The sequence below is a fragment of the Paenibacillus sp. 1SOY10 genome (assembly GCF_056836745.1).
In genome coordinates this window covers 1-57,671 of record NZ_JBXENK010000007.1, presented here as the reverse complement: position 1 = coordinate 57,671, position 57,671 = coordinate 1, and the positions used below count along the sequence as shown (strand labels likewise).

At 50.9% G+C, this 57,671-nt stretch carries 43 protein-coding genes; 33 read left to right on the top strand and 10 right to left on the bottom strand.

Features of this window, described 5'->3' with window-relative positions; translation table 11 throughout:
- Positions 1 to 202 precede the first annotated feature (202 nt).
- Positions 203 to 2,038: an ABC transporter ATP-binding protein gene (locus tag AC1VOR_RS16355; RefSeq protein WP_482619286.1), complete on the top strand. Its 1,836-nt coding sequence runs from the start codon at positions 203 to 205 to the stop codon at positions 2,036 to 2,038.
- Positions 2,031 to 3,773: an ABC transporter ATP-binding protein gene (locus tag AC1VOR_RS16350; protein WP_482619284.1), complete on the top strand. Its 1,743-nt coding sequence runs from the start codon at positions 2,031 to 2,033 to the stop codon at positions 3,771 to 3,773. Before AC1VOR_RS16355 ends, AC1VOR_RS16350 begins: the two co-directional genes overlap by 8 nt.
- A gap of 69 nt (positions 3,774 to 3,842) precedes the next feature.
- On the opposite strand, the gene metE is transcribed toward AC1VOR_RS16350, so the two are convergent.
- Entirely contained in the window at positions 3,843 to 6,122 is a 2,280-nt protein-coding gene (metE, locus tag AC1VOR_RS16345) for a 5-methyltetrahydropteroyltriglutamate--homocysteine S-methyltransferase (RefSeq protein ID WP_482619283.1), read from the bottom strand.
- A gap of 117 nt (positions 6,123 to 6,239) precedes the next feature.
- Positions 6,240 to 7,151: a LysR family transcriptional regulator gene (locus AC1VOR_RS16340; RefSeq protein ID WP_059049670.1), complete on the bottom strand. Its 912-nt coding sequence runs from the start codon at positions 7,149 to 7,151 to the stop codon at positions 6,240 to 6,242.
- Positions 7,152 to 7,574: 423 nt separating this feature from the next.
- Between AC1VOR_RS16340 and AC1VOR_RS16335 the strand changes: the two genes are divergently transcribed.
- From AC1VOR_RS16335 to AC1VOR_RS16295, 9 genes are all read left to right on the top strand, one after another.
- Positions 7,575 to 8,345 (top strand): FadR/GntR family transcriptional regulator, encoded by a 771-nt coding sequence (locus AC1VOR_RS16335; protein WP_482619282.1) that lies wholly within the window; start codon positions 7,575 to 7,577, stop codon positions 8,343 to 8,345.
- Between the two features lie 15 nt (positions 8,346 to 8,360).
- Positions 8,361 to 9,545, top strand: a complete 1,185-nt coding sequence (locus AC1VOR_RS16330) for a M20 metallopeptidase family protein (RefSeq protein WP_482619280.1) — start codon at positions 8,361 to 8,363, stop codon at positions 9,543 to 9,545.
- An 18-nt stretch (positions 9,546 to 9,563) separates the two neighbouring features.
- Entirely contained in the window at positions 9,564 to 11,114 is a 1,551-nt protein-coding gene (locus AC1VOR_RS16325) for an ABC transporter substrate-binding protein (RefSeq protein ID WP_482619278.1), read from the top strand.
- A gap of 80 nt (positions 11,115 to 11,194) precedes the next feature.
- The gene (locus AC1VOR_RS16320) at positions 11,195 to 12,112 is read left to right on the top strand and encodes an ABC transporter permease (protein WP_482619277.1); all 918 of its coding nucleotides are present in this window, start codon (positions 11,195 to 11,197) and stop codon (positions 12,110 to 12,112) included.
- A gap of 81 nt (positions 12,113 to 12,193) precedes the next feature.
- Positions 12,194 to 13,063, top strand: a complete 870-nt coding sequence (locus tag AC1VOR_RS16315; protein WP_482619490.1) for an ABC transporter permease — start codon at positions 12,194 to 12,196, stop codon at positions 13,061 to 13,063.
- Positions 13,064 to 13,098: 35 nt separating this feature from the next.
- Complete coding sequence (locus AC1VOR_RS16310) at positions 13,099 to 14,070, top strand: ABC transporter ATP-binding protein (RefSeq protein ID WP_482619275.1); 972 nt, start codon at positions 13,099 to 13,101, stop codon at positions 14,068 to 14,070.
- Complete coding sequence (locus AC1VOR_RS16305) at positions 14,067 to 15,074, top strand: ABC transporter ATP-binding protein (RefSeq protein ID WP_482619273.1); 1,008 nt, start codon at positions 14,067 to 14,069, stop codon at positions 15,072 to 15,074. Before AC1VOR_RS16310 ends, AC1VOR_RS16305 begins: the two co-directional genes overlap by 4 nt.
- Positions 15,071 to 15,817, top strand: a complete 747-nt coding sequence (locus AC1VOR_RS16300) for a creatininase family protein (RefSeq protein ID WP_482619271.1) — start codon at positions 15,071 to 15,073, stop codon at positions 15,815 to 15,817. Before AC1VOR_RS16305 ends, AC1VOR_RS16300 begins: the two co-directional genes overlap by 4 nt.
- 34 nt (positions 15,818 to 15,851) lie before the next feature.
- Complete coding sequence (locus AC1VOR_RS16295) at positions 15,852 to 18,317, top strand: S9 family peptidase (protein WP_482619269.1); 2,466 nt, start codon at positions 15,852 to 15,854, stop codon at positions 18,315 to 18,317.
- An 87-nt stretch (positions 18,318 to 18,404) separates the two neighbouring features.
- Here the strand turns inward: AC1VOR_RS16295 and AC1VOR_RS16290 are convergent, their stop codons facing one another.
- Genes AC1VOR_RS16290 through AC1VOR_RS16280 form a run of 3 tightly spaced genes read right to left on the bottom strand, consistent with a single transcriptional unit; the run spans position 18,405 to position 23,165 of the window.
- Complete coding sequence (locus AC1VOR_RS16290; RefSeq protein WP_482619267.1) at positions 18,405 to 20,228, bottom strand: ABC transporter substrate-binding protein; 1,824 nt, start codon at positions 20,226 to 20,228, stop codon at positions 18,405 to 18,407.
- 38 nt (positions 20,229 to 20,266) lie between these two features.
- Positions 20,267 to 21,748: an ABC transporter permease gene (locus tag AC1VOR_RS16285; protein ID WP_482619265.1), complete on the bottom strand. Its 1,482-nt coding sequence runs from the start codon at positions 21,746 to 21,748 to the stop codon at positions 20,267 to 20,269.
- 13 nt (positions 21,749 to 21,761) lie between these two features.
- Positions 21,762 to 23,165: an ABC transporter permease gene (locus AC1VOR_RS16280; RefSeq protein ID WP_482619263.1), complete on the bottom strand. Its 1,404-nt coding sequence runs from the start codon at positions 23,163 to 23,165 to the stop codon at positions 21,762 to 21,764.
- 174 nt (positions 23,166 to 23,339) lie between these two features.
- Between AC1VOR_RS16280 and AC1VOR_RS16275 the strand changes: the two genes are divergently transcribed.
- The 4 genes from AC1VOR_RS16275 (at position 23,340) to AC1VOR_RS16260 (ending at position 29,288) form a co-directional block, all read left to right on the top strand.
- Positions 23,340 to 25,079, top strand: a complete 1,740-nt coding sequence (locus AC1VOR_RS16275; RefSeq protein WP_482619261.1) for an ABC transporter ATP-binding protein — start codon at positions 23,340 to 23,342, stop codon at positions 25,077 to 25,079.
- 210 nt (positions 25,080 to 25,289) lie between these two features.
- A complete protein-coding gene (locus tag AC1VOR_RS16270; protein WP_482619259.1) occupies positions 25,290 to 26,945 on the top strand; it encodes a spore germination protein in 1,656 nt (551 codons plus the stop codon).
- A gap of 53 nt (positions 26,946 to 26,998) precedes the next feature.
- Positions 26,999 to 28,102 carry a GerAB/ArcD/ProY family transporter gene (locus AC1VOR_RS16265; protein WP_482619257.1) on the top strand — a complete coding sequence of 368 codons (1,104 nt, stop codon included), beginning with the start codon at positions 26,999 to 27,001 and terminating at the stop codon, positions 28,100 to 28,102.
- Positions 28,095 to 29,288, top strand: coding sequence for a Ger(x)C family spore germination protein (locus AC1VOR_RS16260; RefSeq protein ID WP_482619255.1), 1,194 nt, complete (start codon positions 28,095 to 28,097; stop codon positions 29,286 to 29,288). The genes AC1VOR_RS16265 and AC1VOR_RS16260 overlap by 8 nt, the downstream gene beginning before the upstream one ends.
- A gap of 54 nt (positions 29,289 to 29,342) precedes the next feature.
- On the opposite strand, the gene AC1VOR_RS16255 is transcribed toward AC1VOR_RS16260, so the two are convergent.
- Positions 29,343 to 31,442, bottom strand: coding sequence for a GxGYxYP domain-containing protein (locus AC1VOR_RS16255; RefSeq protein ID WP_482619253.1), 2,100 nt, complete (start codon positions 31,440 to 31,442; stop codon positions 29,343 to 29,345).
- A 263-nt stretch (positions 31,443 to 31,705) separates the two neighbouring features.
- Between AC1VOR_RS16255 and AC1VOR_RS16250 the strand changes: the two genes are divergently transcribed.
- The 8 genes from AC1VOR_RS16250 (at position 31,706) to AC1VOR_RS16215 (ending at position 46,430) form a co-directional block, all read left to right on the top strand.
- Positions 31,706 to 32,938 (top strand): GntR family transcriptional regulator, encoded by a 1,233-nt coding sequence (locus AC1VOR_RS16250; RefSeq protein WP_482619251.1) that lies wholly within the window; start codon positions 31,706 to 31,708, stop codon positions 32,936 to 32,938.
- A 211-nt stretch (positions 32,939 to 33,149) separates the two neighbouring features.
- Entirely contained in the window at positions 33,150 to 34,148 is a 999-nt protein-coding gene (locus tag AC1VOR_RS16245; protein WP_482619250.1) for a carbohydrate ABC transporter permease, read from the top strand.
- Positions 34,120 to 35,043, top strand: coding sequence for a carbohydrate ABC transporter permease (locus tag AC1VOR_RS16240; protein WP_482619248.1), 924 nt, complete (start codon positions 34,120 to 34,122; stop codon positions 35,041 to 35,043). The genes AC1VOR_RS16245 and AC1VOR_RS16240 overlap by 29 nt, the downstream gene beginning before the upstream one ends.
- A 44-nt stretch (positions 35,044 to 35,087) precedes the next feature.
- Entirely contained in the window at positions 35,088 to 36,536 is a 1,449-nt protein-coding gene (locus AC1VOR_RS16235) for an extracellular solute-binding protein (protein WP_482619247.1), read from the top strand.
- 25 nt (positions 36,537 to 36,561) lie between these two features.
- Positions 36,562 to 39,609, top strand: coding sequence for an alpha-mannosidase (locus tag AC1VOR_RS16230; protein ID WP_482619245.1), 3,048 nt, complete (start codon positions 36,562 to 36,564; stop codon positions 39,607 to 39,609).
- A gap of 24 nt (positions 39,610 to 39,633) precedes the next feature.
- A complete protein-coding gene (locus AC1VOR_RS16225; RefSeq protein WP_482619489.1) occupies positions 39,634 to 41,898 on the top strand; it encodes a hypothetical protein in 2,265 nt (754 codons plus the stop codon).
- A gap of 48 nt (positions 41,899 to 41,946) precedes the next feature.
- Positions 41,947 to 43,977, top strand: a complete 2,031-nt coding sequence (locus AC1VOR_RS16220) for a glutaminase family protein (protein WP_482619244.1) — start codon at positions 41,947 to 41,949, stop codon at positions 43,975 to 43,977.
- 221 nt (positions 43,978 to 44,198) lie between these two features.
- A complete protein-coding gene (locus tag AC1VOR_RS16215; protein ID WP_482619242.1) occupies positions 44,199 to 46,430 on the top strand; it encodes a heavy metal translocating P-type ATPase in 2,232 nt (743 codons plus the stop codon).
- Between the two features lie 4 nt (positions 46,431 to 46,434).
- Here the strand turns inward: AC1VOR_RS16215 and AC1VOR_RS16210 are convergent, their stop codons facing one another.
- The 4 genes from AC1VOR_RS16210 to AC1VOR_RS16195 all read right to left on the bottom strand — a co-directional run bounded on the left by AC1VOR_RS16210 (position 46,435) and on the right by AC1VOR_RS16195 (position 48,825).
- Positions 46,435 to 46,812 (bottom strand): ArsR/SmtB family transcription factor, encoded by a 378-nt coding sequence (locus tag AC1VOR_RS16210; protein WP_482619240.1) that lies wholly within the window; start codon positions 46,810 to 46,812, stop codon positions 46,435 to 46,437.
- 187 nt (positions 46,813 to 46,999) lie between these two features.
- On the bottom strand, positions 47,000 to 47,842 hold the full coding sequence (locus AC1VOR_RS16205; protein ID WP_482619238.1) for a YitT family protein: 843 nt from the start codon (positions 47,840 to 47,842) through the stop codon (positions 47,000 to 47,002).
- Between the two features lie 70 nt (positions 47,843 to 47,912).
- Entirely contained in the window at positions 47,913 to 48,404 is a 492-nt protein-coding gene (locus AC1VOR_RS16200) for a cation:proton antiporter regulatory subunit (RefSeq protein ID WP_482619236.1), read from the bottom strand.
- Positions 48,405 to 48,456: 52 nt separating this feature from the next.
- Entirely contained in the window at positions 48,457 to 48,825 is a 369-nt protein-coding gene (locus tag AC1VOR_RS16195; RefSeq protein WP_482619235.1) for a hypothetical protein, read from the bottom strand.
- A gap of 281 nt (positions 48,826 to 49,106) precedes the next feature.
- On the opposite strand from AC1VOR_RS16195, the gene AC1VOR_RS16190 reads away from it, so the two are divergent.
- From AC1VOR_RS16190 to zwf, 10 genes are all read left to right on the top strand, one after another.
- Positions 49,107 to 49,403: a hypothetical protein gene (locus AC1VOR_RS16190; protein WP_059049402.1), complete on the top strand. Its 297-nt coding sequence runs from the start codon at positions 49,107 to 49,109 to the stop codon at positions 49,401 to 49,403.
- A 60-nt stretch (positions 49,404 to 49,463) separates the two neighbouring features.
- Positions 49,464 to 50,138: a PspA/IM30 family protein gene (locus tag AC1VOR_RS16185; protein ID WP_482619234.1), complete on the top strand. Its 675-nt coding sequence runs from the start codon at positions 49,464 to 49,466 to the stop codon at positions 50,136 to 50,138.
- 5 nt (positions 50,139 to 50,143) lie between these two features.
- Entirely contained in the window at positions 50,144 to 50,632 is a 489-nt protein-coding gene (locus AC1VOR_RS16180) for a PspC domain-containing protein (RefSeq protein ID WP_482619232.1), read from the top strand.
- A 3-nt stretch (positions 50,633 to 50,635) separates the two neighbouring features.
- The gene (locus tag AC1VOR_RS16175; RefSeq protein ID WP_482619230.1) at positions 50,636 to 51,337 is read left to right on the top strand and encodes a PspA/IM30 family protein; all 702 of its coding nucleotides are present in this window, start codon (positions 50,636 to 50,638) and stop codon (positions 51,335 to 51,337) included.
- Positions 51,338 to 51,451: 114 nt separating this feature from the next.
- Positions 51,452 to 52,102 carry a cell wall-active antibiotics response protein LiaF gene (liaF, locus tag AC1VOR_RS16170; RefSeq protein ID WP_482619228.1) on the top strand — a complete coding sequence of 217 codons (651 nt, stop codon included), beginning with the start codon at positions 51,452 to 51,454 and terminating at the stop codon, positions 52,100 to 52,102.
- 20 nt (positions 52,103 to 52,122) lie between these two features.
- The gene (locus tag AC1VOR_RS16165) at positions 52,123 to 53,205 is read left to right on the top strand and encodes a sensor histidine kinase (protein ID WP_482619226.1); all 1,083 of its coding nucleotides are present in this window, start codon (positions 52,123 to 52,125) and stop codon (positions 53,203 to 53,205) included.
- Positions 53,180 to 53,833: a response regulator gene (locus AC1VOR_RS16160; RefSeq protein ID WP_482619225.1), complete on the top strand. Its 654-nt coding sequence runs from the start codon at positions 53,180 to 53,182 to the stop codon at positions 53,831 to 53,833. Before AC1VOR_RS16165 ends, AC1VOR_RS16160 begins: the two co-directional genes overlap by 26 nt.
- A 144-nt stretch (positions 53,834 to 53,977) precedes the next feature.
- Positions 53,978 to 54,790: a hypothetical protein gene (locus AC1VOR_RS16155; RefSeq protein ID WP_482619223.1), complete on the top strand. Its 813-nt coding sequence runs from the start codon at positions 53,978 to 53,980 to the stop codon at positions 54,788 to 54,790.
- Positions 54,791 to 54,817: 27 nt separating this feature from the next.
- Positions 54,818 to 55,594 (top strand): spermidine synthase, encoded by a 777-nt coding sequence (locus tag AC1VOR_RS16150; RefSeq protein ID WP_482619222.1) that lies wholly within the window; start codon positions 54,818 to 54,820, stop codon positions 55,592 to 55,594.
- 191 nt (positions 55,595 to 55,785) lie between these two features.
- Positions 55,786 to 57,336 (top strand): glucose-6-phosphate dehydrogenase, encoded by a 1,551-nt coding sequence (zwf, locus tag AC1VOR_RS16145; RefSeq protein ID WP_482619220.1) that lies wholly within the window; start codon positions 55,786 to 55,788, stop codon positions 57,334 to 57,336.
- Positions 57,337 to 57,671 lie beyond the last annotated feature (335 nt).

Genomic DNA, 57,671 nt, shown 5'->3' with positions numbered 1-57,671 from the left:
TAATTCATGTCAAGCGAGTGGAGTGAAGGCGGGAAAGAACAAACAATAGCAATTATTACTATTAGATTCCACAGGGATGAACTTTTACTTATTCCGTGTCTATATGGAGAAAAGACTTGTAAAAGCAAAGAAACTAATTGATAATAATAATCATTATCAATTAAGGGTCGTATACTACTTCAAAGAATAAGGAGAATGCCTGATGAAAGCGAAATCCGAGGTATCGGGACTGCTTAGAATAGCTGGGGAGAAGAAGACATTGCTAATTGCGGCGAGCGTATTCTCCGTGCTTTCCAGTCTTTTGCAAATTGCTCCGTTTGTTGCGATATACAAGATCATTGAAGAACTGCTCCTACATGCTCGGGACCCCATGAATATCAATAAGGATTTGATATTGTTTTGGGGGATGACCACTTTTGTAGCTTTGTTAGCTTCTTTGGTTACTCTGTATATTGGCGGGATGTGCTCGCATATTGCAGCCTTCAATATTTTATATCAGCTACGGGTACGCCTGGCTGAGCATGTGGCCAAGGTATCTATGGGGTATCATACGAGAACGGCAACGGGCGAATTAAAGAAGATTATCGAAGTCAGTGTCGAAAAAATGGAGCAGTTCATTGCTCACCAACTGCCTGATATGGTGAGTGCGGCAGTCGTGCCTTTGCTCATGATTGGCTATCTGTTCTGGCTCGACTGGCGGCTGGCGTTGGTGTTGCTTCTGCCGATTGCCTTCGGCATCTGGCTCCAGTCCCGCATGTTCGGCAGCGAAAACGGGCAAAAAGCCTATCGCGAATTTCAATATGCGGTGGAAGAGATGAATGCGACGGGGGTGGAGTATGTCAGAGGGATGCCTGCCGTGAAGGTATTCGGCATTACAGCGGACTCCTTCCTGACATTCAAGCAGGCCGTAGATAAATACCGTGATATTTCCTTGAGAATTACGAACTTATGTAAAACCTCCTATAGCTTGTTTTTCGTTATTATCAGCTCGTTGTTTGTGTTTATTGTCCCTGTCGGCATCCTTATCTTCAATGGTGATTCGGCAAACCAGGCTTTTGCTATCACGTTTATTTTATTCTTGATTGTCGCGCCAAGCTTGTCCGCACCGCTGCTGAAGCTGTTATATCTGGGCGGTGGTCTGCGGGAGGTCGTGGAAGGCAATCGGCGGATCGAGGCTATCTTTGCCGAGCCGATGACCGAGGAGCCTGCGGTTCCCCGCGTTCCTGATTCCTATGATATTGTCTTTGATCAAGTATCCTTTGCTTATGAGGCCCGGGAGAGCAAGGATTACAAGCCTGTGCTGGACGGAATCAGCTTTACGGCCAGAGCTGGCGAAATGACGGCGCTCGTAGGGCCTTCCGGTGGAGGAAAGTCAACCATTGCCAACCTGCTTTTGCGCTTTTGGGACGTTCAGGAGGGCGAAATTACGATCGGCGGTGTTCCAATTCGGGAAATGGGTACGGAAAAGCTGATGGATGTCGTCTCCTTTGTGTTCCAGGATGTGCATCTTTTTTACGATACTATTGAAGAGAATATCAGAATGGGCAATACAACGGCTACTCACGAAGAGGTTGTCCAAGTGGCGAAGACGGCTTGCTGCCATGACTTTATTGTCCAGCTAGAAGAGGGCTACAATACCCGAATTGGCGAAGGGGGTACCTATTTATCGGGCGGTGAGGCACAGCGAATCGCGATTGCCCGGGCGTTGTTGAAGAATGCGCCAATTTTGGTGCTGGATGAAGCGACGGCTTATGCGGATGCCGAGAATGAGCACAAAATCCAGCAGGGTCTGGTTGAACTGGTAAAGGGAAAGACCGTGCTGATTATAGCCCATCGATTGTCCACCATCTGTGGAGCGGAGCAAATTCTGGTCGTGAATCGCGGAGAAATTGTTGAACGTGGCAAGCATGAGGAGCTTCGGGAAAAGCGAGGACTATATGAGCAGTTATGGCGGGCTCATATCAGCGCGGCCACCTGGAAGCTGGGAGAAGTGGATAGAACGGTGTCTGGCATGAAGGAGGGGATGGAGAATGCTTAAATATTTCCACAATATATCGGGCGGCAATATTCGCAGTTTAGGGCCGGCCACATTCGCCGCATTGCTGGATGGGATGGCGAAGATTGTGCCCGCGGCGCTGCTGGTGGATATATTCAACACCATTTACCGCTTCTTCTCCCAGACCGGGGCGACAGAGCTGAATGTCGGACGCCTGTGGACGGTTAGCCTTATTCTACTTGCCTGGCTGGTTGTGCAATATGCGGCTTACAGCTCGCTTTATGATAAGACGTATAAGGTAGCCTATAGTGTCGCGGCCACGGGTCGGCTATCCTTGGCAGAGCATATTCGTCACCTTTCCCTGGGCTTTTTCGGCAAGCGCGATCCCGGTGATATTACCAATTTGCTCCTTGGGGATTATGGACAGGTTGAACAAACCATCTCTCATAATGTTCCTCAATTAATCAGTGCCATTATGCTGCCTGTGATCGCTCTGGCCGGGATGATATTTCTGGATTGGAGAATGGCGCTTGCCATGTTTGTAGCCATTCCTTTCGGTGTATTGCTACTTTGGCTTACAGACTCGATGCAGGCAAGGCTGAGCGAGAACCATGTGAAGGCCAAAAATGAGGCGGCTAGCCGTCTGCAAGAATATTTAGCGGGAATCCGTGAGATTAAGGCTCACAATATCGGCGGTAAACGCTTTGAGCGTCTAAGGAAATCCTTTGATCAATTGAAGCGTGCCTCAATTTCTTTGGAAGGAGTCATGGGCCCCATGATTATGGGGGCTATGCTACTGACTCGCTCCGGCATGACGCTGATGATTTTCGCAGGCAGCTATTTATTGGTGGGGGGTGAACTAACGCTTTCCTCGTTCCTGCTGTTCCTACTGGTTGGAACCAAGGTGTTTGAGCCGTTAACCACTGTACTTATGAACTATGGAGAGATGCGCTATTCTGCCTATAGCGCGCAACGAATTATGGATGTGCAGCAGGAGTCTCCTTTACAGGGGACGGCGAGCATTCAACCTCATACGCCTATTGAATTTGACCGGGTCACCTTTGGTTATGATGATAGCAAGCCGGTTCTTCGGGATTTGTCCTTCCGCATGGAGCCGAACACGATTACGGCGCTGGTCGGGCCATCAGGCAGCGGCAAGAGTACGGTGACGCGTTTACTGGCTCGTTTCTGGGACATCCAGGCAGGAGAAATTCGGATTGGGGGAAAGGATATCCGTACGATGGACCCCTCCAGTCTGCTACGGGATATCTCGATGGTGTTTCAGGATGTGTATTTGTTCCAGGATACGATTGGCAACAATATCAGAATCGGCAAGATGGATGCGACGCAGGCAGAGATTGAAGAAGCGGCCAAGCGTGCCTGTTGCCATGATTTTATCTCACGTCTGCCGCAGGGATATGATACACCGGTTGGCGAAGGAGGCTCGACCCTGTCAGGAGGGGAGAAGCAGCGTATTTCCATTGCACGTGCTCTTTTGAAGAATGCTTCCATTGTATTGCTGGATGAGGCCACCGCTTCTTTGGACCCGGAGAACGAGTCTGCCGTACAGCAGGCCATTAATGAGTTGGTAGCTAACAAGACGGTTATCCTGATTGCGCATCGCCTAAAAACGATTCAGAACGCGAATCAGATTGTTGTGTTGGAGCAGGGAAGCAAGGTTGAGGAAGGAACGCACGCCGAATTGCTGGGACAGCAAGGTCTGTATGTAAGCTTGTGGAATTTGCAGCAAAATACGGACGGATGGCGAGTTAAATAATGAAAACCGTCCTGTTGGCGATTTCCATGCCTCCAGGACGGTTGTTTATGTTACGGCTGTAACTCTTATTTATTTACCATACTTACTTCTAGCTTGTTCTGTTGCTTCCACCATGACGCGCAGGGCGGCGACAGTTTCTTCGTATTTCCGCGTTTTGAGACCGCAGTCCGGGTTGATCCAGAACTGATCTGGACTCAATACGTTCAAGGCCCGGTCGATCATGACGCTCATTTCTTCGACGGAAGGCACGCGTGGGCTATGAATATCGTATACGCCAAGTCCGATTCCTTTATCATAGGTATTCTCTTCAAAGCTACCGATCAGCTCCCCATGACTACGTGAGGTTTCGATAGAGATAACGTCGGCATCCAGGGCATTAATCGAATCGATAATGTCGTGGAATTCACTATAGCACATATGTGTATGCACCTGTGTCTCATTCTTGACGGTGGAAGTGGACAAGCGGAATGCCTTGACTGCCCAATCCAGGTAGGCTGCCCATTGCTCACGCTTCAGTGGCAAGCCTTCCCGCAGTGCTGGTTCATCGACCTGAATCATGCCGATGCCGGCCGATTCCAGGGCTTCTACCTCTTGGCGCAAGGCCAAAGCGATTTGATAGGCTACTTCCTCACGAGATTTGTCATCCCGCACGAAGGACCAGTTCAAGATCGTTACCGGACCGGTGAGCATTCCTTTGACCGGTTTGTCAGTCAAGGATTGTGCATAAACGGTTTCTGCTACGGTAATCGGAGCCGTCCAGTCGACATCTCCATAAATAATCGGCGGCTTCACGCAGCGCGAGCCATAGGATTGCACCCATCCGTTCGCTGTAAAGGCGAACCCGGCAAACTTCTCGCCGAAGAATTCCACCATATCTGTCCGTTCGAATTCCCCGTGAACGAATACATCGAGACCCAGGTCCTCCTGAATCTTGATCCACTCTGCGATCTGCTCTTGAATGAATGTCTCATAACGCTCATTGCTCCATTCGCCCTTACGCCACTTTTGCCGTGCGCTGCGCACTTCGGGCGTTTGCGGGAAGCTACCAATGGTAGTCGTTGGCAATAAAGGCAGGTTCCAGCGCTTCTCTTGAATACCACGGCGTACAGCATAGCTGTCTGGACGCGATGTCGGCTGGGAGGAGAGTCCGGCAATCCCGGCTTCGACTTGCTCACGATGGCGGGCGCTCGATTGTTGCAAGGCTTGACGCGCTTGCTCTACAGCAGCCGCTTCGTTGCTGATGGCTTCATAACCGGATTGTCCAGCCTTGGCCAGCAATACAAGCTCTTCCAGCTTCTCCTCGGCAAAAGCGAGTGCTCCGCGTAGAACAGGATCGAGCTTTTGCTCACCGGCTGCGCTGAAAGGTACGTGCAACAACGTCGAGGAAGGTTGAATGAGCAACCAGTCGGCCGAGACCGCTTCACTCAAGACGTTCAGAACGTCCAGCTTGGCCTTCAGGTCCGCCCGCCAGATGCTACGTCCATCGATCAGCCCAGCGCCGAGCAGCTTGTCTTGCGGGAAGCCAAGCTCACGGATCGACTGCAAGTTGCGTCCATGATCATGGACGAAGTCCAGCCCGATACCATGTACAGGTAGCTCTGTGACTGCCTTATAATGATCCACGGCTTCGAAGTACGTTTGCAGGAACAGCTTGATGCCTGGTACTTCTTGCGTCAGCTTGTTATAGATTTGGCTAACCTGCCCGATTTCTTCCTCGGAGAGCGATACGCAAAGGATGGGCTCATCAATTTGCACCCACTCAGCGCCTTCTGCCGCCAGTTCTTGCAAGACTTGAATATATAAAGGAAGCAAGCGGTCGATCCAGGCTTGAAGCTGATCGGGGCTATAACCCTTGGACAGCTTGAGGAAGGTGTAAGGACCAACAATAACCGGTCTTCCTTCGATGCCAAGCTCAGCCTTGGCTTCACGGTAAGCTTCAAGCGGTTGATTACGAGTCAGCTTTGGCTGAAGCTCGCCTAGCTCTGGTACGATATAGTGGTAGTTCGTGTTGAACCATTTAGTCATTTCGAAGGCAGCGGCATCCCGATTGCCTCTGGCCATTGCGTAATACACGGACAAGTCCGGAGTACCGCCAGTGTAGCCGAATCTTTGTGGAATCAGACCGAACATCACAGCCAAATCCAGAATGTGGTCATAGTACGTAAAGTCTCCCACCGGGATAACTTCAACACCCTTGTCTTGCTGCAGCTTCAAGTTGCCAAGACGAATGCGTTTCAGCTCGGCGTGCAGGTCTTGTTCCTCCAGCTTGCCGGACCAGAAGGCCTCCAATGCTTTTTTCCATTCACGATTACGTCCTATACGGGGGAACCCCAGATTTGCGCTCTTCATGTACGTCTCCACTCCTTAAGTGATTATCCTCATTAAATTGATAGGAATAAGATAGCACACTTTGTCATTCATAGAGTAAGTCTAATAAGCTATTGCCCGCTATAGCTAAAAGCTATATCAACGTTCTTCGTACTGTACCGTTTCCTCCAACGCTTCGATATAAGCCGCGCCCAGCTTGGTTAGCTTGGCATTACGATGGCAAATCCAGCCGACATTGATCGTCTCCTCACTGGCAAGGGGTACCGGGATAATCTCATTCCCATTCAGATCAGAGCTTAGTACCCCGGTGGAGATGGTGTATCCGTTAAGTCCAATCAACAGGTTGAACAGGGTGGCCCGGTCGTTCACCTTGATGCTTTTGCGGTGAGACAATGTACTCAGAATCTCTTCGGCGAAATGAAATGAGTTAAATTCCCCTTGCTCGAAATAGAGGTATGGGTAATCCTCTAACTGCTCAAGAGTCACGATTGGATGCTGTGCCAGGGGATTGCGAATACTGACAAAGACGTGAGCCTTGGCCTTGAACAAGCTGTTAAAAATCAAGTTGCCATCGTTAAGCAGACGGTTGATGACCTTGGAGTTGAATTCGTTAATATAGAGAATGCCAATTTCGCTGCGCTGACTCTTCACGTCATTGATAATCTCATGCGTTTTCGTCTCGCGGAAGGCCAGCTCATACTCGTCCTGCCCGTATTCATCCACCAGCTTCACGAAGGCGTTGACCGCAAATGCGTAATGCTGGGTGGAGACGGAGAAGTGCTGCGGCGAAGGCTTGGCATTGAGATATTGGTTCTCCAGCAATTCGGCTTGCTCAATCACCTGTCTGGCGTAAGCTAGAAATTCGGCGCCTTCCTTAGAGAGCAGAATTCCCTTGTTCGTCCGCTCAAAGATGGTGACACGGATATTCTCCTCCAACTCGCGAATCGCATTGGAAAGGCTCGGTTGTGAAATAAACAATCGCCGGGCCGCTTCATTCATCGATCCCCGGTTGGCTACTTCTATAACATAACGGAGCTGCTGCAATGTAATTTTCACGCAGATATCCCCTTCCTTTTCTATATTAAGAGGTTGTTCAAAAAGTCGTCTTCACAGGACGAAGTTGTCCAAGGAGTAGGTTCGACATCGAATCTTGAATTCAGCCACTATAAGCTAATAAGTCCAACCTACTAGCTCTATAATATCACACAGAAGCAGACTCTTTCTTTGTTCCAGTGGGTACATTAAGGAGGAATTAATGAACCATATGTCAGGAAATATAACATTTACAGTTGAAAATATCGGTTATTCCTTCTGAATGACATGAAATCTACCGCATAAAGCTTCAAGCTTGAATAAAAAGACTAATATATATTGACATGGTCGGAAAACAGGGATATAGTGAGAAAAAGTTTCTTAATGGTATAAGGTGTGAACCTTAGATCTTTCCAAAATACAATGAACGGGTGTGGTGCTGTGTCCTTGAATCTGCCTGTGCAATTTGAGAAAGTGTCCTCCAAGAAAATTAGTGACTTTATCTTCGGGCAGTTGGAAGAAGCGATTATATTGAAGGAACTCAAGAGTGATGAGCAAATCCCTTCGGAACGGGACCTGGCCGTTATATTTGGAGCGAGCCGTCTGGCGGTCCGTGAAGCTCTGGCCCAGTTGGAAGAGCTAGGGCTGGTAGAGAAGCGTGTTGGGGCCAAGGGCGGAACCTTTATCCTGCCGCTGACACTGAATTCGCACCGTCGTAATCGGGAAGAACTGATTAGGAACTGGGATGCGCTGATGGAGGTCTTCGAATATCGGACGATCGTAGAACCGCAGGCCGCTCATTTGGCGGCTGGGAAGATTACCGACGAGGAACTTCACAGACTTCGGGAATATATTGAGGCTAGTACCGACCCGGCTTGTACCCGGGAGACTTTCCGGGCGCTGGATGTACAAATTCATCTGAGCGTAGCCAAGGCCTCGGGGAATGCTTACTTGTACCGTTCGATCCGGCAGATTCGTACCAAGATCAATCCCGCATTGGATTTGATGCCTTATAATGAAACGATTCGTTCACATAATAACGAGGAGCACCAGGCCTTGTATCAAGCCTTATCCCGGCGCGACGCCGAAGCTTCCAGAGACATCATGTGCAGGCATATCAGTCAGTCGGCTGAAGCCATATCCTCAAGAATGTTTGAGGAGCAAGGGGATATTCCCTTAACGCTGGACTCGGCAACCACATCAAGATCATAAGGAGGCAGGCATGTTTTGACTATGGACGAACTGCTGCGTAAGTCACAACAATTGCAAGAACAACTGATTGCATGGAGAAGAGATTTTCACCAACACCCGGAGACGGCTTATGAGGAGCTTCGTACGGCTGCTGCAGTAGAGCAGCATCTGCGAGGATTGGGGCTGGAGGTTACCGCTGGCGTAGGCAGAACCGGAGTTGTAGCGGTGCTTCGCGGCGAAGAGCCCGGCCCGACAATCGGTTTGCGGGCGGACATGGATGCCCTGCCGATTCAGGATCAGAAGACGGCGGACTATGCTTCCAAGACACCGGGAAAAGCCCATCTATGCGGACATGATGCCCATACTTCCATGCTGATGGGGGCTGCCAAGCTGCTAACCGAATACGGCAAGCCGAAGCAAGGCAACATTAAGTTTATTTTCCAGCCTGCGGAAGAAGGATATGCCGGAGCCAAGGCCATGATGGATGATGGCGTGCTGGACAATCCCAAGGTGGATGTCATGGTGGGGCTGCACGTGTATCCGGGCTTGCCTACAGGCTCCATCGGAGGTAATAAAGGCGTCGCCTTTGCTTCAGCCGATCCTATTGAGATCGAGATTATCGGCAGTGGCGGCCATGCCGCGAGACCCCACGAGGGGATCGATGCGATCGCCGCTGCTGCACAAGTGGTTACGGCACTGCAAAATGTGACCAGCCGGATGGTCGACCCGCTGGAGCCCGCCGTGGTCACCATCGGCACGATTCACGGGGGAGACATGGCGACGGCCATCGCTTCCTCGGTACGGATGACGGGAACCGTACGGACCCTCTCTCCGCAGGTAAGGAAGCAAATGCCGGCCCTCATCGAGAGAGCGGTCAAGGGAGCTTCCCAAACATTAGGAGCGGATTACAAATTTCGCTATGACGCCAGCTATCCACCAGTTGTGAATGACGAGAAGATGGTAGATTTCGTCATTGAGACCAGCGAGAAGCTGTTCGGCAAGCCGGTCTGGACTCCGCTCAAGCCTTCTACGGGCGGTGAGGACTTCGCATTTTACTCTGAAGCTGTCCCTAGCGTATTCTTCCGTCTTGGCGTCAATGCCGGCGAGCCGCGGACCAGCTATCCGCTGCATCACCCGATGTTTGATCTGGATGAGCAGGCGTTGCCTCATGGAGTCGCCTTGCTGTCTTCCATTGCACTCACGTATTTACAACTTACTTGATAACTAGGGGGCATACACATGAAGAGAACATGGATGAAGAGTATTACAGCACTTGTGTTGGTGATGTTGGTGGTTTCGGGTTGCGGCAGCGCTGCGAACAATCCGGCAGCAGACCCGGGCACGAACAACGCAAGCCCTAATAACGGAACACTGACTATTGCAAATGCTACGGATATCGAGAGCTTTGACTTTCATAACAATAACACCACGGTCAGCGAATCTGTTCTGGTGAACATGTTCGATTACCTGATCAAGAATGATAATGATGGCAATAAGCTGCCGGTTCTTGCGACTTCCTGGGAACAGGTAGACGATACAACATGGAGATTAGTGCTTCGTAACGATGTTACCTTCCATAACGGTGATTCGTTCACAGCGGCGGATGTCAAATTCACGCTGGAGCGAGTAGCCACGGATGGCACGTTGAAGCAAAATTCGCTATACAAGCAAATTACCGCTGTGAATATTGTGGATGACTACACGGTAGATATCGTGACGGACGGTCCTGATCCGCTCTTGCTGAACCGGTTGTCCCGCATGGGCTCGGGGATGTTGCCTTCGAAGTATATCGAAGAAAAGGGCATGGATGAATTTCTGAAGGCTCCTGTAGGTACCGGGCCTTACAAATTCGGAAGCTGGCAACGCGATGACCGGGTTGAACTCTTGAAGAATGAGAATTATTTTGGCGATGCGCCTAAATGGGACAAGGTGGTCTTCCGCTCTATTCCTGAAGCCTCTACCCGTGTCTCGGAATTGTTGACCGGTGGGGTGGATATTATCGCCTCGGTTCCATCGACAGATGTGGGTCGTATTGAAGGCGAGGGCATGAACGTGGTTACTGCCCCGATTCAGCGTGTTCTCCAGCTTATTTTGCGTCATACAGAAGGCACTCCAACGGCGGATCCTAAGGTTCGTGAGGCCATTGATTTGGCGATTGACAAGAAAGCCATCGTGGACAGTATTGCCGGGGGCGCAGGCATCCTGACCCGTACCTCAGTCACACCGGGCAACTTCGGTGCCGATCCGAGTCTATACGAGCAATCGTTGTACGATGTGGACCAGGCCAAGCAATTGCTGCAAGATGCTGGGTATGCTAACGGCGGTCCTGAGGTCTCCATGTCCGTTCAATCGCAATACAGCGAGTATGCTCAGGTGGTAGCGGCTATGCTGACCGAGGTAGGCTTCAAGGTAAATCTCGACGTATTGGAAGCCAGCACCTTCAGCGAGAAGATGACCTCCAAGACCTTTGGCGAAATCTTCATGATCGGGATTGGCAACTCCATGAATGATGCCTCCAATAACTACACCCGCTATTTGGCGGAACGTGCCAAGGGTGAAACGGATTACAACAATCCGGAAGTTGAAGAGCTGCTGCAAGGCGCTTCCCAGAACATGAATCCGGAAGAGCGCGAGAAGCAATATCAGCAGGTTCAACAGATCTTTGCTGACGAGCGTCCAGCGGTGTACCTCTTCCAGATGGAAGGCATGTATGGCGTAGGGGCGAAGGTGGACTTCTCGCCGCGCCGGGACGAAATGTACTTTGCTGATGAAATTTCACCGAAAAACTAATTGAATCAGGCAGCGGGAAGCGGGCGGGAATCTTGATTCTCCGCCTGCTTCCCGTCCATTCACCGGGGGGGAACGAGGCTGTGGGCAAATTTATTGCGAAATCATTATTGCAAATGATACCTGTGCTCGTATTGATTTTGCTGATTGTATTTATACTTGTTCGGGTTACCGGCGACCCGGTCGCCTTGATGCTTCCAGAGACGGCGACGGATGAGGACAGGGCACTGCTTACCCAGGAACTGGGTTTGAATGAGCCGCTATACAAGCAGTATGGATTGTTCATTGTAAATGCGGTGCAGGGTGATTTCGGCACTTCCTTCCGCTATAATCAGCCTGCGTTACCGCTTGTGCTGGAACGCTTGCCTGCCAGCTTCGAACTGGCGGTAGCGGCCATGGTATTTGCTATTGTCATTGCCGTACCCGCGGGCATTTGGTCCGCAGTCAAACGTAACACCTTCTCTGATTTGTTCATTTCCGGGTTCTCCGTGCTGGGCAAGGCCATGCCTAACTTCTGGATGGGGATCATGCTGATTTTGTTCTTGTCTGTCATCTTCAAGATCTTTCCCGTATCCGGCCGGGGCGGCTTCAGCCATCTGGTCCTGCCCGCTATTACACTTGGCGTAGGCCTGGCGGCGCAAATGACAAGATTAATTCGCTCCAGCATGCTGGAGATTTTGAGTCAGGACTATATCCGTACAGCTCGGAGCAAAGGCATCGTGGAGGCGGTTGTGGTTGGCAAGCATGCTTTGCGCAATGGTCTGATTCCCGTAGTTACCATTATGAGCCTGCAATTCACCAGCTTGATTGGAGGCACGCTGATTACGGAAACGGTATTTGCCTGGCCAGGACTCGGCCAACTGCTGGTATCGGCGGTAAATACCCATGATATGGCGATTGTGCAGGCGGCTGTATTCGTGATTGCCGTTTTCGTCATTTTGATGAACCTGCTAACGGACGTAGTCTATCGGCTGCTCGATCCACGCATCAAGTACAGCTAAGGAAGGGGGAGGATCTTATTGGCAGCTTCATCATCATCGTCATCGAACATACAGTTGCCCGGAGCGGACGAGCTAGAGCCTATTGCCGTGCGGCAGCGTGGGTTCAAGCATGTACTCAGGCTTCTCTTAAAAAGTAAAACCGGTACCGTTGGCGCTGCATTAGTGCTAATTGTTGTGCTGATTGCCGTCCTTGCCCCTCTCCTGGCTACGCATAACCCGGGTCAGGTAGATCCGATTAATCGGCTTAAGCCTCCTTCGTGGCTAAGCGAGGGAACTGGCGGGCATTTACTGGGAACAGATAATCTGGGGCGCGACATTTGGAGTCGGATTGTCTACGGATCACGGGTATCCCTGATCGTCGGAATCGGTGCTGTACTCGTATCGGGAGCGATTGGTGCGGTACTGGGTCTGCTTGCAGCGTATTATGGCCGGTGGGTGGACGCCTTGATTATGCGCGTGGCTGATGCCTTCATTGCCATTCCGACCATTCTGCTGATGCTGGTGGTGTTAGCCGTGGTAGGTCCGGGACTGGGTACGCTGATCTTCGTCATCGGATTTACGAATTGGGTGTCCTATGCCAGAGTGGTGCGCGGAGAGGTACTCAGCATCAAGGAGCGGGATTTCGTCAAGGCAGCCAAAGCCGTGGGCTCCCGGAATAGCCGGGTGATCTTCCGCCATATTCTGCCCAACGTGTTATCCTCCTTCATCGTCATATCGGGGATGAACGTAGCCACCACCATTATTCTGGAGGCTTCGCTGAGCTTCCTGGGCCTGGGCATTACACCGCCGGACGTATCCTGGGGCGGGATGCTGAGCGATGGACGCCAGTATGTAGCGACGAGCTGGTGGGTAGCTACTTTCCCCGGGATTGCCATTACGGTGACCGTGCTGGGCGTTATCTTCCTGGGCGATTGGCTACGTGATGTCCTTGACCCACGGATGAAGGCTTAACGATGGAGTATGGAGCAGAAGGAGGCGATGCGAACATGAGTTTACTTGAAGTGAAATCGCTAAGAACGGTATTTCATACGGACAACGGGACGATCCCGTCGGTGAACGGGGTCAGCTTCTCCGTGCAGGCGGGCGAGACACTGGCCATCGTGGGCGAATCCGGCTGTGGCAAGAGCGTCACCTCTCTGTCTATCATGCGCCTGGTGTCGGCACCCGGGAAGATTGAGGGCGGCTCCATTCTGTTTGAGGACAAGGATCTCTTGAAGCTATCTCCCCAGAAGATGAGAAATGTTCGGGGGAACGAAATTTCGATGATTTTCCAGGAGCCGATGACGTCGCTGAACCCTGTGTTTACGATTGGTTTTCAAATTGCTGAAGTGCTGCGCAGGCATCGTGGCTTGAGCAAGCCCGCAGCCAAGGCTCAAAGCATTGAAATGCTGGAGCGGGTGGGGATTGCGGCAGCAGCCAAGGTAGCTGCGCAATTTCCTCACCAATTGTCCGGTGGGATGCGCCAGCGGGTCATGATCGCGATTGCCCTGGCCTGTAGGCCGAAGCTGCTGATTGCTGATGAACCTACAACCGCTCTGGATGTGACGATTCAGGCCCAAATCCTGGAGCTGATTGATTCGCTCGCTAAGGAGGAGAATACCGGCGTTATCCTTATCACGCATGATCTGGGTGTGGTGGCAGAAATGGCCGACCGGGTCATCGTGATGTATGCTGGTGAAATCGTGGAGGAAGCGACGGTGTATGAACTGTTTGAGCGCCCTGGCCATCCCTATACCATAGGCTTGATGGGTTCCTTGCCTACTATGACGGAGCAGAAGGAACGGCTGGACTCCATTCCGGGTTCTGTGCCCAATCTGCTGCAAATGCCGTCCGGTTGTCCCTTCCATCCTCGTTGTCCCTACGCGCAAGATATTTGCCGTGAGATCAAGCCTGCATTGGAAGAGAAGCGGGATGGCCACCGGGTTAGCTGCCATCGTGCCGAGGAGGTTGCTCTATGAATAAAGAACAAATTGAGACAGCCCCTCTGCTGGAGGTGCGTGGTCTCAAGAAGCATTACCCGATATCCAAAGGATGGTTTAACCGCAGCGATGGCGCCGTTCGGGCGGTGGATGGCTTGAACTTTAACGTATTCCCCGGTGAGACGCTGGGACTTGTGGGCGAATCCGGCTGTGGGAAGTCGACGACCGGACAGTTGATTACACGTTTGCTTGAACCGACAGAGGGCGAGGTTGTCTTTGACGGCAAGCCATTGACTGACATGAGTGGAGAAGCCATCAGGGAGATCAGACGGGATTTGCAGTTTATTTTCCAGGACCCGTACTCCTCGCTCAATCCACGAATGAAGGTTTTTGACATCGTAGCGGAGCCGTTAATCGTACATGGCTTGGCCTCGGGCAAGGAACTGCGTAACGAGGTACTGCGGCTATTGGAAACGGTGGGATTGGGCGAGCATCATATTGACCGGCATCCCCATGAGTTCAGCGGCGGGCAAAGGCAGCGCATCGGGATTGCCCGGGCACTTGCTCTAAGACCGAAGCTGATCGTGTGCGACGAGCCGGTATCGGCGCTGGATGTCTCGATTCAGGCGCAAATCCTCAATTTACTTAAGGATTTACAGGAGCAATTTCATTTAACTTATATATTTATCGCCCATGGTCTGCCGACGGTTAAGCATATCAGTGACCGGATTGCTGTCATGTATTTGGGCAAAATTGTGGAGATGGCGAAGCGGGATGAATTGTTTGCCAGACCCCTGCACCCTTATACCGAGGCATTGCTGGCAGCGGTTCCGGTTCCCGACCCCCGGCTGCGCAAGAAGCGGAAGCCGCTGTCCGGGGAGATGCCAAGCCCGGCGAATCCGCCGCAGGGCTGTGCGTTTCACACGCGTTGTCCTTATGCCCAAGAGACGTGCCGCGTGCATACGCCAGAGCTTGTGGATCACGGGGACGGGCATTTGGCAGCATGTCATTTTCCCCTAAATGAAGGAGGCTTGGAAGCATGAAGAACCGTTCCTTGATGAAGGAAATGAGCTGGACGGAGTTCCGCGAACGCAAGGCCAAGACGGATCTGGTCATATTGCCGGTAGGTGCGTTTGAGGTCTATGGTCCCCACTTGCCGCTAGGTTCGGATACGCTGGTGGCAGCCGGCTTAGCCGAGCGCGTCGCCCAGCGGGTTGATGCTCTGATCGGCCCCACCCTTGAGGTGGGAGATTCCTCGATGCTGGATGAATTTCCGGGTACCGTCACAATTCGTCCCGAGCATTTCAAAGCCTACTTGAATGATGTGGTGGGCAGCTTGCTAAAATGGGGCTTCAAAGACTTTCTGTTTATCAACGGACACGCGGGCAATGTGCCGATGATTAGCCAAATTGCTTATTCCCTGCGGGAGCGCCCGGACATTCGCAAGGCCCAGATTGACGTGTGGCGGTTTATGCAGCGCGTTGATCAGAATGTGCTGGAATCCGGGCCACTGGCCCATTCCCATGCCGGGGAAGCAGGTACGTCGGTCATGCTCGCATTGCATCCTGAACTTGTGAATATGGAGAAGACTATGTCTGTCGAGCGAAAGAAGCAGGATGCTTTCCCGGAAATTATGAAGTACGGCAAGCTGTCCGACAACAGCGAATGGGGCACGGTAGGTCACTCTGACCAAGCCTCGGCGGAGAAGGGCCAAATCCTGGTCGACCGTGCGGTGGAACGAATGGTGCAGTTTCTAGGTGAGGTCTGGGGCATTCCCGGGAAATAACGGGTGGCCAGCCAACTGATGAGGAGGGATTGGATTGAAGCCTGAAAGACTTGTGATGCCTGACGATCTCTATGAATACCGCTGGATCAGCGATCCGGTTATCAATACCAGTGGAACGATTGCTTACGTAATGAAAACGATAGATGCCACAAAGAACGAATATGTGACGCAAATCAGGGCTGTTGCTCAGGATGGTGGCGATGATCGACCGCTGACGGATGGGAGCAAGGATATGGCCCCGGCCTGGTCACCGGATGGGTCACAGCTTGCTTTCTTGCGCATGCACGAAGGCAGTCGGCAGGTATGGGTGCTCTCCATGAATGACGGAGAGTGCCGTCCGCTGACGCACGCGACGCGTGGCGTAAGCGCCTTTGTCTGGTCGCCCGATGGAAGTAGACTAGCTTATTTGTCCGCATTAAGCCTTGATGCAGAGCGGGAGGCGCTGACCCTGGAGGAGGATCGCAAGCGGGAGTCGCAGGCTGGCAAGCTCTATACCCGCACCGTGCCAAAGGCCGAGGGAAGTGGCTTGTGGAATGGACTTCATACCCACTTGTTCGTGCTGGACCTGAGTAGCGGTGAAGCCGTCCAGCTTACCTCAGGGGCCTTTGACGTTGCCCAGCCTCGCTGGTCGCCGGATGGCCGCTCTGTGGCTTATCTGGCCAAGCAAGTGGAGGATGAGCAAGCCGATCCTGACTTGATTGCCTTCAATGATATCTTTGTGACCACAGTTGAGGATGGACAAAGTCGCAGAGTGACGGACTTCACCCTGGCAATCAGCCAGTTCAGCTATTCACCCGACGGAAGTGAGTTCGCGATGATAGCCAATGACCGTGCATATGGGAGCGGGACGCAAAATCGGCTCTACACCGTGCCTTCCTCTGGCGGGAAGCCGGAGCCATTTATAGATGAATTTGATGTGCAAATCGGCAACTTCGTACTGAGCGACATGAAGGCAGCAGGTCCTTCTCCTGCTCCGCTGTATGGGCCGAGTGGGGAGCTGTATGCGCTTGGTACGCTACATGGCAGTGCAACGGTCTATAGCTTCCGACCTGATGGGAGTTATGAGCCACTCGCCACCGGGGAGCGAGATACCTATCAGTTCGCTCTTGCACCGGATGGCGCCTTTATGGTGACAGCAACCGCTTTGGTGAATGCGCCCGGGGAATTATTCCGATTGAATCTGGAGTCGGGAGAGGAGCTAAGCCTGACGGATAAGAATGATGAACTGATGGGGCAACTTGCTATAAGCACGCCAGAGTCCTTCTGGTTCGAAACGGCTGCGGACATTAAAGTTCAGGCCTGGATGATGCGCCCGGCAGGGCTGACAGCGGGGGAGAAGGCTCCGCTCATTCTGGAGATTCATGGTGGACCCCATGCCATGTACTCCGGCACGTATAGTCATGAATTGCAGTGCTTGGCGGCTCAAGGTTATGCTATTTTGTTCCTGAACCCGCGTGGCAGCTTCGGTTATGGGCAAGAATTCGCTCGGGCCGTGCGCCGGGACTTTACCGGTTGTGACTATGATGACTTGATGGCAGGACTTGACGAAGCATTGAGCCGGTTCGACTTTGTTGATGACACGCGTCTTGGCGTCACAGGCGGTAGCTACGGCGGGCTGATGACCAACTGGATTATTGCTCATTCAGATCGATTCCAGGCTGCGGTAACCCAGCGTAGTATCTCGAACTGGATGTCCTTCTATGGCATGAGTGATATCGGCATTTCTTATACAGAAGGCATCGTTGGCGGCAATCCTTGGGAGAACCCCGATCTGCTCTGGCGCTTATCTCCACTTGCTCATGTCCAGCAAATCCATACTCCGCTGCTTATTATTCATGGAGAACAGGATATGCGTTGCCCGGTGGAGCAAGCGGACCAGCTCTATGTGGCTTTGAAGCGGTTGGGCCGGGAGACAGCACTGGTTCGTTATCCAGCCTCCAACCATATGCTGCTAAAGACCGGGAAACCTAGCTATCGGACGGATGTGCTGCATCGGGTGAATGACTGGTTTGTGCGTTATTTGCCGAAGGAAGTGGCGCAAGTGGGCCGGGTATTGCTGTCCATTCCGGTGGGGATGCTGATCGAGAACTGCCGAAGTGGTGGAGTTAGTGATGAGGAAGTGATTGCCTGCCTGAAATCCGGTGATTTCAGTCCGATTCTGGACCGGGTTCATGATTCGAAGATGGACTTTGCCGAGCGACTGAATACGGCCAAGGAGCTTGACGAGGATTGGGAACGGGCTATTCGCGAAGGATACAGCTTCAAGTTCTTGCACATCGGTGGCCTGAAGCGGCTGCTGGGCTTTCGGTTCGGCAAAGCCGAGGGCACCGACTATGTGCAGTTGCAAGATGCATTAGCCTTGGATGGGCTGGACCTGTCCAAGCCAGAGGCAGATGAATTGGAACAAATCATTCATCGCCAATGGAAGCTTGTCCCCACGCAGATAGATCCTTCGCCGGGCCACGGGACGATCCGTATCGAGCTGCGACATCAGCCGTAAGGCAATAATCAACTTGAAAAAACCTTCAAGCCCGCAATACAGGGACGTATCCCTGCAAGCGGACGTGAAGGTTTTTTTGTATCCTGTTTATTTACTGTTATGGTATTCAGTGAGATATTCCTTAACCTTGTTCGCATCTGCCACCAGTTCATTCCCGGTATCAACCAACGGACTTACGGTGGAGACGGCCTTGATTTTATTATTATTGTAGAAGGCCAGAATCTCATCTTGATTAATGGAGTACAACACAGCCTTTCGGAGTGCTTCACTGCTTGCTACTTCACGGTTCTTGGTATTGAACAGCAGATAGGTTACACCATTGCTCTCGATGCTTTGCAGCTTGAGCTTGCTATCGTTTTTCACGATATCGTATTTGGTCTCAGGTACACCATAATACAGGTGAATCTCGCTATTGCGCAAGGCGGACAGGGCACTATCCGCATCGGCGATAAAGCGAACGTTTACCGTCGAGATTTTAGGCTCATGCTCAGAGCCCTTGCGGTAGCCGGGGTTTTTATAAAAGACCCCCTCATAGTCGTTCTTGTGCGACAGAATGTAAGGACCGCTGGCATACAGGGTATTATTGTATTGCGCACCCTCAGTGACCGTATTTTGATCGCCGTAAGGGATATCCTTGTTAACGTCGAAGTTAGCTACGTCATAGGTATTAATGCTTTCTACCTGCTTCTTGGACACGATCCCGGCCGATTGGTGAGCCAAATAATTTAATACCTGCGGGAAGGGCTCGGTCGTGGTCAACTTGATCACCTGATATTTGCCCGCCTGGCTATCCGCTTGGGTTTTGTCGGCCACGAGTTCCTTGATGCTGTTATCCAGTCCTGTCTCCAGGGCTGCCTTCACACTGCCCCCTCCGGAAGCTGACTGAATAGAGTCCAGAGAGGCTACATCCGTGACGATCTCTACCGTCTTGATATGCTCATGCAAGCTGTAGGTCCGGTGGTCGGGCACCGAATCCTTATCTTTGGCCCGGTTCAGCGAGAATACAACGTCGTCGGCCCCTACGCGTTCGCCGGTATCAACGGCTGTCTTATTATCAATCTTGGCAAAGTTGATATCGTCGCGCAGCAGGAAGTAGTATTCCGAATTCCCTTCGGCAATAGTATGGTTGAAGCTCAGAGAGCCATCGGACGTAATTTGATCGTCATCCGTCAGATTAATGAGACGAACATAGATATTTGTATTCAACTGATTGATCGAACCGTCGTTACCCTTAATCGGGTCCAGGGAGGTCAGAACGGAAGCGGCCTGAGTCAGAATCAGCGGATCGCTGTCACTCTTGGATGTATCCTTGAAGTCGATACTCTCCCAAGCCAAGGCCCGCGATTTGGACAGTCTTACCGTATCGGCATTCAGAATATCCTGGTTCACTGCCTGACTCTTCAAGGAAATATACAGCGGTGCGATATAGGCTTTGTCGAACACAAGCCGCTGCTCCAGTTGTTTATACGTCTCCTTGTATTGCTCAGGCGTTTCCGTGGCAGCTTGATTAATCAGCTTATCGATTTCAGGGTCGTTCTGAATGCTGTAGTCCCCTCCTGATATGAACAGGGAGCGCACCGCATAATCGGGGTTGCCTGTAACCGTGGTCCAACTGGAATGGGCAATATCGTAATTGCCTGCGTCTTGCTGAGCCTTGAAGCTGCCGTAGTCGGGCTGGATGTTGAGCTTGACCGTGAAGCCGTTCTTAACCAGTTGGTCGCGAACGATATTCAAGTCGGATTCATTGGAGGCAATGCCAAGTAGCTCAATATTGACAGGAGCAGCCTCTGTGACCGTTTCAGTAGAGGGTTCATTTGCAGGTTCGGTCGCCTCGGATTTGGTCTTCACGGTGCAGGCGCTTGCCACCAGAGTAAACGTCAGTAATAGGGCAAGCAAAGAAATTTTCTTCATCGTTGGTTCCTCCTAAGTAAAATAATTTAATATATGATTCAGCCCAGCTTGGGATCAAGCGCATCGCGGAGTCCATCACCCAGGAAATTAAAGGACAGGACGAGCAGGATGATAGCCAGACCGGGGTATATCGCCAAATAAGAGTGAGATTCCAGATACGTGCTTCCCAGCTTCAAAATATTGCCCCACTCTGGAATGTGAGGTTCTACGCCTAGGCCCAGGAAGCTGAGACTGCTCGTCGATATGACGGCGGCGCCGATCGTCAGGGTAGATTTAACGATCATTGGTGCCAGTGATCCCGGAATAATGTGCTTGAGAATAATAAGCAAATCCCGCGTGCCCAAGGCACGGGCGGCCTCTACATATTCAAAGGTAGATACCAGCAAGACATTAGCCCGCATTGTCCTTGCGTAAGTAGGAATCGCCCCAACACTAAGCGCAATAATCAGGTTGAAGGTGTTCGCTCCAAATGCAGCGATGATGGCAATGGCGAGCAGGATACCGGGAATAGCGTACAGCACATCTAGCAGCCGCATGATGATGTTGTCAGTACGTCGTCCGTAATACCCTGATATCGCTCCAAGTGCTCCGCCAATGACCACGGGGATTAACGTGGAGAAGAAGCCGACAATGAGCGAAATCCGGGCACCGAACACAATTCTGGTGAATAGACATCGGCCAAAATTATCCGTGCCCAGCGGGTAAGCCAGGCTGGGATGCTGGAGAATGGCGGAGTAATTATTCTCCGTGGCCATGGCATAATCAAAGGTAAAATAGCTGCACACTGCCATGGAGACCAAGAACACGATGAAGAATAAGCCAATCATCGAGGTGGTGCTCCGTGTTAACTTTCCCCATACCTCTTCCCACTTGGCCGTGGCGGGCTTCCCGTTGTGACGAATCTTGATCAGCAGATTAATGCCAAGCAGCAGGGCGAAGAGGTTCCCCGTTACTGAAGTCATAATAAGGATAATCGCAACCAGACTGAGCCATGGAGCTGTTATTCTCCCCTTCATATACCTGGCAACCAGCAGCAAGGTAATGAGATGGAACACTGTTGTGATCAGCAAGAAGGATAGGGTCGGCAAAAATGTGTCGGCGACATACGGCTTGAACAGATTAAGTGCAGAGATGGCGATGACGAACAAACCTGTCAGCAAGGTATAAACCGCCAGCGTATATTCCGTATTTCTGTCCCTCTTGATCAGATGCAACGCTGAGGCAGTGATAAACAGATTGCCACTAAACAGACTTAACAACTGGATATAACCCAACGCTCGTGTGGAGCTTCGAATAGCCCCCCACCGTGCGATATCGTTGCGAATTAGCCAAGCGAGCCCAAGCTGCAACAGAGCGAACAGAAGATAGACCAGCGCGATGACCAGCACATAAGGCCTTACCGCTTGAGTCCACAGATCGTAGCTGCTGAGCAGCAGAATTACTGCAATTCCCGCTGTCACAATCCACGAGAATGTTGCCTCGCTATATTCCAAAGAAGATTTAAGCGTTAATTTAGCCATAATTGCACCTGCTCTAGTAATGTTTCATCTTGGTCCGGATACGCGGATCGAAGAAGGCGTACAGGACGTCGATGATGACATTGATCAATGAAATCGTAATTGCGGTGTAGACAACCCCGCCAAGAATGCTGGGAATATCGGGAATAAATTGTTTGTCTACGATGTAGCTTCCGATCCCACTGATGTTAAATACCTTCTCCGTGACTGCCGAGCCACCTAGCATGGCGCCAAATTGCAAACCAATGACGGTGATAATCGGAATGATGGCGTTGCGAATTGCGTGCCTGAACAGAATTTGCCGCTGGTTCAATCCCTTGGCCTTGGCGGTTACCATGTAATCCTCCAGAATGACCTCCAGTGTGGAAGAGCGGGTCATCCTTGCTACCGCAGCCGTCAGTCCGGTTCCCAGCACCACGGTAGGCATGATGAGCGACAGGGCATTTTGCGGGTTATAGGTGGCCGGAAGCCAGTGTAACTTGATCGAGAAATTCAGAATAAAGATCAGACCTTGCCAGAAGCTCGGAATGGACAAGCCAATCAGTGCGATGAACATAAATGAATAATCCCAGAATGAATTTCGCTTCATGGCAGACAGGATGCCGATCGGAATGGCAATCAGCACAGACATCGCCAGCGATATGACGGTTAACGTCAGTGTAATCGGGAACTTTCGGGCGATCGTTGCTGTTACTTGCTCGTTCCCGGCAAAGGATTTACCCAAATCGAAGGTAAGGATGCCTTTGATGTTGTTCCATAACTGGACCAGGTAGGATTGATCCAACCCGTAAATCTTGTTGAACTGGGCAATTTGCTCGTCCGTGGCCGTCTCTCCCAAAATGTTGGCGGCCGGGTTCATCGGTGACAAGTACAGGATGGTAAAGACCAGCACCGAAACGCCAAGAATAACGAACAAGCTCATGACGATGCGCTCGAAGATGTACTTCACATAAGGATTGCTATATACCAGCATCAAGGCATACATCAGTATTCCGGCAATCAGTGAAAAGCCAAAAAAAATCGGGCGAGCAAGCAGGTTCTGGACAACACTCACGTAGCTGCTTTCGGATACCCCGCGGAGCTCCAGCTTGCGCTCCGTCTCTATGACAGCTTGCTGCCGGAGTTTATCTGCGGTTACTCTCTCCGCTTGCCGCCTGAGCTTCTCCGGGGATAGAGTCTCCCCGAAAAAGCTCATCTTACATCGGAGTTGCTCCAGCGTTTCGGCCTCTACCTTGAGCTTGCCATCGGATTCCAGGAGCGCTGCGTGAGTCTCGGTGAATAGAACACGATAAGCATCCTTTCTCCGTTGAGCCCAATAGACGACCAGAGCAACAAGATTGACCGGGGCTCCAAGGAGGAGCAAGAAATATTTATAGGATGGATCTGCAAACATTTTCGCGTAGGTGGCTGCAGGTTTCATCAGTGCCTGACCTCCCTTCTCTCTCTATAAATTGCATTATTCCGATAGATATAGTATATATTATTGGAGGATATTTTTTATGTCAATGATGATTTTTTTTATACTAAGATGCGAGTTCAAAAAGTCGGGTTTACAGGACGACTTTTTGAACAACCTCTGAAAGGTGTTGCCGGTATGGAGTCTATATTGCAAGTGAGCCATTTGTCCGTTTCTTTTGAGGCACGGGACCGTGAGGTTGCCGCCGTACGCGATGTCAGCTTTGAGGTTAGAAAAGGGGAAACGCTGGGGATTGTTGGAGAATCAGGCAGTGGTAAGAGTGTGACCGCTCGCTCCATTATGAGATTGTTACCCTCGCCACCTGCTTATATCAACGGCGGGGAGATTTGGTTTGCCGGAACCAACCTGGCGGAATATAGCGAGAAGCAGATGGAGGGCATTCGGGGGAAGGATATCGGCATGATTTTTCAAGATCCGATGACCTCGCTTAACCCTACGATGAAGATTGGAGAGCAAATCTCCGAAAGTTTGATCAAGCATTTGAAGGTATCCCGCCAGGAAGCCAAAGAGCAGGCGCTGGAGATGCTCAAGCTGGTTGGTATCAGACATGCCGAACTGCGTTATCATCAATACCCGCATGAATTCTCCGGAGGAATGCGGCAGCGGGTCATGATTGCCATTGCCCTGGCTTGCCGTCCGGCTCTCCTGATTGCCGATGAACCGACGACCGCGCTGGACGTGACGATTCAGGCGCAAATTTTGAGCTTGATGAAGAGCATGCAGGAGCGTTTTGGCACATCTATTATTCTCATCACACATGATTTGGGTGTTGTTGCCGGGATGTGCGACCGCGTACTGGTCATGAAGGATGGGGAAATCGTGGAGCGAGGAACCACCGAAGAAATCTTTGACCATGCCCGTCATCCTTATACATTGAAGTTGTTGAATTCGTTGCCTCGTCTGGATGAGCAGAAGGTGCCGAAGCCAGCGGCGACTATTCTAAGCGGTTCAGCGGTCAAGCCGCTCATTGAGGTCAAAGCATTGAAGCAATACTTTGATTTGGGTAAGGGAAGGGTGCTGAAGGCAGTCAATGACATTAGCTTCCACATTCACGAAGGTGAGACGCTAGGGGTCGTTGGCGAATCAGGCAGTGGGAAGTCGACGACCGGAAGGGCGATATTACGTCTGCATCAGCCTACGGGAGGAGAGGTGCTGTACCAGGGCATGCCCGTAAATCACCTGTCTTCCAAGGAAATGAAGACCATGCGCCGCTATATGCAGATGATATTCCAAGACCCTTACGCTTCGCTCAGCCCTCGTCTTAAGATCGCTGATATTATCGGTGAGGCACTGGATGTACATCGCTTGGCAGGAAGCCGTGCAGAGCGCAAGAAGCGAATCGAAGAACTACTGGATCTGGTGGGGCTGGATCCGGTGTTTGCCGAGCGCTATCCTCATGAATTCTCCGGAGGTCAGCGGCAGCGTATCGGTATTGCCCGGGCACTGGCGGTAGATCCAAAATTTATCGTATGTGACGAGCCGCTCTCTGCGCTTGATGTCTCTATTCAATCCCAGGTCGTTGGCTTACTGGAGGATTTGCAGCAGCGACTGGGACTGACCTACTTGTTCATTGCGCATGATCTGTCCATGGTCAAGCGAATCAGCGACCGGGTTGCGGTTATGTATATGGGCAAAATCGTAGAGCTGGCCGAGAGTGAGGAATTGTATGCGAATCCACAGCACGCTTATACTAAGTCATTGCTGGATGCCATTCCTGTACCCGATCCGAAGATTGAATCCCGGAAGAAGAGGGAGCCCGCGGAGGGGCATTGGGAGGAAGACAGATACCATGTGGAGAACTCGCAATTAGTAGAGGTGAGTAAGGGACATTGGGTTGCCTTGCCCCTGGAGGCTTAAGTGCTTCCAACAAACAACCGTTTATAGCCAAGTAGCAAGTTCAAATTATAGAATAGCAAGTTTAAGTTATAGGCAGGGAATAGAAACAGCGAGGCTGCTTCGGTTCCCTGTTTTTTTGTTGCACTATGAAATTAAGAGTCCATGATGCTCATAGAATGGCGTGGTTCGGGGGAGATTAGAGAGAACAATTCGCGTAGGGGAATGGTTCATGTGTGGTGGTCAAACATCGTTTCTTATATCCCGGATTGGCCGGTCTTTGTGCAGGCGGGAGCCACGCTGCTTATACCTGTCATCCTCTATTTTGTGCATCGCTGGTTCCGTTCGGTAGTGACGAATGGCGGTGGCTCTTCCGAGAAGCTGTCGGCAGTCCCGGAGGAATCCAATTCACCGCTGACGGGTGACTATGATGCGGATCTGAATTCGATCAAGCATGCCATAGGCAGCAACGACGATTTGCATTTTCGGGAATACATCATGGCAGGGTTCAATATACGAGCAGCCCTGATCTATATTGATGGCATGCAGGAGGACCAACTGATTGATACCCAGGTCATGCAGGTGCTCATGGGTAAGGACAATTTTGCACCAGAGATGGATTCCACGCTTCCTACCGCAGACAAGCTGGCTGATTATTTGCGGAAATATATGTTGCCGGTGGTTGAGATGGAAGAAGTGCAGGAGACACATGATTTGCATGAGATGGTCCTGACTGGATACGCTGGTCTGCTTATTGAGGGCATGCCTACAGCATTATTGGTTGGTAAGCCCCGTGGGAAGACGAGGTCTATTACCGAGCCTACCTCGGAAGCGCTGCTACGCGGGCCGAGATTGGGATTTACAGAAGCGCTCAGTGAGAATACTTCCATGCTGCGGCGTCAGGGGCGCACGGAGCTGATGGAAATCAAGAAATATACGGTGGGCAATACACTGAAACGGGATTTGGCTGTCGTGTATATGAAAACCATTGTGAACCCTGATCTGTTGCAAGAGGTTGAGAAACGAGTCGCCAAGATCGACTTGGACTTTATCGCCGAATCCGGTTATGTGGAGCAACTGATCGAAGACGATATTCTGAGTCCCTTCCAGCAGGCCCAGAACACGGAGCGACCGGACCGGGTCATTAATGCACTGATGGCTGGCCGGGTGGCCTTGCTTCTGGACGGAACACCGTTTGCACTTATCGTTCCCGTAACCTTCAGCATGCTGCTGCAGTCGCCCGAAGATTACTATGAACGATGGATGGCCGGCTCCCTGCTGCGTATGCTGCGCTTTTTTGCCGCCTTTATGTCACTGATGATTCCATCACTGTACATTTCCTTTATCTCCTTCCATCCAGGTTTGATTCCCACCGAGCTTGCTATTACCATTATTGAGACCCGCGAGCGGGTTCCCTTCCCTTCGCTAATCGAGATTTTGGTGCTGGAAGTATCGATTGAGATTTTGCGCGAAGCCGGAGTGCGTCTGCCGAAGCCGATTGGCTCGGCGATGGGAATCGTTGGAGGATTAATCATCGGGGAGGCGGCTGTACAGGCCGGGATTGTCAGCCCGTTTCTGGTCATTGTTGTCTCAGTGACCGCCATTGCCTCCTTCTCGATTCCGATGTATAGCGCTGGAATCACTTTACGTATGCTGCGTTTTGTTGGAATGTTCTTCGCCGCTGCGTTGGGGATATTAGGAACGATCTTGTTCTTCCTGCTGATTTGCAGCCATCTTACCAAGCTCAAGAGCTTTGGTGTACCTTACGTCACCCCTATATCCCCCATCCGCCTGCATGATTGGAAGGATTTGTTCGTTCGTGCTCCGCTTACCTTGATGAAGCTCCGGCCGGAGATGATGAAGACGGAACGCAAGCGCCGCAAAGCCTGACTCTCCGGCAACTGGTTTCCCCCACTTCTAATGACGTACACCAGGAGGTTGCCGTGTTCACACGTTCCGATGATAAAATCACAACATCACAAGCAGTAATATTTCTGACTGATAGCATACTCGGGGCGGGTATTCTCACGATGCCGCGGGATATCACGGAGAAGGTGAAGACACCGGATGCCTGGTTATCCGTGCTGCTGGGGGGCGTTGTGATATTGCTGGTCGTATGGGTGATGACCAAGCTGAGCCAGCAATTTCCGGGCAAGACGATCTTTGAATATGCCCGGACCCTTGTGGGGAAAATTCCTGGCAGCATGATGTCCTTGCTTATGGTCATTTATTTTCTGGTTATCGCGGGTTTTGAGATTCGTATTTTGGCGGAGGTTAACGTCTTCTATTTGCTTGAAGGGACGCCCGTTTGGGCGGTTATCATCCCGTTTATCTGGACGGGGGCCTATTTGGCATCAGGTGGCATCAACTGTATTGCCCGGTTGTTTCAAATTATTTTCCCTATAAGCATTTTGATATTGCTGCTCAGCTTTCTTCTCAGTATGAGGTTGTTCGAGCTTGACCATTTGCGTCCGTTCCTTGGCGAAGGCTTGCCTCCCGTCCTCCATGGACTGAAATCGTCCATTCTCATTTATACCGGCTTTGAGATTGTCATGGTTCTGGTGGGTCATATGCAGCACCCGGAGAAGGCGGTCAAGACGATGCTGCTTGGAACGGGTATCCCGATCATTTTGTATGTATTCGCCACGATGATTGTGCTTGGAGGGATGTCCGTTACTGCCGTGCTTCGCAGCACCTGGCCAACACTGGACTTATTACGCAGCTTCGAGATTACCGGATTATTCTTCGAACGATTTGAATTTCCGTTCCTGGTCATATGGATGATGCAGATGTTTTGTAATTTTTGCAGTCAGTTCTTCGTCACCTCGTTAGGCTTATCAAAAACCTTTGGCATCAAATTCCCGCTGGTTCTGTTTGCGTTGATGCCGGTTCTGTTCATAGCTGCACTTATCCCGAAAACGATGAACGACTTATTTGCGCTGGGCGGAACGATCGGGTATATGAGCATCATTTTGTTCGCTCTTGTCACGGTGCCCTTGTCCCTCGTTTACCTCATTCGGAAGAAAGGACTCAAGAAACATGCATAATTACCGGACGCTGATTCTGCTGCTTGTGGTTGGATTAATGGTCACTCAAACGGGCTGCTGGAGCAGCAAAGAAATCGAAGACTTAAGCATGTACATCGGGTTGGCTTTGGACGATGGCAAGCCTACTCCTACGGAAGAGAAGCTGGACAAGCAAGGACAAGGCTACCCCAAGCGCAATTTAATTACAGCCACCGTACAGATTGTCCCCGTAAAAACAGGCAGCAACAATCAACATGAGAAGGGAGCCGGCAAAGGCGATGGGTTCCTGAACGAATCCGAAACGGGAGATTCCTTGCTTCAGGTGATGCGGCAGTATTCGTTGCGACGTGAACGGGCCGTCATTGGTCATCATCTCAAGGTAATCATTATTTCCACTGAGCTGATACAGAAGCAAAGCATCGATAAACTAATGGACTTTGTCCTGCGGGACAACGATATACGTCCAAGTTGCATCACGTTATTAAGCCGTGGTCTGGCCCGCGATACGCTGGTAGCAGGACATTCAGGGGAGATTCCTGCGTTCAAGCTACAGGCGATGCCACGGGGACATTTTCGGACGGGGAAAATTATGCGCGGAGTCAACTTGACCCGATTGGATAGCTTGATTGGCTCCAAGCAGAGCTTCATTCTGCAGGAAGTGGCGACAAGCGGAGGGGAGGCCGAGTTCTCCGGTGCGGGAATCATCAAGGGAGACACCGGCAGATATATAGGATCGCTGGATCAGACGGATGTACAGAGCATCGCCTGGATCAGGGGGGATATCCAGGGAGGAGTCGTCAAGAGCTATGACTGGCACGATGAGCCGATGACGTATGAGGTGGAGGGGATGAAGAGCAAGATTATTCCCAGGTTGGATGGGGATCAACTTTCATTTCAGGTCAATATTGAATCCGAAGGACGGCTTATAGAGAACTGGGATGTGGAGGAGGACCCGTCCAAGGCAGAATTTCTGAACCGGGCGGAGAAAGTGTTTGAAGAAACCTTGCTCCATATGCTTGAGAGTTTGCTGGAGAAGCTGCAGACGAAATACAAGGTAGATGTGTCGGGATTTGGCAAGCAGCTCAGCGTAGATCATCCTCACTATTGGAAGCAGGTTAAGGACCGCTGGGATGGGGTATTTAGCCAGACCCCTGTTACCTTTGATGTAAAGTTCACCATTACGGATTACGGTTCTTCCAAAAAATAAGCCCTTTCCTGTCCTCGTTCAGAGAACACGAAAGGGCGCGATGATCAAGATCCGTTAGTCGGTTTCCTCGAAGCTGTCTATTGCGCTATCGGCTGTCTCCAGCACATAAGGCTTTACCGGAAGCTTGTAAGCTTGGCGAATCAGTGAGAAGTAATGGTCACCGCGGACGATCTCGTATTCCGGCCCCAACTGCCCGGTTAATTGCACCATATCCGATGGAGTCAGGCTCCAGGCCAGCAATCCCAGAGAGACGAATAAGGGGGATTTGCCGTCCCAGCTGGCCTTGGCTTCTTCCAGAATGCGCAAGCCGTCTTGGATCGTACTGATTCCCTGAATTGTCGAGACCGGGAGCGAACCGTTTACAATCTCCACGCCATAACGGTCCTCCCAGCTCAGGAATAACCCCGGTGACTTATAATACCGTTCGTAGGCCTTGGCGTAGGAAGTGCCTAACGGCAAGTTCTCGCCATCGATGCGGTTAAGGACATAGGTCAGGGGCATTTTTGTCTTTTGCATATATTTATAGCTTTGCTTCAAGTAATTATCGAATGTTGATGGCGGCCAGGCTTCCGGGTAGAAGTAACCGACACCCGATGGCCCGGCAATAATCAGATCGTTCGTGGTACTCGACTGCTGATAGTAATTCAGTATGGCCGGAGCAGCATCGTATAGCAGGGGGCTGGAGGTCCAGTTCAGCGGAATTTCTCCGCGGGCTGGGTCATCCCACAGATTACGCATCTTGTGCTGGTTGTACTGGAAGTTATCACCTTCGCTGAAAGTGTAGGTCACATAAATTTTATTGTCGAGCTTGGGTGCGGGTGGAGTCTTGAGCTTGAAGGGCTTGGACTCCGTGCCGGAGAAGACGGTCAGGTTGCTGAACCAGTCGGCGGCCAGCACATATACGCTATGATTGGAGGCCACCTCAACCGAACTGAATTCCCCTGCGACATCGTTGCTGAACCAGCCCAGATAAGGCGTACCTGGCTTGACGTCGCTCAGAATTTGCTCAAACAACGCCCGCTGCTCTGGATCGTTCACCTCCAGCCAAAATACCATCGCCTTGTTGGCTACGGCATAGTCGCGCAGGTAGCCATATGGCTCCTTCTTCTCCGAGGATAGAGGCGGAATATTGCCGGCAGATACCTTGTATTGGTTCCACATTGTAACGGAAGCGGTCAACTCCTGGGTTCCTTGGGGAGCATCGAACCGGTACACGAAGTAACGCCCGTTATCCGCGAAGCGATGCCCGCCGTCTCCGGCCGACACTTGAGATTGCTGGCGGTCGTACAGGAAATTCTCTTCTTCGGGCGTACCTGCGATGAAGTCAGCGATGATCTTGCCATCTGCCTTTACGACGACCTGATGAACAGCCGAACCCCAGCCGTCTTGGCTGAATGCATCGTCAAAGCGTAAGAATACAGCATCCTTGCCGAGGAATGGGGTGAGGTTCAGGTCATAGGTGTCCTTATTACCACCATCACGAACTTGCTCAGTCTCTTCCGCAATAACTTCGAACGAGTCAGGCAATCCTGGCGGAATGGCGATTGGAGCATCCGGGCTCAGGCCGACCAGCATACGCTGGGTGGTCTGCTTCCACAGATGCTCATATTGCCAGGTGTACGCATCCATTCGATCCTCAAATCGCCCACGCAGATCCTCAAGCACTCTGAGCTTGTAGGGAGAAGCCTTGAGCTTGACAGCTAGCTCGGGACTTGCTACTACAGCGTTTTTGAGCCCGGCCAGCGTTGTGGCTACGTTAATGGAATCCGGAACCTCCGGATCGTAAATAATGATGCCTTTTACTTCATGCTTGTATTTCTTAACAAGATTCCAAATATCATCATGTACGGTATAGGGTACCTGAAGATCACCTAGCCAGGTCAGCTTGCCTTCTTCTTCGCTCTCCAGCAGATAGATGCGGGGCTCCGTACGGTTCACGATTCCTTGCAGCGTAGCCAATAACAGACGGGTATCGCCGGGTGCCTCAAGCACATCGGCGACGTCCAGCCTTTTTACCTTTGCGAAATTTGGAAGCGCTTGCGATTTAGGCCAGTTAATCGTTTCTTTCCATTTGTCAGAACTCGAGGATTGTGCAGTTGCAGAGGTGGTGCCAAGGGTTAAGGACAACGCGCATAACAAAATGAAACTTGCCATCGTAAGCTTTCGTATCAAGCTCGTTCACCTCGTATCCTCATCATCAGAAGCTACCGTTTGAGGTTCTCCCGTAGGCCGCGAACACCTCTATTCCTCCTTCTTGCCGATTGTCTGCAACAGGAACAAACGATAACACCTGTATAATATGTTTAATATATCCAATACTTAGTGTCAAGTAAGCGAACAATATTTTGCCAGATTGACGAAATGACATAAATGATATAACTTAGATGTATTGAGAGAAAAGATAGGAGAACTGTAAGATGCAGAACGAGCGACAACCGTTATACATGCAAATTCAGCAGCATTTCAAGAACTTGATACTTGAGGGCGACCTGAAGGAGAACGACAAGATTCCTTCGGAGAAGATTCTGATGGAACAGTTTGACGTGAGCCGGATTACGGTGGCTAATGCACTGATGCAATTGGCGAAGGATGGCTGGATTTACCGGATTCCTGGTAGGGGCAGCTTCGTCAGTGAACGGATCGGGGAATTGCTGCGCCAAGGCCAAGGTACGATGGGACAAGGGGGAGGCGGGCTACGAATCCGCCGGGACGGAGAAGCGGCACAATACAACTCGGCCGGAGGCGTAGACACCCTACCTCTGGTAAGAGAGTCACTGGATGCTTCAAGCAACAAGAAGACGATCATCGGACTGGTGATACCGTTGCTGGTGGACTACTTCGCCATTCGGCTCCTGCAAGGGATCAACAATGTTCTTGAGCATAGTCCTTACAGCTTGCAGATAGTTCTTACCTACAATTCCATCGACCGCGAGAAGGAGGCCATTAATGAACTGATTCGCCAGGGAGCGGCGGGATTAATCATTTTCCCCTCGGATGCAGAGACTTACAACGAGGAGATCTTGTCTCTCAAGCTCCGTGGATATCCCTTCGTGCTCATCGACCGTTATTTGCCGGGGGTGGCGACCAATGTTGCCCGCAGCGATGGCATGATTGGGGGACAATTGGCCGTAGATTACCTATGGGGGCTAGGGCATCGAGACATTGCTATCTGCTCGGATGCGCGGCTACCGACCATTACGGTAGAAGATCGGATTAACGGGTATATGGAGGCGTTGAAGCAGAAGGAAGCCATGATTAATCCGGCGTTGATCCTTACCGACTTCAATGTGGATTACAGCAGTCTGGACAGCAGTCATCCCTTGTACCGTTTCATCAAGAATCGAATTGCCTCGGCTTATATTACTCTGAATGGCAGATTGGGTTTGCATATCTATTCGATCTGCAAGGAGCTTGGTCTGAGAGTGCCAGAGGACGTCTCCATCCTTACCTTTGACGATCCATCACCTGGTCTGCATGAATGGGGTTATTTTTCGCATATTTCACAATCGGAGCTCGAAATGGGAGAGGCAGCAGCAAATATTTTGCTGCAAATTTTCCAACAATCCGATATCCGGGAACCGGGATATACGAAGGTCATTCTGGAGCCCAAGCTGATCGAAAGTCAGTCTACAGGGCCATTCCACCCATGAGTTCCCCCAGACTTCTCAGACTGTTCAGGACTACAGGCACCCGCTTGCTCCATAAGCGGGTGTCCTTTTTTGTAATAAATTAGCAATAAATGATATATCTAATATCTTGACATAAATGATATATTGCAATATATTTAATAATGCAAATGTATTTCAGATACCACCTGTCATTGATGGAAGGCGGAACTTTGTAAGGGGGGTTGCTGGTGTTATGGGAAAAACGGTAGCACAGGGAGGAAGACAAACGCTGAAGCAAGCTTTTGGAAGGCATAAGGACGCATGGATCGCCACCGTTATCCTGGTACCGATGTTTTTCTTTTGGTTACTGGTTTCAGGATTTCCTACCATGTTCGGATTTGTGCTTGGCTTCTTTCAATGGGTAGGCTTGGCCGACACGCCCAAGTTTATCTGGTTCGACAATTTTATCAGCTTCTTCAATAACCCGGTTTATACGGATGCGTTGTGGAGATCAATCTGGCTGGGCGGTCTGGTGACTGTCATTACGTTAAGTGCCGGTTTCGGAGCGGCTTTACTTATGAACATGCCACTGTTCGGCAAGGGCTTCTACCGTTCCATCTGGTACATACCCGCTGTAACGGCGACCGTAGCCACAACACAAGTCTTCAACATCTTCCTTGATTCCAATAATGGAGTCATCAACAATATCCTCAAGTCTATGGGCAAGGACCCTATTGTATGGCAGTATTCAGTGGGCTGGGGAATTTTCTGGATCGTGGTTTATTCCGTCTGGAAGGGCGTGGGCGGAGCGGCGCTGATCTGGCTGGCGGGTCTGCAATCGGTAGACCTCACCTTATATGAAGCTGCGGAAATTGACGGGGCAGGGCGCTGGGATAAGCTACGTTACGTGACGATGCCAGGGCTCAAGCCAATTGCAACTTATATTGTTATCACCAACCTGATTGCGGCAATTCAGATTTATGAACAGGTGTTGTTTATCACCAACGGCGGACCTTATGGTCAGACCGAGGTGCTGGTATTCCGCATCTATCGTGACGGGTTCTGGGACTTCAACCTAGGCATGGCGGGTGCTTCATCCCTGATTATGGCGTTGATCATTATTACCGTTACCGTCATGTACTACAACTGGTCTACCAAGTCAGATCGACGGACGACCATACCGATCAAGCCGATCAAACCGGCTGCAAAGGGGGGAAACGGGCATGGCCGAAGCACTAAGCGTGAGGTTTAAGAGACAGTTCAAGCCCGTTCATTTATTGGGGCATATCATCTTGCTTGGCGTCGGACTTATTTTGCTGTATCCCTTAATTTTTATGATCTTTGCCGGTTTTTTCACTAAGACGGAGTTCAGCTCTACGGTACTGGGCATCCTTCCGATTCCGAAGGCCCCAACGCTGGAGAACTTCAAGGCCTTGATTGTGGGTTCAACGGATGCCGCAGTGGCAACGTATTTCAAGAACTCGTTAATTCGCACATCCTACAATACGGTCTGGGCGATCTTGACCTCCTTCTTGGCGGGGTACGTATTTGCCCGTTTGCATTTCAAAGGCCGGGATACCTTGTTCCTCATCTTACTGGCTACTCAGATGATTCCCGGTACACTGGCTATCATTCCGACTTATCTGGAATTTGCCCGCTTCCCGTTTGCCGGAGGCAACGACATATTCACCGGAGGAACAGGGATTTTGAACTCTTGGTGGGTGTACCTGCTAGGCGGACCTAGCATTAATATTATGGGGACCTTTCTGGTCAAGCAGTCGCTAGAGAAGGTTCCGCTAGAGATCGATGAAGCGGCCACGGTGGATGGAGCGGGTACGTTCCGATTGATTTTCCAAATTCTCTTCCCGTTACAGCTTCCGATCATGGCATTCATTGCCATTACCACCGCGCTGGGTACATGGAATGACTTTATTACGCCGTTCTTCTATACCACTAGCGATCATTTGCAAACGCTTCCGGCGGCAATTACAAGGTTGTCCTCCGTCGGCGCAAGTCCCGGTGCTGTGATTAACTATCCAATGATCATCACGTTAAGTCTTGGCATTACCGTTCCCGCACTGCTGATTTTTGCCTTCTTCCAGAAATATATTGTTCAGGGCTTGGCGAATACGGGGATCAAAGGATAGTTCATCATATAAAAAATTAGCTTTGAAAATGGAGGGGTTCAAGTATGTTCAAGAAAGTATCGTTTATGCTTCTTTCACTTGTGCTAATGGCAGGGCTTGCCGCTTGTTCGTCAGGGGGTAATGCGGGGGGCAGTGGCTCCGGAAATGCAACGGGTGGCAATTCATCCCCAAATAATGATGGAGCAGGTCAAGTTACAACCATTACGGTGTTAAATGAAGGCGCTGTAGCAGTAGGCGTTGGAGCGCTTGAGGGTTTGTTGGAGAAGAAGAAGCAGGCTACGATTGCTGATGAAACGCAAGAGCCGCGTGTCGTGGAAGAGGATTTCAACTACACTCCCGGCCAGACTGCAAAAGGGGCAGTATTCCCTTACCTATACCAATCCATCATTCATGATCGTCTGGGTAGTAAAGGGATTTCGGTGAAGACAGAAGACTGGGGCTGGGGAGAACAACTGATTCAGAAACAGACCGCTGGCTTCCTGGCACAGAATATTCCTGACATTATTGTGGGGGAAACCCAGATGCCAGGGTTTGCACAGCAGGGTTTGCTTGAACCGTTTCCCGATGATTTAGCCCAGGATATTCGCGATAAAGTGGCTCCGGCTGCATGGAGTCCTATGGAATATGATGGTAAAATTTATGGTTTTGCCTCACAGCCAGGTGTGAGCAGCTTGTTCTGGAACAAGGATCTCGTGAAGCAAGCAGGCCTTGATCCGGACAAAGCACCAGCCACCTGGGATGAATTGTTGAGCAATGTCACCAAGGTCACAGAAGCAGGCGCCGGGAAGTTTTACGGTGGTGGGGTCTATGCTGGACCTAATGCGGGGGGATACCTGCGGTACGGTACGCTTCTGGTCATTAACGGCGGCGGGTTTGCCGATGATCAAGGACAACCGATATTTAACTCTGACGCCAACGTGGAGACGGTCCAGTTCCTGAAAGAATTGAACAAGAATCACCCTCCGGGCTTGATGGCGAATACCAATGAAGGTGCCTATTTTGATGCCTTTAAGAAAGGTCAAATTGCCTATTTGATTGACGGACCTTGGCGGGCAGGAGAAAGCGCTCATCTTGATATCGATTATGGCATGGCTCAGATTCCATTATCCTCAGACGGTCAGCCGGGCAATATTACGATTGGTGCTGCTTTCCACTCCGTTCCGAAGGATGCCAAGAACAAAGAAGCCGCGTTCGAATATATTCGCGTTATGTATAGCGAGGAGATTCAACAGCTTATTGCAGATACCGGTGCACGTTCGCCTGTATTGAAATCCATTGCCGAATCGGAAGATTACAAGGCAGCACATCCGGAGATGTACCAACACTATCTGGCTATGTCCGGTAACGTGCAAGGGCTGCCGACATTTGCGAAAGAAGACTCAAAAATTTGGCAGATGTTTGGTGATGCGGTGACCAAATCGCTGATGACGAACGAGGATGTTAAGTCGATTCTAGACGATGCGCAGAAGAAGGCGGAGGTCAGAACGAAGTAAACTATTATTGAAAGAGTGATGCAGCATGCCTTATGAAACAAACCAGATTATGATCCAAAAGGCGAAGGGACGGCTAGCCAAACTGCAAGAATATATGTATCGGCCAGTGTCGGAACTGGAGGTTCGCGCATGGGTGACCAAAGAACCCGTGTCCTTTGCGGAGAGAACGGACGGCAGCTATCTTGAACTGCAGCCCGGAAGCAAATGGGGCGAACTTTGGGAATGCGCTTGGTTCCATTTTCAAGGCACTGTGCCGTCATCGGCAGCAGGTAACAAGGTGGTGCTGTTGATCGACGTCAGCGGAGAACTGTGTCTTGTGGATGAAGGCGGCAGCCCGCGTCAGGGACTGACAAATATTAATTCTGAATTTGATTTTAGCCTGGGACGGCCTGGCAAACGTGTAGTTGATGTGAGCCTGGCCGCCAAGGGCGGTGAAGTTATCGATCTGTGGGGAGATGCCGGTTGTAACGATCTGTTCGGACGCTACCGCAGCGGGACGCTCAAGGAAGCATCCATTGCGATATGTCATGAAGAGGCGAGGCAGTTATACTACGATCTTGAAGTATTGATTGAACTTGGTGAGCAGTTACCGGAATCTAGCGCCCGAAAGGCACAGGTACTGCAAGCAGTCTATGAGGCGGCTAATATACTCGCCGAGGTCAGCGAGGAGAACGTTCATCGGGCGAAGCAAAGGTTGGTCCCCGTATTGAGCAAGCAAGGCGGTGACCCTGTGCTGACGGTTAGTGCCATCGGTCACGCTCATATTGACCTGGCTTGGTTATGGCCAATTCGGGAGACGATTCGCAAGGGAGCACGCACCTTCTCTACTGCCTTACGCAACATGGAGAAGTATCCCGATTATGTATTTGGTATGAGCCAACCACAACTCTATCAGTGGATGAAGGAGCGCTATCCTCAGCTTTATGCCGAGGTGAAGGAGCGTATCCAGGAAGGCCGCTGGGAGGCGCAAGGCGCGATGTGGGTGGAGCCGGACACAAATATATCCGGCGGGGAAGCACTGGTTCGGCAAATCCTGTACGGGAAGCGATTCTTCCGTGAGGAATTCGGCAAGGACATGAAGGTGTTATGGCTACCGGATGTCTTCGGGTATACGGGTAGCTTGCCACAGCTTCTCAAGAAATCCGGTGTCGACTACATGATGACGCAGAAGCTGAGTTGGAGTGTCTACAATACGCATCCTCATCATAGCTTCTTCTGGGAAGGCATAGATGGAACCAAGGTGTTAACCCATTTGCCACCGGAGGATACGTATAATAGTCCGGGAGCGCCAAGGTCGCTGACCAAGATTGAGCAGAGTTATCTGGACCGTAACGTATCCGAGCATGCCTTAATGTTATTTGGCATTGGCGATGGCGGCGGAGGTCCAGGGGAAGAACATCTGGAGCGGGTAGAGCGGGAACGTAACCTGCTTGGGTTACCTCCGGTGGTTCAGGAGCCATCTATTACGTTCTTTGAACGATTGGAGCAGGAGAGCGATCGCTTTCATACGTATCGTGGAGAACTCTATTTGGAGAAACACCAAGGGACACTGACCACCCAAGCACGTAATAAATGGTATAACCGCAAGCTGGAGAAGGCGTTACGTGAGTTGGAATTTGCCGCATCGTTGCAATGGGCTCTGGATCAGAAGGCGCCGGATTATCCTGCCGAGCGCTTGGAGGAAATCTGGAAGGAAATGCTGTTGTATCAATTCCATGATATTCTGCCAGGCTCGTCGATTACGAGGGTATATGATGAATCACTAGAACGTTATGGCAAGCTTCTTCCTGAAGTGCAAGCGCTGGCGACCGAAGCTTACGGGCGGGTGGCTGGAAGTCATGGCATTCAGTCAGGAGAATCAGTGCTATTCAACTCGTTGCCTTGGGAGCGTCGGGAGTGGGTGGATACGAAGGATGGCCTGCGTTTGGTGAAGGTGCCAGCTATGAGCTGGGCTAAGCTGGAGGAAGCGGTTCAACCTGATGAAGTATCGCCAGCGACGCTGATCGCCGAAGACCTCAAGCTGGAGAATGAGCGGCTGGCCGTTCGCTTTGCTGAAGACGGCAGCATTCTTTCGCTGCTTGATAAGGCTGTAGGGCGGGAGGCGATTCGGACTGGAGCTCAAGCTAACGTATTTACGGTATACCATGATGATGGCGATGCCTGGGACTTCCCACGTGATTATCGTGACACGGTTGCTGGCAAGATGAAGCTGGCGAACCACCGTGCCTATGTTGCCGGGCCGCAAGCTGTAGTTGAGCAGGAGTACCGATTCGGGGAGTCTGTACTTAAGCAGACCATCCGCTTGCTCGCGGATGAGAAACTGCTACGGTTCGAGACGGAGGTCGATTGGCGGGAGTCCGGTAAAATGCTGCGGGTAGCTTTTCCACTTAACGTGGTCAGCGACCAGGTGAATTGCGAGATTCAGTTCGGGGTGTTGAAGCGCCCTACGACCCGCAACAATGCTATTGAATTTGCACGGGACGAGATTTGTGCCCACCACTATATTGATCTATCACAACCGGATTATGGGGTGGCGCTGTTAAATGACAGCAAATATGGCCATAGCGCAGAGGATGGCATTCTGGATCTCAATCTGCTGCGTAGCCCGAGTTATCCCGACCCGGTCGCCGATCAGGCGGAGGGGCACTGCTTCACCTATGCTTTGTACCCGCACCAACATGACTTTATTCAAGCCGGGGTATATCGCAAGGGGTACGAACTCAACGTGCCGATTTCTATCGTTGAATCGATCGCTCCTGCAGAGGGGAAGGCCTCCTCTATCCCTCAAGCGACTACTCCATCAGAATCCTTTGCGCTGGTAGGGATAGATCATTCCCATGTGATGCTGGAAGCGGTGAAGAAGGCAGAAGATAGCGATCATTTGATTTTGCGGCTGTATGAAACGTCTGGTGCAGACAGCGAAGGCACCCTGCGCTTCGGTCTAAATTGCCGGACAGTTGAAGAGGCGAATTTGCTGGAAGAACCAACGGCTTTGCTGGCCGAGCAGGTGAAGGAGCTGCCTTTGAGGTTTACTCCGTTTGAAATCAAGACGATTCGCGTTCAATTTGATTAAACCGGAAGGGGACTGATCAGCTTGATTCAGAACTCTCGGGTAGAGGAACGAACGGGCTTCCAGGAGGGAAGCCCCTACGGTCCCGCCTATGATTTGCAGACTGACTTCGTCATGGTGTACGGCAATGGGGAATCGATGCAGGAACGCATTGCTGCCTGGGCCGATCGTGGATACCGGGTGCATCTGATGACGGGGGTATCTTGGGGCGGTTATCAGGATTATCTGGAAGGGCGTGTAGATGGCCGTTCTCACTGGGATGAGGCCCAAACCTACAGCGATGGAGAGAAGATCATCCATGGCACTTCCGCTGACATTCCGTACATGGTGCCTACGTTAAGTTATGCCGACTTTCTAATAGAGCGGATTCGTCCGGCCGTCGATGCCGGTGTAGAAGCCATTCATTTGGAAGAGCCGGAATTTTGGGTAGAGGGTGGCTATTCAGAGGCCTTCAAGAGGGAATGGCAAATCTATTATAATGAGCCGTGGATTCCACCTCATATCTCCGAAGATGCGCAATACCGCGCGTCTAAGCTTAAAGCATATCTGTACGCCCGCTGTCTGGACCGTATATGCTCATCCTTGAAGGAATATTCGCTAGTCCGATATCATCGACCCTTGCGGTTCTATGTCCCTACGCATAGCTTAATCAACTATACGCAATGGCGCATCGTTAGCCCGGAATCAAGATTGCTGGATGTTCCTTCGGTCAACGGCTATATTGCGCAAATATGGACGGGTACATCGCGCACGCCCAATGTATATGAAGGGGTACGCGCAGAGCGAACCTTTGAGACGGCGTTTCTGGAATATGGCATCATGCAGGAATTAGTCAGGGGTACGGAGCGCCGGATGTGGTTCCTTCATGATCCGGTGGAGGATGACCCGAAGCATACTTGGAAGGACTACCGCGAGAATTATATCAAGACATTGATTGCTTCTCTGCTGCATCCTGAAGTGGCCAGATATGAGGTATCCCCATGGCCGCGTCGGATCTTCCAAGGGAACTATCCAGCCGAGTCTGGAGGCAAAGAAGGAATCCCTGCGGAATATGCGACAATCCTGTTGACAGTTATGCATACGCTTGGCAAGATGGAACAGAAGGATGTCCGTAATTTTGGAAATACGGTTAATATTGGTCTGCTGCTGGCAGATTCCGCGATGTTTCAACGCAAGACCATCGGTACGAAGACCGCCGGATTTATGATGAAATATGACGGCACGAACGAAGTAGAGCTTACGGATCAGAATGCAGTGGAATTGTTGAACTTCTCAGCGTTCTATGGATTAGCGCTACCTCTTGTGAAGCAGGGGCTTCCGGTAAGGCCAGTCCAGCTTGATAACGTAAGACGGTTTGCAGGTTATCTGGACGATTATCGCGTGCTGGTCTTAAGCTATGAATTCATGAAGCCGGAATATCCCGATCTCCATAACGCATTGGCCCAGTGGGTCCGTGATGGAGGGGCTCTGGTCTATGTTGGTGACGATAGCGACCCGTATCATGCCGTTCGGGAATGGTGGAATACAGGGAAGCGCCGCTATACTTCGCCCCGGGAGCATTTATTTGAATGCTTGGGGCTGAGCGTTACTGCTGCGACTGAAGGAATTACCCGGGTAGGCTCGGGAGCGGTCCAGTTCTTGCGTACCAGTCCGAAGCGGCTGGCGGAGAGCAAGGAGGCGGCAGAGTCGCTTCGGGTAGCTGTTCGGGAAGCGTTGGCGGCGGTGTCTGACGTTAGCCAGACAAAGTGGGAACCGCTGAATTATTTTCAGCTTCAGCGTGGCCCCTATGTGATTGCTTCGGTATTGACGGAATCATCCAGCGATCAGCCACTAACGCTGCAAGGAAGCTTTGTCGATTTGCTGGAAGCAGGCTTGCCTGTGAAGGAGCAAGTGATTGTCGCTCCGGGGCAGCAGGCGCTGCTTTACGATTTGAACTATCGAGGCCAGGCAGAAGAACGCATCGTTGCGGCCTCCTCCCGAATTGAAGATTTGAAGGAGGACGGGAACGTGATTGCCTTTACCGCTAGAGGTCCACGGCCCTTGAAAGCGCTAGCAAGAATTCGCTGTGAGACACGACCAACGTCAGTTTTGCTGCGACAGGAGGCTGGCAGCGACCTCGTAAATTCCACTGACAGTACAATCGTCAATGCAGTGGAAGGGCTGGAGAACTCCCGTGTTTCCGAATGTTCGGCGACCTTCGAATGGGATGATAAGACGCGCACCCTGCTGGTTTCTTACGAGCATGGCGAAGGCGGAGTACGCATTACCATCACCAAGCAAGCTGAATCATGATCTTATACTTATCAAGAATTGGATGACCCCTTAGGAGGCAGATAACTAATGAAAACAACGTTACGTCCACCAGCAGTGCCTTTGATAACCATTGATCCTTATTTCAGCGTTTGGTCGATGGCAGACCGTTTAACCGACGACTTCACAAGGCATTGGACGGGTAAGCGTCAGGCGTTAACCGGACTGATTCATATCGATGGCGTACCTTGGCGCTTCGCCGGGCTTGTGGAACCAAGTGCGGAGCAATATTATACAGAGCCGAATGCAATGGATCAGACGGGACTGGAGGTTACACCACTCTCCACTCGCTATCAGTTCGAGGCGGGTGGTATTGCCTTGGACGTTACCTTTACAAGTCCGCTACTTCCGGATGATTTGGAGTTACTGTCCAGACCAGCTTCCTATGTTTCCTTCCAGGTCCGCTCCTTGGATGGCCAGGCTCATCGTGTCAAACTGTATGTAGATGTGACGGGTGAATGGTGCGTGAACGTCAGCGACCAGGAAGTGGTATGGGGGCAGCAGGAGTGGGATGGGCGCACCGTCTTGCAAATGAGCCATGCAGAGCAGCATGTACTTAATGCTTCGGGGGATGATCACCGGATCGATTGGGGGACGTTCATGCTGGCCGCCAATCCTTCACCAAACGTTCAGACCTCCGTTCACCGTGCAGAAGTACGCAAGCATTTTGTACGAACCGGGGGAATTCAGCAGAACGAGCATGCGGCTCCTCTCAATCAGCCGCATAAGGCGCGGGACAACGGTCCGGTCATGGCCTGGGTCTGGGATTGTGGTGAAGTAGCTGGATCGGCACAATCTTCCGAGTGGTTCGTACTCGCTTATGATGATGTTTATGCGATTGAATATTTTGGCGAGAAGCTGGAGGCTTATTGGAAGAAGGACGGGAAGACGGCTCAGGCCATGCTGGCAGATGCTTTCAACCAATATAATGAACTGCTTGATCGCAGCGCCGTTTTTGACGAACAGTTACGTGCAGAAGCTATGCAGGCCGGGGGCGAGAAGTACGCCGATATTCTGGCTATGTCTTACCGTCAGGCTATTGCCTCTCACAAACTGGTTAATGATACCGAAGGACAGGTATTGTTCATGTCCAAGGAATGCTTCAGTAACGGTTGTATTGCTACTGTGGATGTCAGCTATCCTTCAATCCCGTTATTCTTGCTGGTACAGCCGGAGCTGATTCGCGGTATGATGCGTCCCATCTTTAAATATGCTTCCAGCGATGCTTGGCCTTTCGAGTTTGCTCCACATGATGTTGGGCAATATCCACTAGCCAATGGTCAAGTATATGGGGAAAATAAGCTGGAAGCGCAGATGCCAGTGGAGGAATGCGGCAATATGCTGGTGATGGCGGCAGCAGTGGCCAAAGCAGACGGTAATCTTCAGCTTGTGAAGGAGAACGATGCTCTGCTATCCCGTTGGGCCGACTATTTGATAGAGCACGGACTTGACCCCGCTAACCAGCTTTGTACCGATGATTTCGCGGGACATTTGGCCCGGAACGTCAACCTCTCAGCCAAGGCTGTAATGGGAGTAGCCAGCTACTCCCTGCTGTGTGAGCTCTTAGGAGATTCGTCCAAGGCTGCTCACTACCGTAAAGCTGCGGAGGAAATGGCAAATAGCTGGACGGAGATGGCTGTGGAGCAAGACGGCGAGGCAAGCCACACCCGTTTGGCCTTTGGTCAGGACGGGACATGGAGCCTGAAATATAATCTGCTGTGGGATCAAATCTTTGGCACACACTTATTTGATGAAGCATTGCTTCGTCGTGAAGTGGCTTGGTATTTGGAGAAGCAGGAGCGTTATGGGACTCCGCTGGATAATCGCGAGACTTACACCAAGTCAGATTGGTTGGTGTGGGCTGCTTCCTTGGCGGAGAAACGCGAGGACTTCCTGCGTCTGGTTGAACCGCTGTGGGATTTCATGAATGAAACGAGTGACCGTGTTCCGTTCTCCGACTGGTACGATACGCGTTCGGGAAGACAGATTGGCTTCCAGCATCGCAGTGTAGTGGGTGGGCTGTTCGTCAAGCTATTGAAGGATCGTGGACTAGGTCAATAAGAGATGAATCAATAAATAGAATCAGCTAATATAGTAACACCTGATATCATGATGAATAGGTTGCTCGTATGACGGCTTAAGGGCATAACCCGGCCGGAATACGGGCAACCTTTATTATTGGCAATTTTTAATTTCTTAAGGATTGACACGGGAAAGCTCATAGGAATATACTATATATGAACAAGTGATCATATATAGTCCCCAAAGGGAGTGAGCAAGTGATGGAAGCAACAACAAGCACTACTAAACGTAAATTTATATTAGAAGGTTTGGATTGCGCGAACTGCGCATTAAAGATTGAGAACGGCGTAGGCAAGATTGAAGGCGTATCGTCCTGCTCCGTTAATTTTGTCAATAAAACGTTGACGATGGAGATGGCCAGCGATGCGTCGGCAGACATTGTGAAACAAGCCAAGCAGCAGATTCGCAAATTAGAGCCGGATGTAACGGTGTTGGAGCATGCAGCCAGTGGTAGTTCAGCAAGTGCAGCATCTCACGATCATCATGACCATAACCATGGCGATGCCCATGCTCACAGTCAGGGTGATGAAGCCGGGGATGATGGTCATGGTCATTCGCATGACCATGGCGCACAGGGCGTACGCAAGATGATTGGCCGTCTCGTTGCCGCTCTTGTCATCGGTGCAACAGCGATGCTTCTGCCCTTGGAGGCGGAGCTTCAGTTGATGCTCTATGTTGCTGCTTATCTCGTGATTGGTGGCGACATCGTCTACAAGGCGATGAAGAATATTGTACGTGGGCAGGTATTTGATGAATACTTTCTGATGTCTATAGCCACAATTGGGGCCTTCATTATTGGAGAATACCCCGAGGGTGTCGCCGTCATGCTTTTCTATCAAGTGGGCGAGTTGTTCCAGAGTATTGCCGTCAACCGGTCACGGAAATCAATCAGCGCATTGATGGATATCCGTCCTGACTTTGCCAATTTGAAGTCGGGTTCTGAATACAAACGCGTTCGTCCGGAGGATGTTCAGATCGGAGATTTGATTCTGGTACGCCCTGGCGAGAGAGTGCCGCTGGACGGGAAGGTTATCGAAGGTAGCTCGGCTATGGATACTTCGGCACTAACCGGCGAATCGGTGACGCGCGAGGTAGCGGTTGGTGATCAGGTTCTGAGTGGATTCATTAATAAGAATGGCGTGTTGACGCTGGAGGTTGCAAAGGTATTTGGTGAATCCACCGTGGCCAAAATTCTGGACCTGGTGGAGAACGCGAGCAGCAAGAAGGCACCAACAGAGAATTTTATTACGAAGTTCGCCCGCTACTATACACCGTTTGTTGTTATTATAGCTGTGCTGCTGGCGGTCATTCCACCTCTGCTTATCAGCGGTGCAACCTTCTCGGACTGGGTATACCGGGCTTTGGTCTTCCTGGTTATTTCCTGCCCATGTGCGTTGGTAGTATCCATTCCGCTTGGCTTCTTCGGGGGCATCGGGGCTTCTTCCAAGAATGGCGTATTGATTAAGGGAAGCAACTATCTCGAAGCGTTGAATGACGTGAAATATGTCGTGTTCGACAAGACAGGAACTTTAACCAAAGGGGAATTCAAAGTTGTTGGCATTCATCCAGCGGCTAATACCTGGACGGAGCAGGAGTTGCTGCGTCAGGCGGCGTTTGCTGAGATGCATTCCAGCCATCCGATTGCTCAATCGATTCGCGAAGCCTACGGACAGGAACTGGACGAAGCTCAAATTGCCGGGTACAACGAAATATCCGGGCATGGGATTCAAGTTACCTTCGAAGGTAGAGAGGTACTGGCGGGAAATGCCAAGCTGATGAAGCTGGAGGGCATTGAGTATGTAGCGCCTTCTGAGCATGGAAGTATCGTTCACCTTGCTATAGATAAGCAGTATGCCGGTTATCTGGTCATCGCTGACGAAGTGAAGGATGACTCGGCACGAGCGATTCGTTCATTGAAGAACCTTGGGGTCAAGAAGGTTGTCATGTTAACCGGAGATATTAAAGCCGTGGCGGATTCAATTGGAGAGCAACTTGGTGTCGATGAGGTTCGTTCGGAACTGTTACCTCAGCATAAGGTTGAAGAGCTGGAGAAGCTGGATCGGGAGAAGGGTAGCAAAGAGAAGATCATATTTGTGGGTGACGGCATTAATGATACTCCAGTGCTGGCGAGAGCCGATGTAGGTGTAGCGATGGGGGGCCTTGGCTCAGATGCCGCTATTGAAGCAGCAGATATCGTCATTATGACGGATGAGCCATCCAAATTGTCTTCGGCCATCCATATTGCCAAGCGAACACGGCGAATTGTATGGCAAAATATCATCTTTGCCCTGCTCGTCAAAGCGGTCTTCTTGTTACTCGGAGCATTTGGCATTGCGACGATGTGGGAAGCGGTATTCTCTGATGTAGGTGTGACACTGCTGGCTGTACTCAACGCGATGCGTGTACTGCGAACCAATACAGATCTGACATAATATTTTATCCGTGCTTGGTATGCTGGAGCGTTTGCAAGAAGATTTGCTCAATGTGTGTGTCGTCCAGGGAGTAATACACAGTCTTTCCAACCTTGCGCCGCTTGACGATTCTCAGGTTGCGCAAGTACCGTAACTGGTGGGAGACCGCCGACTGACCCATCTCCAGCAGCACAGTCAGATCATGCACACAAAGCTCTCTTTGCAGCAAAGCTCCGATGATCTTGACGCGGGTAGGGTCACTGAAGGCCTTAAACCAATCAGCAAACTGAATGGCGGACTGATCATCAATCATCTCCATCTTGATGGCTTCCAAATCCGTAGCTGTGGATGTACCGGAGCAAGCCGTATCGCACTCTTCTACAGTAGGGGTGAGTCGTGTCATGAATCGTCCTCCTCCAACTTAACCGAAATGATTACTATTAACAATCACTGTCCTCACAGTACCATATACAGCAGGGATGAGCAAGATAGAACTCAAGAAGCGTGGTGAACAATGCTGAGCCCAAATGGCTCGGCAATTTGTTCACCACGCTTTTCATGTGATCCCAGTTCCCGGTCAATCACCGGATTTATGAAAATGTAATTTCACTCTCATGGTCGCAAAGCCGGACGATGGATTTCAATCGAGCGCGTTCCAGAAAGTGGCAATCACATTCCAGAACGCCGTATGCATCGGCACGTTCTTCCGGCTTTTGCTTGTAAGTGACTTTCATATTCAGGCTTCGCTGCAATTGCTCCTGTATGGTAGAGCAGTGTCTACTCTTAATGCGGGCGACTTGCCCAAACCGGGTACGCCGCATCGGAAATTTGACCGCTTCGAAGGCAAGGATATAGGCGATGACTGAGTAAGCCGCTTGTGTGAAGCCGAAGTGAAAGCCCGCGGCAATCAAGATGCCGCAATTCAGAATCAAGAGCAGCTTCTCTGGCGACAATCGTTTGTAATGCAGAGTTTCTACAGCTTTGCCGGCGATATCCAGCGCGCCTCCAAATCTAAGCGAGAGTCCCAGGCCCAAGCCAAGTGAGGCTCCGCCCAGCATTGCGGCCGGTAGCGGGTCACTGGTCAGTGCTGGATAGGGATGCAGCACGACCGTACCTAAGGAAAATACCAGTATCCCAAGAATCGTAAAGATCCCGAAGGATAGATGGATATTCTTGCGTCCGAGCAACAGAATTGGCAAGTTCAGCAGGAACAGGAACAACCCTAGTCGCATTTCCGTCTTCAAGGCAAGCAGCGCGGATAAGCCTGTCATGCCCCCTACGATAATGCCATGAGGCATTAAGAATAGCTCCACTCCCACCGAGGCTAGCAAGGCTCCGACAATCACGCCCAAACCGCGAGTAAGCATGGGAAGAAATAATACAGAACTTCGTGTCCAGTGTACCCGGGTATGGCTTCGATAAGGGTGCTTCAAAAAGGCCCCTCCTTTTCGAACTACCTTTTTAGGGAACGGCCGGAACGGTTAAAGGCAGGGATAATTCCGGTCAGTCCCCATTTAATAATATTTGTCTGACCTGCAGTTGATGTAGGCGTTCGCCTAATACGACAACTGTAGCGTCAGCCGTCAACATCAAGTCTGGTCCAGGATTAATATGCTTGGTATGACTTCTCTCAATCACGGCGATGATGGTGGCTCTGGAACGCTGACGAATCTGCAATTCACCAATGGTTTTGCCAATGGCTTTAAATTTCGGTTCAAGTTTGTACCATTCGATAATCAAGTCGCCCAAAGCCACTTCAATGTTCTCCAGGGCGGTTGGTTTATAGGTAGCACCGCCGATAATCGCCGATACGTACTTCGCTTCGTCTTCGTTCAAAGTCACCATAGACAGATTTTCGTCAGGGTTGTCTTGCTCGGAATGATACAGCTCACGCCGACCATCATTATGGATAATAATGGTCAGGTTCTCACCGCTCCGGGTGCCCACTACGAATTTTTTACCGATTCCCGGCAAATCTGTTTCTTTGAGATTCATCGTCTTCAGTCCTCCAGTATATTGGTTCCTTATGTTTCTCGTTCATTTCAGGTTAAGCATTCATTGAAGCTACGAACATACTCATAAATTTAATCGGTAAGAGCAATAGCCGTTTTAAGATCAGGCAAAATAAAGGCCAAAAGCGTACCCAGGACGCAACAAGTACAAGGGAGACAAGTGCGGGCGCCGCATCGTAAGGATACAGCATTTTCTCAGGCGATAGCTTGCCTTTACCCTGAGGTGTGGCAGAATTCAATCGTAGCGGAACTTGGTGAGGGGCAGGTTCACCTGCTTCGTAAGCTTCTCTCTCCGTCGTTTCGGCCGATACAGAAATCGGAGAGAGGGCGGGCAGGAACAAGACCATGAACAACGTCAATGCCACCATTGTCGCCAGCTTGCCGGATCGATAAGCAACTCTCATCGTTATCCCCCTCAAAGTGTAGCTACCTGCCTTAAGAATAGCACACCCCCTGGTTTTTCACAAAGGAATGAACATGAAATGCTTCATATATATATGCGGGATTAATGCGGGAATGTAAGAGGTTGTTCAAAAAGTCGCCAAGAACCGGGCAAACCTTAGGACTGAGGGGTACCTCGACTTAGGTCTAGGTTGAAAAACCGTCCCCGGTCCGTTTTGGAAACTCCGTAACTTACCTAAAATAAAGACATAAGGTTGATTCAATGAGAGGCGGTGATAAATCAATGAGAACCAATCGACCCAATGTATTCGCTTTTGTACTTATTGCCCTGGGTGCTTTGATATTACTGGGCAAACTGACCCCCTTCCTGGGGAGCTTGTTCGGACTGTTGATCGCGGTTGTAATGATCGGTCTCGGCTATTACGGGATTCGCCGGGGCAACGCCTTCTTCGGCTGGCTTGTCTTGATCCTGGGGGCGATCATGCTGATGTCCAAGCTGGCTTGGCTGATTGTTCCGCTGCTGGGTATCGGATTAATTGTATATGGTATTTCCACCTTGCGAGGGAGACGGAGCTACTAAACGTTGTGTAGATAATGTTAAACTTGAATGAGGACCGAAAGGTTAGAAGGGAAGGTTGTCATGAGTGTATTTCGTCGGGTACGAGACATAACAGTAGCAACATTAAATGAGAAGTTGGAACAGTCCCAGGATCCGGTTCGCTTGATTGATCAGTTCCTGATCGAGACGCGGCAGGAAATCTCGGAGGCCGAGAAGCTTCATCATCAATATGCCGGGCATGCCAAGCAAATGAAGCAGCAGGTAGATCATGCCAGAGCGATGTGCGATAAGCGAGAAGAGCAAGCTCTGCTGGCCCTTAAGGCAGAAGAGGAACATTTGGCTAAGCTGGCCTTGCAAGAGAAGATGCTATACGAGGAGAAGATCGAGCAATATTCCGAACTTTACACTCAAAGCCTAGAATCTTTGCAGGAACTGGAAGGTCAGTTAAATGAGCTTAAGACTGAATATCAGACTGTATATAGCAAACGTCAGTATTATTACGCGAGAATGGAGACGCTTCGTCTGCAGCAACGTATGAACCAACGGATGAACGGTGCCGGTATGCAAGATGTGCCGAAAATGTTCAATCGTCTGGAGGATCGGGTCTCCGATATGGAATGGGAAGCACGGAGCTTGCGCGAATTGCGCAGATCGGGTCAGGATTTTATGAACCAGGCCGGTTCCGCCATTCAGTCCTCGCTGGAGCAAGAGCTTTCCCGCTTGAAGCAAAAGCTGGATAGCAAAAAAGGAGAGTGAGCCGGATGGGAAAGAGACTGTATCGCTCTAGAAGGGACCGCTGGATTAGCGGACTGATGGGCGGACTGGGCGAATACTTCGGCTTTAACTCGGGCATTTTGCGACTGCTCTTGGTCTTTAGCTTTTTCTTCACCGGTGGGACGACGCTATTCATTTACTTTATCGCCGCACTGGTCGTATCGAAGGAGCCGTATTACCCTCAAGATCCTTATTCAGGAGGATGGGCGGGAGGCGGTTACCAGAACTATGGACCGCAGAACAGAAATTATAATGATGCCCGGTTTAGCGGACAGTCGCCATATGGAAATAACGCAGGAAATTCTTTTGGGACGCAGCCTCCGCAATATAGCTCCGGTGGCCCGAAAACAGGCTTCGGTACCGGTGAAGCGTCCAATCTGGATTCCATGATGCAAGATATCGAGAAGAAAGCCATGAAGAAAGAACTGGAAGAGCTGCGTAAGAAGCTTTCCAACTACGAGAAGGGAGAAGTGTAAACTATGGGAGTATTTCAAAGAATAAAGGATATTACAAAGGCGTCGGTGAATGATCTGTTGGATAAGGTAGAAGATCCGATTGTGATGTTGAATCAATATTTGCGTGATATGGAGGCTGAAATCCGTGATGCCGAGGTTACGGTAGCCAAGCAAATGGCGAATGAACGCCGGATGAAGCAACGGTTGGATGAAGCTGCACGTATCTCCGGACAGCGGGAAGCACAAGCAGAAGTTGCCCTCCGCAACGGTCAAGAAGAAGTAGCTCGCAAAATGCTGGAGGAAAAAATCCATTACGATCAAAAGCAAACTGAGTTCGCCGAGCTTCATGCCGGTGCAGAAGCACAAGCTGCTGAACTCAAGCAGCAATTGCATGAAATGAAGGATGAGTTCTACAAGCTGCGCAACAAGCGTAATGAGCTGGTGAGCCGTGCACAGATGGCTAAGGCCAGAAAGCAAATGTCTCAAATCAGCAGCTTGCATACGATCGAGAGTGGCAACGCTTCGCTGGGATTCCACCGTATGGAAGAGAAGATCATGCAATTGGAAGCGGAGGCCGAGGTATCGGGCATCGTTTACCGTGACAATACCTCTTCGACATACATTAGTCCTGCGGAGGCCGAGAAGCAATTGAAGGTAGATGCGCAGCTTGAGGCGTTGAAATCTAAATTGGCTCCTTCCACCCCGCAGAAGGAAGACAAGGAATAACTACACGTCCACAGGGCAATGTGGTATTCTAAATACTGGCGAAGCCATACGGCAGGGTGTCAGTCCCCTGCCGGTATGGCTTTTCCGACTTTTGAGCCTGGAAGGAGGTGCGGCATGGATAAACGGAAAAAGTTCCTGGCCATCGGGTTGATCGGACTTGGCGTACTGTTGATTTTCGGGAATTGGTTGAGCTTCTTTACCATCGTCGCCCTCGCATTTATCGCTTATGGCATTTACAAAATACGGTTAGGTGAATCGGTCAAGCGGGGGTACATTTTCCTCGCCATCGGCAGCGGTATGATTCTGTTGGATCATTTCATGCTCGTCGTGGCCATTCTGATGATTTCATTGGGATTTTATTATGCTAAAATACGCAAAACCCAGCCGCAAGGCAACCATTTGCAGAAGCAAAACATCACGGCCAGCATCCATTGGGACCGTGACCCATGGACACTAAGAAATACAAGCATGTGGCATATTCTTGGCGAGCTGGATATCGATCTGTCTCTGGCGATCGTGGAGGGCCAGCAGAATGTGTTGATGTTCCAAGGAATTATCGGTGATGTTGATCTGGTTATTCCCGAGGATTATGGGGTGGAAATTGAGGCCTTTGTCTTGTTCGGGCAGATTGATTTCAGTCAGAAGAAGGATACGGGCATGATGAACCGGCTTAATTGGAAGTCGCCCAACTACGAGCTGCGTGACCAAAAAGTGAAAATTATTGTTTCCTATCTTGTAGGCGATGTTGATATACGTTTAACTTAAGGACAGGAGGAGCGTCCCGCATGAAGTTAAAAAAACCAAGCAATATGGTATCCCGCAGCATGCGAGGAGGTATTCTCCTGTCAGTTGTGATCATGGCAGCCACCTTCTACGTGCTGTATACATATGGTTACTTTCGTCCTCAGCCTTCGTGGAGAACGGCGGTCGGGGCTGGAATAACGCTCTTGTCCTTGCTGCTCATTATCGGTACAGCATATGGGTTGATTCAGGGCTACCGGCCCAAACGTCAGATTGACGGGTTGCGGGATGCGCTCTTGCAATGGGAGAAAGGCAATCAGACGGGGGCTGTGCCGAAGCTGGGTGAAGATGAACTCGGGCGGCTAGCCGAACAACTGGAGCGGATTGGCAAGCGGTGGGAGGAACAGGTATCCTCCTTGCAGCGGCTCTCTACACACAATGCCCAGTTGGCAGAGCAAGCCCGCGTCTCGGCGATTGTGGAAGAACGGCAGCGACTGGCCCGCGAGTTGCATGATGCGGTATCACAGCAGCTATTTGCCATCTCGATGACGGCAACGGCGGTTGGCCGTACGCTGGATAAGGATTTTGACAAGGCACAGCGCCAAGTAGAATTAATAGAAGAGATGGCTTCCGTGGCCCAATCCGAAATGCGCGCTCTATTGTTGCATTTGCGGCCGGTCTACCTGGAAGGCAAGGAGTTGTCCCAAGGGCTGCACGACTTGGTGCGTGAACTCAAGACCAAGGTGCCGATGGATCTGGCATTGGACATTGATGAGGATCTGAGCCTGGGCAAGGGCATCGAGAACCACTTGTTCCGCATTATTCAGGAGGCGATGTCCAATACGCTTCGGCATGCCAAGGCGGATAAGATGGAGATTCGCATTCACCGCCGGGGCGATGTGGTCAAGGTGACGCTGCGAGACAACGGAATCGGGTTCGAGCTTGACGATAAGAAGCAGGCCTCGTATGGCCTGTCCACAATGCAGGAGAGAATAAATGAGATCGGCGGCTCCATTCAACTGATTACGGCCCCTGGGAAAGGGACCCGAATCGATATTACGGTACCATTAATTAATGAGGAGATCGGAGGGGAGATCAGTTATGGAGATGGAAGAGAAGGATATTAAGGTACTGCTTGTGGATGATCATGAAATGGTGAGAATCGGCTTGGCTGCCGTACTTGGTACGGAGGATGGCATCGAGGTGGTTGGAGAAGCGAGCAGCGGGGAAGAAGGGATTCGGTTAGCGCAGGAATACCGGCCAGATGTTGTCTTGATGGACCTGGTCATGGACGGGATGGACGGCATTGAAGCTACCCGTGAATTGCTGCAACTACGTCCTGAGTGCAAGGTTATTGTATTGACCAGCTATCTGGATGATGAGAAGATGTATCCCGTCATTGAAGCCGGTGCCTTCAGCTACTTGCTCAAGACATCTCGTGCGTCCGAAATTGCCGAGGCCATTCGCGCGGCGAGCCGGGGACAATCTGTGCTTGAATCGCAGGTCGCCTCCAAGATGATGAACCGGTTCCGTCAGCCCAAGAAAGAAGCGCCTGCACATGAGGAATTGACGGAGCGCGAAATGGATGTGTTGCGGCTATTGGCCCAAGGAAAGTCCAATCAGGATATTGCGGACGATTTGATTATCGGCATCAAGACGGTTAAATTCCATGTGACGAATATTTTGGCGAAGCTGGGCGTGGAAGATCGCACCCAGGCGGCCATTTATGCTTATAAGAATGGTTTGGCGGAGTAATTTACGTCAAGCCTTTTTTTGTCAGGAGAAATTAGTCTGTAATACTTTTCCCAGTAGTTTGGAAAATGCAGGAGTTAGCCAGGGTGGGTGGCGAATCATCTCTTCAAAGAGATTTTATCACCGACACTGGAGGTGCGGATATAAATGCCTAATCGCAAGCTGTGGAAAGGTATTCTATGGTTCGTCATAGGCCTGCTGCTATTGGTGGGCTTACAGCGAATCGCTCAGAATGGCAAGGATGTGTCAACCGTTGATCAGGTTGAGGAAGCCCGGAAACAACTAACGCTACTGCATGGGATGGGGAGTAGTATATCCGAGCAGCCTTACCAGATGACGGTCAAATGGCAAGGGAACTGGTCGACACTGCTGTCTCCCGAGGAAGCGGCGGGCGCACTCTCAAGTCGGCTGGGCTTGCCTGATCCCAAGCAAGTGCTAGAGATGGCACATGAAGCATATCAAGCAACCGGTTCTCTTGAGGGAGTCCCAGCTCATTTAACTGTGACAGTCCGGGCCAGCGGAGGATACTATGTTCTTCTAAGACTGGAGAGTGTGGGAGGCAGTGCTGAAGGGTTAAACCGCTTGGAGACTGTGCAAAGCCTGAGCGGAGAGTCTTTGGCCGACGAAGGGGTGGAAGTTCAATGGAATGCTGCGGTCCAGGGCATAACCTGGCCTGGGGCAAATGGCTCGGAGGAGAGTAGCGACCAAAGCCCTGAGCAAACGCTGGTTCAGTTGGAGAAGAGGATTAAGGAGCAGAAGACTCTTAGTTTGAAGCTGAAGCCTGTTGAGGAATTCGCCGAGGAACTGACGGTGAGTCGGACCTATTCCGTAAAGGGGTGGCCCATTACAGCAATGAGCGGCGAACAGCCTGTGGCGCTGCAAATGGCGGTGCACCTGAATAGCGGGACGGGTCTGAACGAAATATCCTTAGGTTCACCGCTGCTCACAGTGGAATATTAATAGCGTGGCGTACTAGGGGGAATAGCTGTGAAAAAAATATTACTCCGTGCTCAGAGTCCGTATGCGGAAATAACGGTTTATGATACCCATGAGCTTTATGGAGAGCAGGGGCGGTTCCGCGTGCTACAATTCGCTAGTGAGGCGGTACAAGGCGCCATGGACTTAAACTGTCCGGAACGGATCATACTAGAATATCCACGTGCAATGCTGCACCTGTTGAAGCAACATGTGAAGGAAGCTGGTCAAGTTTTTATGATTGGTCAAGGGATTGGGACTTTATCCCGGCATTTAGGAGCTAATGTGGATGTCAAGGTCGCCGAAATTGACGAGAGGGTTGTAAGGATTGGGGCGGCTTATTTTGACTATAACGGTCCAGAGGTTACGATCGGCGATGGCAGACTTCTGCTAGAGCGGGAGGCAGCGGGGAGCTATGATGTCCTCATGGTAGATGCTTTTACCGAGAAGGGAACGCCCCGACATTTGATTTCCAAGGAATTTTTCCAGTTGGCAGTAGACAAGCTGCGACCGGAAGGGCTGCTTCTGATGAATGCCTTTGGCCGGAGCAGTGGTGACAGGCTGATTGAGGCGATCGTCTCCACATTGAAGACCGAGATGAATGACGTGCAGGTCTTCTCCTTGCCGGCTGAGCATTCGACGGATATAAGCAACCTGATTATTGCAGCCAGCCAACATCCTATTCACTATGATTTGCGCGAAATGGCGGGATTTGTTGAGGCCCAAACGGCGGAAGGTTATGTAATCTGGGATGAGGTCAATTCATCATGGATGTTCACCAAGTCCTGAATCAGCAGAACGCAGCTCATATTGTGACAGTATACCTCAAAAAAAGGGACCTTTAGCTGTAATGAATTTAATAGCATCCCTGAAGCGAATATGCTAAAATGGCATCACGTCCCGTGATGCCATGTAAATACATGTCCTTGATCGGGAATTGAATAAAAATACACTATATTACATAGAAAGAATGAGGAGCCATGGCTGAAAATATAACTCAGGAAGCTGTTCAAACCCCAGGGGCGGTGTTTTTCATATTCGGAGCAACCGGCGACTTGGCGCGCCGCAAGCTGTTCCCTGCTATTTATTCATTATATCGGGAAGGCAAGCTGGCCGAGGATTTTGCCGTAATCGGTGTAGCACGTCGGCCGCGCTCGGAGGAAGAATTCCGCGAGGATTTGTATCGCTCGATCAACGAATTCTGCCGTTACAAGATTGAAGATACGGACGAATGGGACCGTTTTGCCGAGCACTTCTCTTATAAATCGCTGGACATCAACAATATTGACGGGTATCGCGAATTGCGGGAATTGACGGAATCTGTGGAGACGCGCTTCTCCATCCCGGGTAACCGTCTGTTCTATCTGGCACTCGCTCCCGAACTGTTCGGAAGTGTATCGTTTAATCTCCAGAAGGGCGGCATGTTAAGCAGTGCAGGCTGGCATCGGCTGGTCATCGAGAAGCCATTTGGCTATGATCTGCAATCGGCTCATAAGCTGAACGAAGAGCTTAGTCAGGTCTTCAAGGAAGAAGAAATCTACCGAATTGATCATTATCTTGGTAAGGAAATGGTGCAAAATATCGAAGTCATTCGCTTCGCTAACGCCTTCTTCGAACCGTTGTGGAACAATAAGCATATTGCCAATATTCAAATAACGCTGAGCGAGACGGTGGGCGTAGAGGAGCGCGGCGGTTATTACGATCACGCGGGAGCCTTGAGGGACATGGGGCAGAACCATATGCTGCAAATGCTCACGATGATTGCGATGGAGCCGCCTAGCCGGTTAGTTGCGGAGGATATCCGCGATGAGAAGGTGAAGGTACTTCGTTCGCTGCGTCCATACGCATCCGAAGAAGAGGTACAAGCCCATGTTGTGCGCGGCCAGTACGCCGCAGGGGAGAGCAATGGCAAGAAGTTGCCAGGGTATCGCGAGGAAGATAAGGTTGACCCGGGGTCCAATACGGAAACGTATTTTGCGGCGAAGGTGTTCGTAGATAATTTCCGCTGGGCCGGGGTGCCGTTCTATATCCGCACGGGCAAGAGACTGCCGGTCAAAACAACCGAAGTGGTTGTAGAGTTCAAGCAGATGCCAACCAACGTATATTTGGGACAAAAGCATACGCTGGAGCCAAACTTGCTGGTCATCCGTGTTAATCCGATGGAGGGCATATACATCAAGATCAATGCCAAGAAGCCGGGTTCGGAATCGAAGATTGAACCACTCGCCATGGAATTCTGCCAAAGTTGCCTCATCGGCATCAACTCGCCGGAAGCTTATGAACGTTTGATTCACGATGCGGCGCAGGGCGATTCAACATACTTTACCCGTTGGGATGAAGTTGCGACGGCGTGGGCGTTTGTGGACCGAATCGCGTCGGCGTGGGCGCAGAAGCCGTCCGATATTCTGACCTATCCGGCAGGCTCCTGGGGGCCAACGGCCGCTGACGATCTGCTGGCGCAGGATGGCTTCCACTGGTGGCCGGTCAACGGTCAGGAGGAAGACAACGTGATCTGGATTCGCCAAGGGTGACGGTAAGTAGCAGCAGTACATCAATGGCAGCATGGTTGTGAACACCAGGCGGAGAAACAAGGCGGAGGACACCAAGGCCGAGGATGTAGGGCCCGAACACCATGGCCGGGAAGAACACTAGGCGGAGGACCAAGGCTTCGAACATACCAAGGCCCCGGACGCCAAGGTGAGGACCAGGGCCCCGTTGTGTGAATGATCAGGTGCACACTTATGAACACTAGTGGGAAATCCTCCCGCTAATTTGCAAAAATTTGTTGTTTTTTCATATTTAGCAGGAAAACCTCCCTATAAATCAGTGTTTTTGGTCCATTTCTGGTGATTTGGGCAAAAATATA

Coding starts and splice junctions, on each gene's coding strand:
- AC1VOR_RS16355 (WP_482619286.1), top strand. CDS start 203: ATGAAAGCGAAATCCGAGGTATCGGGACTGCTTAGAATAGCTGGGGAG.
- AC1VOR_RS16350 (WP_482619284.1), top strand. CDS start 2,031: ATGCTTAAATATTTCCACAATATATCGGGCGGCAATATTCGCAGTTTA.
- metE (WP_482619283.1), bottom strand. CDS start 6,122: ATGAAGAGCGCAAATCTGGGGTTCCCCCGTATAGGACGTAATCGTGAA.
- AC1VOR_RS16325 (WP_482619278.1), top strand. CDS start 9,564: ATGAAGAGAACATGGATGAAGAGTATTACAGCACTTGTGTTGGTGATG.
- AC1VOR_RS16310 (WP_482619275.1), top strand. CDS start 13,099: ATGAGTTTACTTGAAGTGAAATCGCTAAGAACGGTATTTCATACGGAC.
- AC1VOR_RS16305 (WP_482619273.1), top strand. CDS start 14,067: ATGAATAAAGAACAAATTGAGACAGCCCCTCTGCTGGAGGTGCGTGGT.
- AC1VOR_RS16300 (WP_482619271.1), top strand. CDS start 15,071: ATGAAGAACCGTTCCTTGATGAAGGAAATGAGCTGGACGGAGTTCCGC.
- AC1VOR_RS16290 (WP_482619267.1), bottom strand. CDS start 20,228: ATGAAGAAAATTTCTTTGCTTGCCCTATTACTGACGTTTACTCTGGTG.
- AC1VOR_RS16285 (WP_482619265.1), bottom strand. CDS start 21,748: ATGGCTAAATTAACGCTTAAATCTTCTTTGGAATATAGCGAGGCAACA.
- AC1VOR_RS16280 (WP_482619263.1), bottom strand. CDS start 23,165: ATGAAACCTGCAGCCACCTACGCGAAAATGTTTGCAGATCCATCCTAT.
- AC1VOR_RS16275 (WP_482619261.1), top strand. CDS start 23,340: ATGGAGTCTATATTGCAAGTGAGCCATTTGTCCGTTTCTTTTGAGGCA.
- AC1VOR_RS16260 (WP_482619255.1), top strand. CDS start 28,095: ATGCATAATTACCGGACGCTGATTCTGCTGCTTGTGGTTGGATTAATG.
- AC1VOR_RS16255 (WP_482619253.1), bottom strand. CDS start 31,442: ATGGCAAGTTTCATTTTGTTATGCGCGTTGTCCTTAACCCTTGGCACC.
- AC1VOR_RS16250 (WP_482619251.1), top strand. CDS start 31,706: ATGCAGAACGAGCGACAACCGTTATACATGCAAATTCAGCAGCATTTC.
- AC1VOR_RS16245 (WP_482619250.1), top strand. CDS start 33,150: ATGGGAAAAACGGTAGCACAGGGAGGAAGACAAACGCTGAAGCAAGCT.
- AC1VOR_RS16240 (WP_482619248.1), top strand. CDS start 34,120: ATGGCCGAAGCACTAAGCGTGAGGTTTAAGAGACAGTTCAAGCCCGTT.
- AC1VOR_RS16235 (WP_482619247.1), top strand. CDS start 35,088: ATGTTCAAGAAAGTATCGTTTATGCTTCTTTCACTTGTGCTAATGGCA.
- AC1VOR_RS16230 (WP_482619245.1), top strand. CDS start 36,562: ATGCCTTATGAAACAAACCAGATTATGATCCAAAAGGCGAAGGGACGG.
- AC1VOR_RS16220 (WP_482619244.1), top strand. CDS start 41,947: ATGAAAACAACGTTACGTCCACCAGCAGTGCCTTTGATAACCATTGAT.
- AC1VOR_RS16215 (WP_482619242.1), top strand. CDS start 44,199: ATGGAAGCAACAACAAGCACTACTAAACGTAAATTTATATTAGAAGGT.
- AC1VOR_RS16210 (WP_482619240.1), bottom strand. CDS start 46,812: ATGACACGACTCACCCCTACTGTAGAAGAGTGCGATACGGCTTGCTCC.
- AC1VOR_RS16200 (WP_482619236.1), bottom strand. CDS start 48,404: ATGAATCTCAAAGAAACAGATTTGCCGGGAATCGGTAAAAAATTCGTA.
- AC1VOR_RS16195 (WP_482619235.1), bottom strand. CDS start 48,825: ATGAGAGTTGCTTATCGATCCGGCAAGCTGGCGACAATGGTGGCATTG.
- AC1VOR_RS16190 (WP_059049402.1), top strand. CDS start 49,107: ATGAGAACCAATCGACCCAATGTATTCGCTTTTGTACTTATTGCCCTG.
- AC1VOR_RS16185 (WP_482619234.1), top strand. CDS start 49,464: ATGAGTGTATTTCGTCGGGTACGAGACATAACAGTAGCAACATTAAAT.
- AC1VOR_RS16180 (WP_482619232.1), top strand. CDS start 50,144: ATGGGAAAGAGACTGTATCGCTCTAGAAGGGACCGCTGGATTAGCGGA.
- AC1VOR_RS16175 (WP_482619230.1), top strand. CDS start 50,636: ATGGGAGTATTTCAAAGAATAAAGGATATTACAAAGGCGTCGGTGAAT.
- liaF (WP_482619228.1), top strand. CDS start 51,452: ATGGATAAACGGAAAAAGTTCCTGGCCATCGGGTTGATCGGACTTGGC.
- AC1VOR_RS16165 (WP_482619226.1), top strand. CDS start 52,123: ATGAAGTTAAAAAAACCAAGCAATATGGTATCCCGCAGCATGCGAGGA.
- AC1VOR_RS16160 (WP_482619225.1), top strand. CDS start 53,180: ATGGAGATGGAAGAGAAGGATATTAAGGTACTGCTTGTGGATGATCAT.
- AC1VOR_RS16155 (WP_482619223.1), top strand. CDS start 53,978: ATGCCTAATCGCAAGCTGTGGAAAGGTATTCTATGGTTCGTCATAGGC.
- zwf (WP_482619220.1), top strand. CDS start 55,786: ATGGCTGAAAATATAACTCAGGAAGCTGTTCAAACCCCAGGGGCGGTG.